The sequence below is a fragment of the Streptomyces sp. CB01373 genome (assembly GCF_002803075.1).
In the GTDB taxonomy this organism is placed as follows: domain Bacteria; phylum Actinomycetota; class Actinomycetes; order Streptomycetales; family Streptomycetaceae; genus Streptomyces.
In genome coordinates this window covers 22,974-78,144 of the sequence record NZ_NNBK01000029.1, presented here as the reverse complement: position 1 = coordinate 78,144, position 55,171 = coordinate 22,974, and the positions used below count along the sequence as shown (strand labels likewise).

47 protein-coding genes and 3 pseudogenes are annotated in these 55,171 nt (G+C 70.8%); 27 read left to right on the top strand and 23 right to left on the bottom strand.

Going from position 1 to position 55,171, the window contains the following annotated elements; translation table 11 throughout:
* Positions 1 to 61 precede the first annotated feature (61 nt).
* From CG719_RS36955 to CG719_RS33990, 4 genes and pseudogenes are all read left to right on the top strand, one after another.
* Positions 62 to 355 (top strand): annotated as a pseudogene (locus CG719_RS36955) (Scr1 family TA system antitoxin-like transcriptional regulator); the annotation flags it as partial.
* The gene (locus CG719_RS34000; protein ID WP_100572564.1) at positions 352 to 555 is read left to right on the top strand and encodes a DUF397 domain-containing protein; all 204 of its coding nucleotides are present in this window, start codon (positions 352 to 354) and stop codon (positions 553 to 555) included. The pseudogene CG719_RS36955 and the gene CG719_RS34000, both read left to right, overlap by 4 nt.
* Positions 556 to 971: 416 nt before the next feature.
* Positions 972 to 3,644, top strand: coding sequence for a hypothetical protein (locus CG719_RS33995; protein WP_100572563.1), 2,673 nt, complete (start codon positions 972 to 974; stop codon positions 3,642 to 3,644).
* Complete coding sequence (locus CG719_RS33990) at positions 3,641 to 4,567, top strand: phosphotransferase (protein ID WP_100572562.1); 927 nt, start codon at positions 3,641 to 3,643, stop codon at positions 4,565 to 4,567. The genes CG719_RS33995 and CG719_RS33990 overlap by 4 nt, the downstream gene beginning before the upstream one ends.
* A 22-nt stretch (positions 4,568 to 4,589) precedes the next feature.
* Here CG719_RS33990 and CG719_RS33985 read toward each other — a convergent pair whose 3' ends face one another.
* From CG719_RS33985 to CG719_RS36950, 4 genes and pseudogenes are all read right to left on the bottom strand, one after another.
* Complete coding sequence (locus tag CG719_RS33985; protein ID WP_267895382.1) at positions 4,590 to 5,237, bottom strand: FkbM family methyltransferase; 648 nt, start codon at positions 5,235 to 5,237, stop codon at positions 4,590 to 4,592.
* A gap of 273 nt (positions 5,238 to 5,510) precedes the next feature.
* The gene (locus tag CG719_RS33980) at positions 5,511 to 5,741 is read right to left on the bottom strand and encodes a hypothetical protein (RefSeq protein WP_100572560.1); all 231 of its coding nucleotides are present in this window, start codon (positions 5,739 to 5,741) and stop codon (positions 5,511 to 5,513) included.
* Positions 5,734 to 6,633, bottom strand: a complete 900-nt coding sequence (locus CG719_RS33975; protein WP_100572559.1) for a phosphorothioated DNA-binding restriction endonuclease — start codon at positions 6,631 to 6,633, stop codon at positions 5,734 to 5,736. Before CG719_RS33975 ends, CG719_RS33980 begins: the two co-directional genes overlap by 8 nt.
* 357 nt (positions 6,634 to 6,990) lie before the next feature.
* Positions 6,991 to 7,125 (bottom strand): annotated as a pseudogene (locus CG719_RS36950) (site-specific integrase); the annotation flags it as partial.
* Positions 7,126 to 7,658: 533 nt separating this feature from the next.
* Between CG719_RS36950 and CG719_RS33965 the strand changes: the two are divergent.
* The 9 genes from CG719_RS33965 (at position 7,659) to CG719_RS33925 (ending at position 18,225) form a co-directional block, all read left to right on the top strand.
* Positions 7,659 to 8,168: a hypothetical protein gene (locus CG719_RS33965; protein WP_100572558.1), complete on the top strand. Its 510-nt coding sequence runs from the start codon at positions 7,659 to 7,661 to the stop codon at positions 8,166 to 8,168.
* A gap of 431 nt (positions 8,169 to 8,599) precedes the next feature.
* A complete protein-coding gene (locus CG719_RS33960) occupies positions 8,600 to 10,738 on the top strand; it encodes a hypothetical protein (protein WP_100572557.1) in 2,139 nt (712 codons plus the stop codon).
* A gap of 82 nt (positions 10,739 to 10,820) precedes the next feature.
* Positions 10,821 to 12,365, top strand: coding sequence for a GT4 family glycosyltransferase PelF (gene pelF, locus CG719_RS33955; protein WP_234375896.1), 1,545 nt, complete (start codon positions 10,821 to 10,823; stop codon positions 12,363 to 12,365).
* Positions 12,362 to 13,774 carry a hypothetical protein gene (locus CG719_RS33950; protein ID WP_100572556.1) on the top strand — a complete coding sequence of 471 codons (1,413 nt, stop codon included), beginning with the start codon at positions 12,362 to 12,364 and terminating at the stop codon, positions 13,772 to 13,774. The genes pelF and CG719_RS33950 overlap by 4 nt, the downstream gene beginning before the upstream one ends.
* 168 nt (positions 13,775 to 13,942) lie before the next feature.
* Positions 13,943 to 14,944 (top strand): GDP-mannose 4,6-dehydratase, encoded by a 1,002-nt coding sequence (locus tag CG719_RS33945; RefSeq protein WP_100572555.1) that lies wholly within the window; start codon positions 13,943 to 13,945, stop codon positions 14,942 to 14,944.
* A 33-nt stretch (positions 14,945 to 14,977) separates the two neighbouring features.
* The gene (locus CG719_RS33940) at positions 14,978 to 15,691 is read left to right on the top strand and encodes a nucleotidyltransferase family protein (protein WP_100572554.1); all 714 of its coding nucleotides are present in this window, start codon (positions 14,978 to 14,980) and stop codon (positions 15,689 to 15,691) included.
* A gap of 7 nt (positions 15,692 to 15,698) precedes the next feature.
* Positions 15,699 to 16,622: an NAD-dependent epimerase/dehydratase family protein gene (locus CG719_RS33935; RefSeq protein ID WP_100572553.1), complete on the top strand. Its 924-nt coding sequence runs from the start codon at positions 15,699 to 15,701 to the stop codon at positions 16,620 to 16,622.
* Positions 16,619 to 17,281, top strand: a complete 663-nt coding sequence (locus CG719_RS33930; protein ID WP_100572552.1) for a spherulation-specific family 4 protein — start codon at positions 16,619 to 16,621, stop codon at positions 17,279 to 17,281. Before CG719_RS33935 ends, CG719_RS33930 begins: the two co-directional genes overlap by 4 nt.
* Positions 17,278 to 18,225 carry an endo alpha-1,4 polygalactosaminidase gene (locus CG719_RS33925; RefSeq protein WP_234375895.1) on the top strand — a complete coding sequence of 316 codons (948 nt, stop codon included), beginning with the start codon at positions 17,278 to 17,280 and terminating at the stop codon, positions 18,223 to 18,225. The genes CG719_RS33930 and CG719_RS33925 overlap by 4 nt, the downstream gene beginning before the upstream one ends.
* Before the next feature lie 20 nt (positions 18,226 to 18,245).
* Here the strand turns inward: CG719_RS33925 and CG719_RS33920 are convergent, their stop codons facing one another.
* Together CG719_RS33920 and CG719_RS33915 are read right to left on the bottom strand one after the other, a co-directional pair.
* On the bottom strand, positions 18,246 to 19,604 hold the full coding sequence (locus CG719_RS33920) for an APC family permease (protein ID WP_100572551.1): 1,359 nt from the start codon (positions 19,602 to 19,604) through the stop codon (positions 18,246 to 18,248).
* A gap of 96 nt (positions 19,605 to 19,700) precedes the next feature.
* Complete coding sequence (locus tag CG719_RS33915) at positions 19,701 to 20,582, bottom strand: carbon-nitrogen hydrolase family protein (protein WP_100572550.1); 882 nt, start codon at positions 20,580 to 20,582, stop codon at positions 19,701 to 19,703.
* 84 nt (positions 20,583 to 20,666) lie between these two features.
* Here CG719_RS33915 and CG719_RS33910 point away from each other — a divergent pair, with 84 nt between their 5' ends.
* Positions 20,667 to 21,461, top strand: a complete 795-nt coding sequence (locus CG719_RS33910) for a FadR/GntR family transcriptional regulator (protein WP_100572567.1) — start codon at positions 20,667 to 20,669, stop codon at positions 21,459 to 21,461.
* Between the two features lie 150 nt (positions 21,462 to 21,611).
* Complete coding sequence (locus tag CG719_RS33905) at positions 21,612 to 22,964, top strand: glutamine synthetase family protein (RefSeq protein ID WP_100572549.1); 1,353 nt, start codon at positions 21,612 to 21,614, stop codon at positions 22,962 to 22,964.
* Between the two features lie 75 nt (positions 22,965 to 23,039).
* Here the strand turns inward: CG719_RS33905 and hemE are convergent, their stop codons facing one another.
* Positions 23,040 to 24,110, bottom strand: a complete 1,071-nt coding sequence (gene hemE / locus CG719_RS33900; protein ID WP_100572548.1) for a uroporphyrinogen decarboxylase — start codon at positions 24,108 to 24,110, stop codon at positions 23,040 to 23,042.
* Positions 24,111 to 24,234: 124 nt separating this feature from the next.
* Between hemE and CG719_RS33895 the strand changes: the two genes are divergently transcribed.
* The 3 genes from CG719_RS33895 to CG719_RS33885 all read left to right on the top strand — a co-directional run bounded on the left by CG719_RS33895 (position 24,235) and on the right by CG719_RS33885 (position 27,523).
* Positions 24,235 to 24,927, top strand: a complete 693-nt coding sequence (locus CG719_RS33895) for a DUF3000 domain-containing protein (RefSeq protein WP_100572547.1) — start codon at positions 24,235 to 24,237, stop codon at positions 24,925 to 24,927.
* 350 nt (positions 24,928 to 25,277) lie between these two features.
* Positions 25,278 to 25,940 carry a response regulator transcription factor gene (locus CG719_RS33890; RefSeq protein WP_100572546.1) on the top strand — a complete coding sequence of 221 codons (663 nt, stop codon included), beginning with the start codon at positions 25,278 to 25,280 and terminating at the stop codon, positions 25,938 to 25,940.
* Positions 25,941 to 26,233: 293 nt separating this feature from the next.
* The gene (locus CG719_RS33885) at positions 26,234 to 27,523 is read left to right on the top strand and encodes an HRDC domain-containing protein (RefSeq protein ID WP_100572545.1); all 1,290 of its coding nucleotides are present in this window, start codon (positions 26,234 to 26,236) and stop codon (positions 27,521 to 27,523) included.
* A 48-nt stretch (positions 27,524 to 27,571) separates the two neighbouring features.
* Here CG719_RS33885 and CG719_RS33880 read toward each other — a convergent pair whose 3' ends face one another.
* From CG719_RS33880 to CG719_RS33870, 3 genes are read right to left on the bottom strand one after another with little or no spacing between them, the layout of a single operon-like run.
* Positions 27,572 to 28,402, bottom strand: a complete 831-nt coding sequence (locus CG719_RS33880; RefSeq protein ID WP_100572544.1) for a carbohydrate ABC transporter permease — start codon at positions 28,400 to 28,402, stop codon at positions 27,572 to 27,574.
* Entirely contained in the window at positions 28,399 to 29,334 is a 936-nt protein-coding gene (locus tag CG719_RS33875; protein WP_100572543.1) for a carbohydrate ABC transporter permease, read from the bottom strand. Before CG719_RS33875 ends, CG719_RS33880 begins: the two co-directional genes overlap by 4 nt.
* On the bottom strand, positions 29,334 to 30,650 hold the full coding sequence (locus CG719_RS33870; protein WP_100572542.1) for an ABC transporter substrate-binding protein: 1,317 nt from the start codon (positions 30,648 to 30,650) through the stop codon (positions 29,334 to 29,336). The genes CG719_RS33875 and CG719_RS33870 overlap by 1 nt, the downstream gene beginning before the upstream one ends.
* Positions 30,651 to 30,828: 178 nt before the next feature.
* Here CG719_RS33870 and CG719_RS33865 point away from each other — a divergent pair, with 178 nt between their 5' ends.
* The 6 genes and pseudogenes from CG719_RS33865 (at position 30,829) to CG719_RS33840 (ending at position 38,622) form a co-directional block, all read left to right on the top strand.
* Positions 30,829 to 33,255 (top strand): glycoside hydrolase family 2 protein, encoded by a 2,427-nt coding sequence (locus CG719_RS33865; protein ID WP_100572541.1) that lies wholly within the window; start codon positions 30,829 to 30,831, stop codon positions 33,253 to 33,255.
* Positions 33,252 to 34,280, top strand: coding sequence for a LacI family DNA-binding transcriptional regulator (locus CG719_RS33860; RefSeq protein WP_100572540.1), 1,029 nt, complete (start codon positions 33,252 to 33,254; stop codon positions 34,278 to 34,280). The genes CG719_RS33865 and CG719_RS33860 overlap by 4 nt, the downstream gene beginning before the upstream one ends.
* 117 nt (positions 34,281 to 34,397) lie before the next feature.
* The gene (locus CG719_RS33855) at positions 34,398 to 35,627 is read left to right on the top strand and encodes a thiolase family protein (protein WP_100572539.1); all 1,230 of its coding nucleotides are present in this window, start codon (positions 34,398 to 34,400) and stop codon (positions 35,625 to 35,627) included.
* Positions 35,624 to 37,753 (top strand): 3-hydroxyacyl-CoA dehydrogenase NAD-binding domain-containing protein, encoded by a 2,130-nt coding sequence (locus CG719_RS33850; RefSeq protein ID WP_100572538.1) that lies wholly within the window; start codon positions 35,624 to 35,626, stop codon positions 37,751 to 37,753. Before CG719_RS33855 ends, CG719_RS33850 begins: the two co-directional genes overlap by 4 nt.
* Positions 37,754 to 37,834: 81 nt before the next feature.
* A pseudogene (locus tag CG719_RS33845) lies at positions 37,835 to 38,152 on the top strand (TetR-like C-terminal domain-containing protein); the annotation flags it as partial.
* A gap of 275 nt (positions 38,153 to 38,427) precedes the next feature.
* Complete coding sequence (locus tag CG719_RS33840) at positions 38,428 to 38,622, top strand: hypothetical protein (RefSeq protein WP_159025016.1); 195 nt, start codon at positions 38,428 to 38,430, stop codon at positions 38,620 to 38,622.
* 252 nt (positions 38,623 to 38,874) lie between these two features.
* Here CG719_RS33840 and CG719_RS33835 read toward each other — a convergent pair whose 3' ends face one another.
* Complete coding sequence (locus CG719_RS33835; RefSeq protein WP_100572536.1) at positions 38,875 to 39,249, bottom strand: hypothetical protein; 375 nt, start codon at positions 39,247 to 39,249, stop codon at positions 38,875 to 38,877.
* 714 nt (positions 39,250 to 39,963) lie between these two features.
* Here CG719_RS33835 and CG719_RS36945 point away from each other — a divergent pair.
* Positions 39,964 to 40,323 (top strand): resolvase, encoded by a 360-nt coding sequence (locus tag CG719_RS36945; protein WP_234375894.1) that lies wholly within the window; start codon positions 39,964 to 39,966, stop codon positions 40,321 to 40,323.
* Positions 40,324 to 40,406: 83 nt separating this feature from the next.
* On the opposite strand, the gene CG719_RS33825 is transcribed toward CG719_RS36945, so the two are convergent.
* Positions 40,407 to 40,610: an EF-hand domain-containing protein gene (locus tag CG719_RS33825; RefSeq protein WP_100572566.1), complete on the bottom strand. Its 204-nt coding sequence runs from the start codon at positions 40,608 to 40,610 to the stop codon at positions 40,407 to 40,409.
* A 750-nt stretch (positions 40,611 to 41,360) separates the two neighbouring features.
* Here CG719_RS33825 and CG719_RS33820 point away from each other — a divergent pair.
* Together CG719_RS33820 and CG719_RS33815 are read left to right on the top strand one after the other, a co-directional pair.
* Complete coding sequence (locus CG719_RS33820) at positions 41,361 to 42,440, top strand: LCP family protein (protein WP_100572535.1); 1,080 nt, start codon at positions 41,361 to 41,363, stop codon at positions 42,438 to 42,440.
* A gap of 147 nt (positions 42,441 to 42,587) precedes the next feature.
* On the top strand, positions 42,588 to 42,989 hold the full coding sequence (locus CG719_RS33815; RefSeq protein WP_100572534.1) for an NTP pyrophosphohydrolase: 402 nt from the start codon (positions 42,588 to 42,590) through the stop codon (positions 42,987 to 42,989).
* A 31-nt stretch (positions 42,990 to 43,020) separates the two neighbouring features.
* On the opposite strand, the gene CG719_RS33810 is transcribed toward CG719_RS33815, so the two are convergent.
* From CG719_RS33810 to CG719_RS36940, 11 genes are all read right to left on the bottom strand, one after another.
* Positions 43,021 to 43,749 (bottom strand): sulfite exporter TauE/SafE family protein, encoded by a 729-nt coding sequence (locus tag CG719_RS33810; protein WP_100572533.1) that lies wholly within the window; start codon positions 43,747 to 43,749, stop codon positions 43,021 to 43,023.
* A 122-nt stretch (positions 43,750 to 43,871) separates the two neighbouring features.
* Positions 43,872 to 44,630 carry a GntR family transcriptional regulator gene (locus tag CG719_RS33805; RefSeq protein ID WP_100572532.1) on the bottom strand — a complete coding sequence of 253 codons (759 nt, stop codon included), beginning with the start codon at positions 44,628 to 44,630 and terminating at the stop codon, positions 43,872 to 43,874.
* Between the two features lie 110 nt (positions 44,631 to 44,740).
* On the bottom strand, positions 44,741 to 45,454 hold the full coding sequence (deoC, locus tag CG719_RS33800) for a deoxyribose-phosphate aldolase (protein ID WP_100572531.1): 714 nt from the start codon (positions 45,452 to 45,454) through the stop codon (positions 44,741 to 44,743).
* A 171-nt stretch (positions 45,455 to 45,625) separates the two neighbouring features.
* A complete protein-coding gene (gene rbsD, locus CG719_RS33795) occupies positions 45,626 to 46,081 on the bottom strand; it encodes a D-ribose pyranase (RefSeq protein ID WP_100572530.1) in 456 nt (151 codons plus the stop codon).
* A gap of 45 nt (positions 46,082 to 46,126) precedes the next feature.
* Positions 46,127 to 47,695 (bottom strand): sugar ABC transporter ATP-binding protein, encoded by a 1,569-nt coding sequence (locus tag CG719_RS33790; RefSeq protein WP_100572529.1) that lies wholly within the window; start codon positions 47,693 to 47,695, stop codon positions 46,127 to 46,129.
* Entirely contained in the window at positions 47,695 to 48,720 is a 1,026-nt protein-coding gene (locus CG719_RS33785; RefSeq protein WP_100572528.1) for a sugar ABC transporter substrate-binding protein, read from the bottom strand. Before CG719_RS33785 ends, CG719_RS33790 begins: the two co-directional genes overlap by 1 nt.
* A gap of 60 nt (positions 48,721 to 48,780) precedes the next feature.
* A complete protein-coding gene (locus CG719_RS33780) occupies positions 48,781 to 49,818 on the bottom strand; it encodes an ABC transporter permease (protein WP_100572527.1) in 1,038 nt (345 codons plus the stop codon).
* Entirely contained in the window at positions 49,815 to 50,732 is a 918-nt protein-coding gene (locus tag CG719_RS33775) for a ribokinase (RefSeq protein WP_100572526.1), read from the bottom strand. Before CG719_RS33775 ends, CG719_RS33780 begins: the two co-directional genes overlap by 4 nt.
* A gap of 172 nt (positions 50,733 to 50,904) precedes the next feature.
* A complete protein-coding gene (locus CG719_RS33770; RefSeq protein WP_100572525.1) occupies positions 50,905 to 52,416 on the bottom strand; it encodes an amino acid permease in 1,512 nt (503 codons plus the stop codon).
* A gap of 173 nt (positions 52,417 to 52,589) precedes the next feature.
* Positions 52,590 to 54,527 carry a 1-deoxy-D-xylulose-5-phosphate synthase gene (dxs, locus tag CG719_RS33765; RefSeq protein ID WP_100572524.1) on the bottom strand — a complete coding sequence of 646 codons (1,938 nt, stop codon included), beginning with the start codon at positions 54,525 to 54,527 and terminating at the stop codon, positions 52,590 to 52,592.
* Positions 54,528 to 54,718: 191 nt separating this feature from the next.
* A partial coding sequence (locus tag CG719_RS36940; protein ID WP_234375893.1) for an ABC transporter permease occupies positions 54,719 to 55,171 on the bottom strand: 453 nt, incomplete at its 5' end.

Sequence of the window (55,171 nt, the reverse complement as noted above, 5' to 3'; positions counted from 1 at the left end):
GATCTACCCCACGACCGAAGATCCTCCCAACGCGGTTACACCACTACAGGGGGCATGACCGACGCGGGAGCTGCTCGACCACCTGTTGGGGGTAGTGGACCGGCACTGGAACGTGGAGGTTCAGGTGATGCCGCTGCGGCGACCAATCCATGCGGGGCTGGATGGGCCCCTTCAGTTGCTGGAGACACCGGAGAACCAGTGGTTCGCGTACTCGGAGGGACAGGAGAACGGCCGTCTCATTACGGGCCGGAAGGAGATCAGCATCCTCCAGCAGCGTTATGCGAAACTGCGTTCGCAGGCCCTTGCCCCCGAGGACTCCGTGAGCCTGCTGAAGCGAATGCGAGGAGCGCTATGAGCACGTTCGAACTGGCCTGGTTCAAGAGCAGCTACAGCGGCTCGCAGGGCGACAGCTGCATCGAGATCGCCGTTGCCCGGGAGGAGTCAGGCACCACGGAAACGGTCCACGTCCGAGACTCCAAGCAGCAGCGCGGCCCCCAACTTGCCCTCTCCCCAGCCGCGTGGAACGGCTTCGTCTCGTACGCCGCCCAGGCCTGACGCCTTACGGCAGCGCCTCGCATCGGTCAACTCCGGTGCGGGGCGGTTGCGTTCACCCCGACGCGCCAGGCATTCGCTGCTGGTATACGTGTCGCGGGCCGTCTGCACCTCGCGGGCGTACTCCACAATCCGGCACTTGGCCTGCGGAACGAAGCCGGTGCCCTGGTCGGCGGGATTGCCTTCGACGATCTCAACGTCGATACCGACCGTGGTGCCGTGCTCAACGACGATCTATGGACGCCGCCGGATTCACGCTAATCGCCTTGATCATCGGCACCGGTCTGCTCAAGGCCATGCCCTCCGCAGGCGTAGGGCAACAAAGCATGGCATCGTCCGGACAGGACGCCTCCTAGTGTCATCGGGCCAACTCGACGATCTCACCGCGAAACCCGTCGTGCACATGCTGTCATTGCCACGTGGACATCGATCGGTTCTTCTCCCTGGGTCCAGCCGCGCCGTTCGAGGTGCATGAGGTCTTCACTGATCGCGAGGCCGCATTGGCAGCCTTCCGGAACCGCTCCGTCGCGCACGCCTCGCGGAACTGGGATACCGCCGAGCTGATGGACTTCCAGCGCCCGGCAGAGAACCTGCTCACGTTCATTGGGCTGGGCGGAGTGGGCAAGAGCACCCTGCTTCGGCACGCTGCGGAGTTGGCCACCGCTGGCCATCTCGCCGGAGTACGTTCCCGAGGCGCCACAGCGCACGTCAACTTCGCAGAACCTGATGTGCTCAGCTTCGAGACGGTGCTTCTGCGTGTCCGCGCGGCTGTCGGATCGCTGGGACGCAGTTGGCCGGCGTTCGATCTAGCCCTTGCCCTGTACTGGGAACGCAAGCATCCCGGCGAGAACCTGGTGACTTTCCTACGCCGACGCACCCCCGCAGGAGCAGCATCGGCGCGCGTCGCTGACCAGATGACGAGCACCGTGGACCAGATGGTCGGCGGCTTCGGCCTCGCCGGCCTGGGCTATCAACTACTGAAACTGGCCGGCCAGAAGGCCGCGCACAACAACCGCGTGAAGCGCCTGGCCCGAGAATTCCCACCCTTCGAGGCGCTGATCAGCGAGACCGACCCCGGCCGAATGCTCGGTTACCTACCTGTCCTTCTCGCACGGGACCTGGAAACCCACCGGCGCAAGGAGCCGGCCCTGGTCCTATGCCTGCTCGACACCTTCGAACACGTTCAGGTCCTCACACCCGAGCGCGAAGGCCTGGAGGACCTGGTCTCGCGCATGGTCTACCTCATGCCCAACGTCCTCTTCCTCGCCTCGTCCCGACGTCACCTAACCTGGCACGACCCGATCCGCGCCACAACTCTCGCTTACGGAGGACAGCAGCGCTGGCCGGGGCTGCGGACACCGGACCAGGACGGGATCTACGGTCCGAGCGGCGACCAGCTCGCGTTGGACGGCTTCGACGACCCGCACGCGGACGAGTACCTCCGGTACCGCCTCACTCACGAAGGCCGGCCAGCGATCCCGCGGCATCTACGCCGCCGCATCATCGACGGTGCCGTCGGCTCACCTCACTACCTCGAACTGTCGGTCTCGCTCTACGAACAGATCGCCGCCCGTGGCCAGGCCCCGGAGGAAGAGCTCTTCGGCCTTCCCTTCCCCGAACTCGTCGTCCGTCTCATACGGGATCTCGATGTCGTGGACCGGGATCTGCTACGTGCCGCCGCCCTACTCCAGGCCTTCGACGCCGACACCCTCGCCGCTGTTCTCCCCAGACTACGCAGGCGTCGAATCGAGGATTTCCTCCGGCGCACGATGGTGCTCTCCGACGGCACCAGCTGGCCTGCCTACCGCCTGCACGAAAACCTGAGGCAGGCCGTCAACACGTGCGACAACTACACACCGGACGGTTGGACATCCGAGGAGCGCCGACAAGCAGCAATCCGTGCAGTCGGACACCTCACCGAGTCCGCCCTGGTGGAGCACCGAGGGCAAGACACCCCGGCGAGCCGCCAGGCCACCGCTTCGGCCCGCCTACCCCGCGCCGTGCCCGCGTTCCTGCTCGCCTTCCAAGCCGCCGTCGAGCACGAGATCCTGCCCCCTGACCTCGGTCAGCTCGCCTACGCGCTCTATGAGCTCGGTCAGTGGCAGGTGCTCCTGGGACTCCCCGCACTCCCACGCGGTACAGCGGGGGAACTGATCCGGCTTCGCGAGACAGCCCGGGTTTCGGCCGACACGAGCCTCGAAGCCCGCGAGCGCCTCGCCCAGCTCAACGCGCTGCCGCTGCAGGACGGTGATCCGTACGCCGCTTACGCAGAGGTCGTCCGGGGGAACCTTGCGTTCTTCTGCGGGGAACTCCACGAGGCGCAGCGGACGTTCACCGCCGCCGTCGATGAAGCCGCACCCCTCGGTAGCGAGGCACAGCTCGGATTGATCGGCCTAGCGCTCCGCACCAGCCGCTTCACCGCCCCCCTGCTCGCTGTGAGCCCGGCCCTGGAACCCCGAATAGCCCAGAGCGGTTCCGCCGACGCTCTCGGCCACCTGGAGCTGCACAACGCGAGGTTCCAGCGTGCAGCAGAGCACTTCAGTCGAGTACTTCAGCACGCCCGCGACGCCAAATCTCCCTTGTGGATCGCCCGCGCCACACGGCACCTCGCGCTAACTCACATGTGGCTCGAACCCGATACCGCGGCCGGCTTCCTCGCCGAGGCCCGAGAGCTCAACAACCGTCTGGGCGACACGGTCGGCCTCGCCCAGTGCGACTTCGCGGACGCACTCGTCCACGCACACCGCGGCTACTGGTACCGAGCCGAGCAGCTCCTCAACCGGGCCCGGGCTGGACACGCCGCCGCGGGCGTCACCTTCGACCTCCTCCCGATCGAAGCCATAGAAACCCTCGTCCTCCTCGGGCAGGACAGACCGTCCCACGCCTGGGACACGGCGCAAAGACTCGCCGCGGCCGCAGACGCCGGTCGCCCCCTCGGCCCGCCGGCCTGGACCGCAATCACCAGACTTTGGACGGCCCCCGACGACCACGCCGCGTTCGACACCATCGACTGGATCGAACCTGCAACCGCACGTCAGCGCTGGCAAGAGCCCCTGGACACACTGCTTGCCCACAACCGGCGAGGGGAATGAGTTCGACCATGCCACGACGCCCCACCCGCTGCGGCCCCCTGGACCTCGGCGACACCCGCGCCACATTCCCTACCGACCGCGTGCCCGAGCCTCAAGTCCAGGCAGCCCTGGCCGCAGCCATACAAAGTCCGGCCTATGACGGCCCACCCCTCAGACATGATTACAACGGCCCAGTTGCCTTCGGTGCCGCCACCATCGCCAAAGCCCAACACCGACTTCACGAGCTCCTCGATACCGCCATCTGGTTCGCTGCGCTCGGACCACTCACCGGTATCCCGGTTCCCGCGCTCTTGGACCGCGGCATCACCTCGGAGCAAGACGGCAGCCGCTGGTGGCTCATCCTCGAACGCGTCCACGGTAACGCCGTTCGCCGCCCCACCCCCGCACAGCAGCACAGCCTCGGCACCGCACTCCGCGGCTGGCACGAGAAGGCGCCCCTTGCCGGTCTCGCTCTCGACGACCCCGGGGGCCTCGGCATCATGCTCGGCAGCGCCCGAAAGTTCCACCCCGACACCTACCCGGCCTTCGCCGAACTGCTAGCCGAAACCAGCCGCGGCCTGGAGATGACCGCGATCCACGGAGACGTTGCGGTAGCCCACAACACCCTCGTCGCTGAGGACGGACAACTCGCCGCAATCCTCGATCCCGGAGCCATCCATGTCGCGCCGCCCGAGTTCGACCTCGCCTGGGCCCTTGCTGTCGACATGCCCCGAGGCGCCCAGATGGCCCCACTCCTGGACGCCTACGGTCGGGACGCGATCAACCCCGACAACCTCGACGCGCTGCTGCCGCTCTTCCAACTCCGACGACTCCTCGACTGCTACATCATCGACGAACCGGACGACGCCCGTTGGCTCCACGACCACCTCGGCCGCCGCGCACCACACTTGCTGAGCCTTCCTGGAGTTCCCCTTTCGCCCTGAGGTCGGGTGCATGCAGGGTGCTTCAAACGGGGAACCCCAGCTGCTCCGCCCAGGCGACAGGTATCCAGCGGTCCAGCGTGTTCGCGGGTATTGAGAGGGCGACCCGCAGTTCCGGTTCGTCCTCGCGCACGTACCAGCGGTTCAACCCGTCGAACAGCGTCAGCACATAGCCGGCGGTCAGCAAGTTCGGCTCCCATTCTAGGTGGCTGGGCTCCGCCGTAAGCGGGACCGTCGCCTCTACAACTACTACGCGCGGCCGCCAGTGCTGGAGATCGGCAGACGCCAGCACGTCGGCCTCCGCGCCCTCGACGTCTACCTTCAGCAGATCGAACCCGGGCGCAGCGTGGGCACGCAGAACGGACTCCAGCGTCACCACCTCGACATCGAGGGTCTCCGTTCTCCACCCATTGGTGCGGTGGCGGCCTGCAACGTCATCCCGCAGGGTCGACAGGCCACTGCCACCGGTCTGGCCGGGGCCAGCTACTACCCGGTGGAACCTTGACCGTCCAGGAACCGTCCCAACGGCCACCTGCAAGGTCACGTCATCGGGCCTCGCCGCCACAAGGCGGGCGTACCGCTCTGGCAGCGGTTCCACATTCACACCGGTCCAACCAAGTTGGTGGACGAGGTTGCGTGTCACAGAACCAGACTCAGGTTCTCCTGCCCCCACGTCGACGAAGAACCCGCCAGTTCGCTGGTCGAAAGCCCGGAGCAGAACAACGTCTTCCGCGTTCCCCGCATAGGAGACGACTCGGAAGTCGGGTGTACCAAAGCGAGACACAGTCCCTCCGATAGGTCATCCGTTGTGACCAGCGGTTCTGGAGCTTCACCCCATCGCTGCTTGCTACTCGGCCTTCAACGCGGTCATGAGCTGGGGAGATGAGACTCCGGAAGAAGTCTTACCCGACCGCGCTGGTGCTCACCGCGCGGTCGGCGGACTGTTTCAGCTGGATCGCTTGCCGATCGTCTGCTCCGTGAGTACACGAAGCACGCGATCTGCGTTGGCCATTCGGGTGCGGCAGTGGGCCCGCATGGCCTGCCGGCAACCGAGGATCCCTCGGAACATGCGGGCCGCATTACCGAACAAGGCGAGGTCGCCGTCGTAGAGGAAGGCTGTCTGGGACAGCAGACGCGGGAAGCTCTGCTCGAAGCTGCGGGCGACGCGATCAACCATCCGCTGCCCGAGGGCGCGGTACCCCGTGGAACACCTGTTGACGATGCCAGTCCCGGTGATGCGCGGCGACACGCGGCATGCCGGGCTGCGGACCGATGACCGGGCGTCCCGACAGCGCCAGCACCTGACGCAGCGCTGCCGGGCTCCGGCCGACGAAACGCTGGGACACCATCACCGTGTCGTCCTGGGCGAGACCCAGCACGCCCTTGTCAAAGAGCTTGTGATGCAGGGAGCACAGGCACAGGGTGTTGTCCATTGCGTCCGGCCCGTCCAGGGCCCACCAGCGGACATGCGCCGCCTCCAAGCCCACGGGCACCGCGCCGATCCGGCCGTCGTAGCCGCAAAAGGCGCACTGGTACTCGTATGCAGTCAGCACGAGCTCCCGCAGTCCAGCGTCGCGCCGCCGCCCGGCGACTCCTGTCGGCGGCTCTGTCCGGGGAGGGTCCAGCTCCAGCCCTACCGCCTCACACAGGTCCGCGTGCAGCGACGGAGCAAAGTGACGGTCGAGCAGGACGCGGGCCATGCGTTCAAGCAGCCCAGGGGTTTGCTGCAGGCCCGCTCGAAGCTCCGCGGCGAGCCTTCCTCTCGCCTCCGTGGCTCGCAGCGCGAGCACGCCTGTTCCCGGACTGCCTTCTCCACGGTTGGTAGCGACTTCCCAGAGCTTGTCGCTCTCGAGGTGATGGAACGGGTAGGCGGGGGTGGTGCGACGGGAGGGGCCGTACTCCGCCAACAGCTGCTTCAGGTCCGCCTCGACTGCGCTGTAATGCAGCTCGACACCGGGGTCGCGCTGGAACCGTCCCAAGGCGTAGAGAAGCAGGAGCGGCTTGTGCGGAGCGCGGACCCCGTCTCGGGTCCACTGGCGCATCCCTGCCACCCGATCGACCCATTCCATAGGCAGCAATCGTAGCCGCGCCCTCCGAACGGGCATGGTGGACTTCTCGCGGCAGCGCCGAGGCATCTGCCGGCGATGGGCGATCCCCAGTGGGCCGTTTCGGCACCGCAGCATGCCCGCCACAATGTTCCTGGGCTATCGAGCCGGGGTTCCACGATGGTGGCGCTTGGCCTGGGAGTCCCAGGCCGCTGGCCGACGGAATGGCTCTGGAATGCGGCGGGGCATCGCGGCCGGGCCGGTCGGTCAGCGATTGGCCGAGCGCGGTGTGAGCATCATCCGGGCCATCGCAATCACCCGCGCGCTGCTTGGGAATGCGGAGACACCGCTTCGAGTCGCCATCGACATCGTGGCCACGAGTACGGCCACCTTCGACCGGGCCGTTTCTCGGAGTCCAGGAGCGTCGTGGCCATGCTCGCGACACCAGGCCAGCCAGGACAAGACCGCGGCACGGCGAGCGTTCCAGGTGTTGACCGCCTCAGTGCCCCACAGCAGGGGCGATCACCGACGATGAGGACAAGCCACGCCCTTACGGGGGGCCTGCGGGGCCACTCCGGTCCTCAACGTGGACGGTGTGCAGTTCGGTGCCATCCCGGTGGCGCTTGGTTCGGCACAGTCACGATCTACTGATGCCGTCGGCGAATACGCGACACCTCAACATGCGAGCCCACCAGTCTCAGCCCCCCGTTCCCGTGGGGTGGTGGCGAGGCAGCGGTCCCGTCCGCCGGTAAAGGCCTCGACTTGGCAGCGAGGCCGGGGGTGCAGCGACCGAGCTGGCGAAGGTGCCGTACACGCCAAAGTGCGACTGGGCGGATTCCGGCATTCCGGGCTCGCGCCGGCCCGTCGTGCCGTTCTGTCACACCACCGGTACGCTGCGTATTCACCTCTCAACTCGGTGACGACACGCCTTCTCCACGGTGTCTTCACGGGACCCGTACCTTCGGCCAGCCGGGGTGTCCGGCGGTTCGTCGGAGGCAGACGGGGTGCGTGTCGGCTGCCTAGCCTCCCGGGGCATGCGATCACCTCTGATGAGACGTCTCGGTCTCGCCGCCGTCCTCGGGTTCGTCCTCGCCGTCTTCGGACTGGCTCCCAGTGCGAGCGCGGAGGCCGAGCCGGCCTCGCTGACGTTCTCCACCGACACCGCCACCACCACGCCCGGCGGCACCGTTCAGCTGTCCATGACCATGACGAACCACAGGACGTACGACGTCTGGTTCGTCTACCAGACGATCGACCCGACCTGGCTGACCACCCAGCGTCCCGACCTCAAGTACATCTTCACCGGGTGCACCCTGGCGACGGCGGCCGGCAGCACTCCCTGTTCCGGTACCGGTCCCGCGAACCTCGGCAGCAATTACGGCGCCACCATTCCGCCCGGCCAGAGCCGGACCGTCACCCTGACCCTGCAGATCGCCCCCGACTCGGGCTGCAACGGCAACATCGGCTTCTACTCGTACTACTACGCCGAGTTCAGCGACAGCACGAACGCCACCGGCGGCCCCGTCTACACACCGGAGACCCGTGTGGTCTGTTCCTGACGGCAGGACGACGGAACGAACAAAACGACTTGACGACGCCCCCGCGGTGTCCGGATTCGACCGTATGAGCGGCCAAGTCGCGCGGGCGTCATCGACGGTACGGCCACCGGCGGACCCGACGGGTCCGCCGGTGCTTCGCGTCGGGCCCCGACCTGGGACGTCAGCCGCCGGACCGTGCGGCGCACCGCGGCCTCGCCGCGTCATCGCGCGCCCCGGCGGACCGGTCCGCGGCCGGAGCACGTTCAGGTGGACACCTGCGTTTTTCCGTCACGCCTCGCAATTCGACCACAAAAGTCACACAAAGAAGTCACCATGTGACGTGACGGATGCGTCGACGACCGGCCTTCGAGGGGACGGCAGGCGTCGACCGTGGGGGTGCGTCCGCTCCATGGGAGCTGTGCTCACCCCTGCCCGGGGGGGAGGACTTCCGCATGAAGCGGACCATGCGCACCACCACGTTCGCCTTAGGCGCGCTCATAGCCGCGCTCGGATTACCCGCGGGCGCCGCGCACGCCGACAGCAGTCCGCCCCGTGTCGATCTGCGGACGCTGATCGTGAGCGACGGCGGCCCCGCCACCGACGCGATCGCTGCCGAACTGGACACCGCGGGGACGCCCTACACGAAGATCGATCTGAACCAGTCCGGCAGACCCGTGATCAACGCCGGGTTCCTCGCGGACACGGTGGACGGCCGGCCGCGGGCCAAGTACCAGGCCGTCGTGCTGCCCAACGACAACCCGTTCCCGGCGAACTCGCCCGAGATGGCGGCGCTCGCGGACTACGAGCGGACGTACAACGTTCCGCAGGTCGACGCCTACACCTACGCCCGCCCCGAGGCCGGGTTGCAGTATCCGGTCGCCGGTGTCGGCTACTCCGGAAGCCTCGACGGCGTCCAGGCGGAGGTGACGGCCGCCGGCAAGGCAGGCCCCTTCGGCTACCTGAACGGCGCCGTACCCTTCGAGGACATCTCCCCCACCGTGTCGGAGAGTTACGCCTATCTCTCGCAGCCGGCCGCCGGCGCGGACTTCACGCCGTACGTCGAGGCGCCGATCCCCGGGGAGTCGACGCGCGGCTCGCTGGTCGGCGAGTACCGGCACGACGGGCGGCGGGAGTTGGTCGTCACCTTCGTCTACAACCAGTACCAGCAGCAGTTCCGGCTGCTGGCCCGCGGCATCGTCGAGTGGATGACCGGCGGGGTGCATCTGGGCGCCTCCCGCAACTACTTCGCCGTGCACGTCGACGACGTGTTCGCCGCCGACGACCGCTGGGACACCGTGCTCAACTGCACGCCCGGCGACGTCGACTGCCCGAACGGCGCGGGCACGCCCGACCCGATCCGCATGACCGCGGCCGACGTCGACCACGCCACCGCCTGGCAGCGCGACCACGGTTTCACCCTCGACCTCGTCTACAACGGCGTCGGCAGCGTCGAGCAGCGCGCTGAGCACAACGGGGCCGACGCGCTGGCCGACCGGCTGATCGCCGAGCGCGGCAAGTTCCGCTGGGTCAACCACACCTACACCCACGCCTTCCTCGGTTGCGAGCAGAACGTCACCGTGGTGCCCTGGCGGTGCGCGACCAACGCGAACGGCAGTGTCAAATGGGTCAGCCGCCAGGCCATCTCCGACGAGATCGCCACCAACCGGGTGTGGGGGCAGAGCGTCGGACTGCCCCTGCAGAACGACGAGTTGGTCACCGGTGAGCACTCCGGTCTGAAGGTGCTGCCGCAGCAGCCGGACGACAATCCCAACCTGGCGCCCGCGCTCGCCGACAACGGCGTCTCCTGGCTCGCCTCGGACAACTCCCGTGACCCGGTGCTGCGCAAGGTGGGCGCCGCGACCACCGTCTCCCGCTACCCGATGAACATCTTCTACAACGCCGGGCGGGCGGCCGAGCAGGTCGACGAGTACAACTGGATCTACACCAGCCGCGCCCAGGGCGGCAGCGGCATCTGCGAGGACAACCCGGCCACCACCACCTGCCTGCCGGCCCCGCTGGACCCCGCCACCGGCTACGCCGACCACATCGTGCCGCTGGAGACGCGCATCGCCCTCGGGCACGTGCTCGCGGGCGACCCCAAGCCACACTTCATCCACCAGTCCAACCTCGCCGAGGACCGCCTCGCCTACCCGGTCCTGGACGGCGTACTGGACGGCTACCACGCGCTGTTCGCGAACGACACCCCCGTGGTGAACCTGCGGATGAAGGACATCGGCGCGGAGCTGCAGCGCCGCGCGGCCTGGCAGGCGACCCTGCGCAACGGGCAGGTGACGGCGTACCGCGTCGGCGGCACGGTCACGGTGTCGGCACCGAACGGTGTGGCGGTCACCGCCACCATGCCGGCCGGCACCACCCTGGCCGGCCACGCCTTCGGCTCGGCGTACGCGGGCGCGCTGTCCGGCTGGACGGCCTCCACGGGGCGGCCGCTCACGCTCGGGCTGCCGTCGTCCGCCGCCGCGCCGCACACCGCCGCGAAGGCGGCGAAGCACGGACCGGTCACCGTTCCCGCACCCCGCACCCGCGTACCCGCGGGTGTGAGCAAGCCGCCGACGCAGAACGCGGCGGGCTGAAGCGCGCAGCCCACAGGTCCCGGCCGCCACCCGGCGGCCGGGACCGGCACGACCACCCACACCTCGGCCGTGGAGCACTCCTATGCACGTTCACCGCGGCGCGCGCCCCACTGATCCGACGCGCGTCACCCTGCTCACCGAAGGAACGTATCCGCACAGTCACGGCGGCGTCAGTGTCTGGTGCGACCAGCTCGTCCGCGGCATGCCCGACCTGGAGTTCGACGTCCTCGCCGTCACCGGCACCGGCCGCGAGCCGCTCGTGTGGGACCTGCCCGCGCACGTGTCCCGCATGACGTCCATCCCCATGTGGGGCGCCCCGCCGGAGGGCCGGCTGCCGCGAGGGCGCGCGCGCAACCGACTGACCAGTGCCTACGAGCGGTTCCTGACCGCGCTGCTCGACCCGTGCGCCGAGGACGGGTTCGCGCCCGCGCTCCACACGATGGCGCGAGCCGCCGCCGACGGCACCCTGAGCGCCTTTCTCCGCGGCGACCAGGCCATCTCCGTACTGACCTCGGTGTGGAACCGGCCGGGACTGGTGGTGCGCGAGGCCCGGCCGACCCTGCACGACGCGCTCACCGCCACCGGCCTGCTCGAACACGCGCTGCGTCCGCTGGCCGCGCCGCCGCCCACGAGCGGGGTGGCGCACGCGGTCAGCGGCGGAGTCGCCGTACTGCCGGGGCTGGCCGCGCTCGAACAGCACGGCGTACCACTGCTGTTGACCGAGCACGGGGTGTACCTGCGCGAGCGCTACCTCGGCTACCGCACCGCGCCGTACCGCTGGCCGGTGAAGGCGGTCGTCCTGGGCTTCTTCCGGCTGCTGACCCAGGAGAGCTACCGCAGGGCCGCGCTGATCACCCCGGGCAACCGCTACAACCGGCTGTGGGAGGAGGAGGGCGGTGCCGCCCCGGAGTCGATCCGCACCGTCTACAACGGCGTGGACCCAGCCGCGTTCCCGCCGGCCGGACCGGAGCCCGGGGTGCCCACCCTCAGCTGGGCGGGCCGGGTGGACCCGATCAAGGACCTGGAGACCCTCATCCACGCCTTCGCCCTGGTCCGGGCCGAACTGCCTGATGCCCGGCTGCGGTTGTTCGGCGGCACACCGCGCGGCGGGGAGGGGTACCGGGACCGCTGCGAGGCCCTGGCCGCCGCACTCGGGCAGGCGGACGCCGTCCGGTTCGAGGGGAGGGTGGAGGACATCAAGGACGCCTACGCCGCCGGCAACGTGGTGATGCTCTCCAGCATCAGCGAGGGCTTCCCGTTCACGCTGATCGAGGCCATGTCGTGCGGGCGGGCGACCGTGTCCACCGACGTCGGCGGGGTGCGGGAGGCCGTCGGCGACACCGGTGTCGTGGTCCCGCCGCGCGACCCGGCCGCCATGGCCGCCGCCGCGCTGCGGCTGCTGCGCGACCCCGGGCGCCGCGGGGCGATGGGAGAGGCGGCCCGGCTCCGGGTGATCGAACAGTTCACCCTGCGCCGGACCATCGAGACGTTCCGTTCCATCTACCTGGACCTGGCGGCACGGGACCGGGCGGGCGCGCGACCGGTCCCGCGGCCCACCGCGGACAGGGGCACCCCGGGGGCCACGAGCCCCACAGCCGCTCCGGTCACGGAAGGCGTCGCGATATGAGCGGGCCCATGGCGCTCGAACCCGATGGGTCCGAGCAGGACACGCTCGCGCTCCGGCTCGCCGGGACGCGGGCGCGGCGCCCGCGCCCACGCTGGGCGAACGACAGCACGCTCGCCCTGCGGCTGCCCCGGCACGGACCGGACGAGAACGAGGTCAGCCGGCTCGCCGCCGAGCTGGCCGACCGCATCGGGCCCGCGGTGCACCCCTACGAGGTGGCCGCGCTGCTGGAGGCCGAGGGACTGTCGGGCGACGTCATCAGGAACCAGTACGGGCATCCGAACCTGTTCTCGCTGGCCTCGGCGCTCTACGAGCGGGTGCCCCGGAGTTTCCCCCAGCCCGCCGCGGTCCCGGATCCATGGCGTCCGGACCATGTGCGCTGTCTGCTGCGGGGTGCCCTGTTCGCCCTGCCGGGACTGGCGTATCTGCTGGCCGCGCCGCTGTGGCACGCCCAGGAGCACGCTTCCGCGCTCGTCGTGGCGTTGATCGTCTCCTGGGCCTGGGGGCAGGCGGTGGGGCACCGCGCGTACCTGCGGATGGCCGCGGGCCCCCGGGAGGCCGGCCGCACCCTGCTGGCGGGCGCCCCGCTGGGGGCTGTGCTGGCCACGGCCGCGGCGGTGCCGCTCTCCGGCGGGGGTCCGGTGGTCTGGGTGGTGGCCGCGCAGTCCGCGTACCTGGCCGCGGCCGGTGTCCTGCTGGTCCTCGCCCGGGAGAGGTGGCTGCTGGCCGCGCTCACGCCGCTCGTCGCCGGTGCCGTGCTGCTGCCGTGGTGGGAGCCGGGCCCGTCGGCGCGCGCCGGTCTGCCGCTGCTCGCGCTGCTGGCCACGCTCGCCGTCACGGCACGGGCCCTGCGGGTCGTCCTCGTGGCCCCGGCCGCCGCCGACAGCCCACGGCCGCCCCTCACCGCGTCCCTCCCCTACGCCCTGTTCGGCATCGCGGCGGCGGTGCTGGTGCTCCTTGAGGGCCGCCGGCACCCGTACGCGGTGATCGTGCTGACCGTGAGCATGGGGCCGGCCGAGTTGCTGCTGTACCGCTACCGCGGCTGGTCGCTGGCCGCACTGCGCCGTACGGCGACACCCGCCGGGTTCCTGCTGAGCTCGGCCGGCGTACTCGGCCTCTGTCTGTCCGCCTACCTCCTGCCGCTGCTGCCCGCGGCCCTGCTCACCGGGGCCGGTCCGGCCGAACTGCTGCTGCTCGCCGCCACCTTGTGGACGGCGTTGCTGCTTCAGGCGTTCGGCGTGGCCTGGCCGCCCGCGGTCGTCTGCCTGCTCGCCGCGGGCTGCGCGGGCGCGGTCACCCTGCTGCGGCTGCCACCCGAGCCCGCGGTGCTCGCGCTGTGCTGCGGAGCGGCCGCGCTGTGCCTGTCCGGGTACGTGCTGTACCTGCTCGGCCGGCCGGCCCCGCACCTGTGACCGCGCCGGGGCCGCAGAAGCCTCCAGCCATCGCGGCTCCCCGTGCCGCCGGCCACCCCCTCTGCCCCACCGCGACTCCCGCCCCACCGCGACCACGTCCCGCCACGACTCCCGCAGCGCCTCAGCTCTCCGCAGCAACCCGTCGAACGCCCCGAAGGGACACAAGAGTTGACATCCGCACCGCTCGCCGCCGTCACCGGAGCCGAGGGCTTCATCGGCTCGCACCTCACCGAGGCGCTCGTCGCCTCCGGTCACCGGGTCAGGGCGATGGCCCAGTACAACTCCTTCTCCTCCTACGGGTGGCTGGAGACCCTGCCCGCCGACGTCCTGGACCACGTGGAGATCGTGCTCGGCGACGTGCGCGACCCCGGCTCGGTCCGCGGCCTGCTCGAAGGGGCCGACTGCGTCTACCACTTGGCGGCCCTCATCGCGATCCCGTACTCCTACCAGGCACCGCACAGCTACGTGGACACCAACGTCACCGGCACGCTCAACGTGCTGGAGGCGGTGCGCGCCCTGGGCACGCCCCGGCTGGTGCACACCTCCACCAGCGAGACGTACGGCACCGCGCAGACCGTGCCGATCACCGAGGACCACCCCATCAACACCCAGTCGCCGTACGCCGCTTCGAAGGCGGGAGCGGACCGGCTCGCCGACAGCTACTACGCGAGCTTCGGCACCCCCGTGGTGACCCTGCGGCCGTTCAACACCTTCGGGCCGCGCCAGTCGATGCGCGCGGTGATCCCCACGGTCATCGGCCAGGTGGCGGCCGGACAGCACGCCATCACGCTCGGCGACCTGCGTCCCACCCGCGACTTCACCTACGTCAAGGACACCGCGCGGGCGTTCCTCGCGGTGGGCACGTCCGCGGCCGAACGGGTCGTCGGGCGCACCTTCAACGCCGGTACCGGGGGTGAGATCTCGGTCGGCGACCTGGTCGCGCTGATCGGCAAGGTCATGGACACCGCCCTCGACGTGCGCGAGGACACCGAACGCCTGCGGCCCGCCGCCTCCGAGGTGATGCGCCTGGTCGCGGACGCGACGCGGCTCGCCGATGCGACCGGCTGGCGGCCCGCGCACACCCTGGAGCAGGGGCTCGCGCACACCGTGGAGTTCTTCCGCGACCCGGCCAACCTGGCCCGCTACAAGACCGGCATCTACAACATCTGACCTCGCACGGCCCGTCCACGAAGGAGAGGCCCCATGCACGCAGTCATCCTGGCAGGAGGCAAGGGCGTCCGGCTCCGGCCCTACACCACGGCGCTGCCCAAGCCGCTCGTGCCCATCGGCGACCAGCACGCCATCCTCGAGATCGTGCTGCGCCAGCTCTCCGCGGCCGGTTTCACCACGTGCACCATCGCCATCGGTCATCTGGGCGAGATCATCCGCGCCTATGTCGGCGACGGTTCGCAGTGGGGGATGAAGGTCGAATACTCCACCGAGGAAAGCCCGCTGGGGACCATGGGTCCCCTGCTGACGATGCGCGACCGGCTGCCGGAGACCTTCCTGGTGATGAACGGCGACGTCCTGACCGACCTCGACTACGCGGACATGCTGCACCGGCACCGGGACTCGGGCGCGCCGCTGACCATCGCCACGTACACCCGCAAGGTGCACATCGACTTCGGGGTGCTGACCACGGACGCGAGCAGGGTCGTCGCCTTCACCGAGAAGCCCAGCCTGGACTACCGGGTCTCGATGGGGGTCTACGGGCTGTCCCGTTCGACGCTCGACGGCTACACGCCCGGACTGCCCCTGGGCTTCGACGAACTGGTCCTGGACCTGCTCGCGGACCGGCGTCCGCCGTACGCCTACGAGTTCGACGGATACTGGCTGGACATCGGCCGCCCCGACGACTACGACCAGGCCAACGCCGAGTTCACCACCCGCAAGTCACTGCTGCTCAAAGGAGCCTGAACCGCGCATGCGCATTCTCGTCCTGGGCTCCACCGGCTATCTGGGACAGCACGTCACCGCACGACTGCGCGCGCTGCCGGGCGCGCGGGTGCGTACGGCGGGCCGCTCCGCGGACGCCGACGTCGCGGTCGACCTCGCCGGTGACCCACCTGAGCGCCTGGCCGGGCTCCTCGCGTCCGAGGCGCCGGACGCCGTGGTCAACTGCGCGGGCGTGACCGGCGGCGACGCCGTCGCGCTCGCGGAGGTCAACGCCCGCGGCCCGGCCGCCCTGTGCGCGGCGCTGCGCGAGGCGGCCCCGGCCGCCCGCCTGGTGCACCTCGGCTCGGCCGCCGAGTACGGTCCGGGCCTGCCGGGGACGAAGGCGGCCGAGTCGGCCGCCACCTGCCCGCTCGGCCCGTACGGCGCCACCAAGCTCGCGGGCACGGTCGCGGTGACCGCCTCCGGTCTGGACGCGGTGGTGCTGCGTGTCGGCAACCCGGTGGGTCCGGGGGCACCGGTCACCGGGCTGCCCGGCCGGATCACCGCGCTGCTGCGCGCGGCCGGTGCGGACCCGGACGCGGTGCTGCGGCTCGGCGACCTGTCCGCCCATCGCGACTTCGTGGACGTGCGCGATGTGGCCCGCGCGGTGGAGCTGGCGGTCACGGCCGGCGGTCCGCTGCCGCCGGTGCTCAACATCGGCGGCGGCGAGGCCGTCCGGGTCCGCCGTCTGGTGCGCGAGCTGGCCGGGCGGGCCGGGTTCCGGGGCCGTATCGAGGAGGACGGGGGCGGCTCCGCGCGCTCGGCGCGGGTGTCCTGGCAGTGCTCCGACATCGGCGCGGCCGCCGGGGCCCTGGGCTGGCGGCCGTCGCACACCCTCGACGAGTCGCTGGCCGCGCTGTGGACGGCCGCCGGGCCGGCGTCCCACGCCCCGGAAGTCGAGGTCGTGCCGTGAGCCTGCTGGTTCCCTTGTACGTGCACCCGGCCGAGGATCCGGGTGCCTGGCACCGGCTGATCAGGTCGGCGGCCCGCACCTACGCGGTCGTGCTGAATCCGGCCAGCGGGCCGGGGTCGGGTCCGGACCCGGCGTTCACGGCGGTGGCCGAGGCGCTGCGGGCGGCCGGTGCCCGGCTGCTCGGCTACGTGGACACCGACTACGGAATGCGCGACGCGGCCGAGGTCGCCGACGACGTGCGCAGGCACCGCGAGTGGTACGCGGCCGACGGCTGCTTCCTGGACCGCGTGACGGCGGCGCCGGACGGGCTGCCGGCCTGCCGGAAACTGGTCCGGTCGGCCCGCCGGCTCGGCGCCGGGACGGTGGTGCTGAACCCGGGCGTCCATCCGGCGCCCGGCTATGCCCGCATCGCCGATCTGACGGTCACCTTCGAGGGCCACTGGTCGACGTACGTGTCGGCCTTCAGCCGCCCGGCCTGGGCGGCCCGGCAGCCCGCCGAGCGGTTCTGCCACCTCGTCTACGGGGTGCCGGAGGCGCTCGTGCCGCTCGCGGTGCGGACCGCGTGCGCGCGCGGTGCGGCGGTGTGCGGGCCGGTGACGGGAGAACAACCGAATCCCTGGGCCGGGTTGACCCCGGCCCTGACCGGGACGGAGCGATGAGGATCAGGACACTGACATGCGCGGCGGCGCTGACCGCGCTGGCCGCCTCCCTGCTGACGGGGTGCTCGGACACCGACCGGGACGAGGGCGGGGCCCCACGGCCCGGTCCGACCGGCACGGCACCGCGGGGCCCCGGCCACCCGACGACCCCGGAGGCGACGCGCTCTCCCACGGCGGCCACCACGGGGCCGGAGAGAACGAGCCCTCCCGCGACGGCCGGGCCGACCCCCGGCACGCCTCAAAAGGCGCTGTGGCGGCCGCGCCCCGGACTGGCCTGGCAGTGGCAGCTCAACGGCAGGGCCGATCCGTCGGTCGACGTGCCCGTCTACGACATCGACGGCTTCGAGAACTCCGCGGCGGACGTGGCCCGTCTGCACCGGGCGGGCCGCAAGGTGATCTGTTACGTCAACGTCGGCGCCTGGGAGAACTTCCGGCCCGACAAGGACGCCTTCCCGCGCTCGGTGCTCGGCGGGACCAACGGGTGGGACGGCGAGCGCTGGCTCGACATCCGCCGCCTCTCCGTCCTGCGCCCGATCATGGAGCGGCGGTTCGACATGTGCCGGGACAAGGGCTTCGACGCGGTGGAACCCGACCTGCTGGAGGCCTACTCCAACCGGACCGGCTTCCCGCTCACCGCGCGCGACCAGCTCCGCTACAACCGCATGATCGCCGAAGTCGCCCACGAGCGCGGCCTGTCGGTGGGTCTCAAGAACGACCTGCCGCAGATTCCGCAGCTCGTCGGCGACTTCGACTTCGCCGTCAACGAGGAGTGCGCGCAGTACCGGGAGTGCGAGCGGCTCACCCCGTTCGTGAAGGCCGGCAAGGCCGTCTTCCATGTGGAGTACGCGGTGTCCGCCGACGGCTTCTGTCCGATCTCGCGCAGGCTGGGCCTGTCGTCGATGCGGAAGAAGCTGGAGCTGGGGGTGTGGCGCGAGCCCTGCTGAACAGGCCCGCGGCCACCCGGTCAGACCGGTTCGGGGGTCTTGGTCTCCTCGGAGAAGTCGATCTCCGGCGGCGGGGTCCGGAACAGGCGGGTGAGGTAGGCGAGGTAGAGCACGCCCACGGCCAGCCAGATCAGGCCCAGGGTGATGGCCTTGCCGTCGAGGCGGGTCAGCAGCCAGATGTCGACCGCCGCGCCGATCAGCGGGAAGACGACGTGGGTGAGCGGATTGAGTCTGCGGCCCTCGCGGCGCTCGCGCATGAACGTGGCGATCACGCTGAGGTTCACCGAGGTGAAGGCGGTGAAGGCACCGAAGTTGATGAACGAGGTGGAGGTCGTCACGTTGAGCCGCAGCGCGATGAGCCCGATCACGCCCGTCAGCACGATGTTGACGGCGGGGGTGCGGAACCTGGGGTGGACGAACCCGAAGAAGCGGCGGGGCAGCACGCCGTCCCGGCCCATCGCGAACAGCAGGCGGGAGGCGCTGGCCTGGGCGGCGATGCCGGAGGCGAACTGGGCGACCACCAGGCCGGCCAGGAAGATCGAGGAGAACAGGCTCCCGGCGATCGTCTTGGCGATCTCGAAGGCGGCCGAGTCCGGGTCGGCGAAGGTGCTCCCGGGGTGGACGAGCTGGGTCGTGTAGGCGAGGAAGACGAAGATGCCGCCGCCGATCAGGGCGATGAGGATGATCGCGCGGGGGATGGTGCGGCGCGGGTCGACGGTCTCCTCGGTGAGGGTGGTGACGGCGTCGAAGCCGAGGAAGGAGTACGCGGCGATGGCCGCTCCGGCCGAGATGCCGACCAGGGTGCTGTTGTCGTTGAAGAACGGCGTGGCGCTGAACAGGCCTCCGGCTCCCGAGTGGTGGAAGACGTGGAGCAGCGAGAAGAACGCGAAGAAGCCGATGACCAGCACCTGGAAGATCATGAGCAGGTCGTTGGTCTTCTCCGCGGTGCGGATGCCGCGGACGTTCAGCGCGGTGGTGATCGCGATGAAACCGACGATCCAGACCCAGAAGGGCACGCCGGGGAACTGGGCGTGCAGATAGGCGCCGCCGATCAGCCAGATGACCATCGGCAGGAAGAAGTAGTCGAGGAGCGTCGCCCACCCGACGAGGAAGCCCGCCCTGGAGTCGATGGCCCGCCGCACGTAGGTGTAGGCCGAGCCCGCCACCGGATGGGCCGCGGCCATCTTGCCGTAGCTGTGCGCGGTGAAGATCATCGCGACCATGGCCAGCAGATAGGCGGTCGGGACGGTGCCGTTGGTCGTCTGTGCGATGACTCCGTACGTGCCGAGCACGATCAGGGGGGTCATGTAGGCGAGGCCGAAGGCGACGACTGATCTGAGGGTCAGGGTCCGGTTCAGCGTCGGGGTGGGTTGTTCCATGGCGTGGCTCCAGGAGGGCGGGTGGGGGCCGGGCGGGCTTTCGGGGAGGTGCGGGCGGGCGTGGGGGGACGGGGAGGGGGCGGACACGCGGGGCGGTCAGTCGCCGGGGCGGCGGTCCGGATTCCAGCGGCGGGGGTCGATCCGGCCCTGGTACAGCGGCAGTTCGATCGGGGCGTCACCGTCGCGGAACTGGTCCCAGACGCGGTTGAGACCCGCCGTGCCATGGGTTCTGACCCGGGTGACGTCGTCGAGGTCGAGCACATCGGTGAGGACGGTGGGCAGGGCGTCGGGGGACTCGACGCGTACCCGGCCCTCCGGGTCCACCACGAGGCTGCGGCCGGTGCCGACCGGGCCCGCGGTGTTGACGCTGATCACGTAGACCTGGTTGACCATGGCGTTGGCCCGGGCCAGGACCAGTTCCTGGGCGCGGTCGGCGGTCGTGGTCATGACCGGGTTGACGATCACTTCGGCGCCCATCCAGGCCAGGTGCCGGGAGACCTCGGGGAACCACGCGTCGTAGCAGATCGCGAAGCCGATCCGGCCCGCCTCGGCCAGGTCGGCCACGACGAAGCGGTCACCGGGGTCGTACGGCTCGTAGGGGCGCCAGGGGAAGACCTTGCGGTAGGAGGCGGCGAGCCGGCCCTCGGGCGAGAAGGCCAGCGCGGTGTTGAACAGCTCGCCGCCCGCACCGCGCTCGCACACGCTGCCCGGCAGCAGCCAGACGCCCAGGTCACCGGCGAGTTCGGCGAGCATCCTGGTCCGGGGGCCGTCCAGCGGCTCCGCGGCCTCCTGGAGCTGCGCCTCCCGCTCCTCCGCGGAGCCCTCCACGCCGCACAGGTGCAGCTCGGGATACACCGCCAGACGGGTTCCGGGGAACCGTGCGACGAGGTCCTGGACCTCGTCGGCGAAGCCGGCCAGCGGCAGCCGGGAGGAGCGCGGAGGGGCCTGCGCGAGGGCGATGGGGAGGGGCCGTGACACGGAAGTCACCACTTTCGAGACAGCAGGTGGCCTGATGGCGAAAAAAAATAGAGCATGATGAGCACTTAAACAAGAGTGTTCAAGATGAGCACTTTTGAGTACGGTGTCGCCATGCCCGGCTCACCCGTGAACTCCCGTCCGGCGCGCGCGGAGCAGGCCACGCTCGGCCTGAACGCGCCACCGCTCACCGCCATCCGGCGGCTGTCAGCCCTGGACGCCGTGCGGGCCCGGATCGCGCTCGCCGTCGATCTCGGCCTGCTGGCGCCGGGCGAGCGGCTGCCCGGCAGCGACCGGATCGCCGAGGCGCTCGGCGTCTCCGAGATCACGGTCCGCCGGGCCCTGGTGGCGCTGTGCAAGGAGGGCGTGCTCGAGCGCCGGCGCGGGCGCACCGGGGGAACACTGGTGGCCGAGCGGCCCGCCCACTCGACGGTCGGGGCCATCGAGACGTACCGGGCGGCGTCCGCGGACGTGCACCAGCTGATCGACCACCGGCTGGTCCTGGAGTGCGGGGTGGCCCATCTGGCCGCGCTCCGCGGCCTCGGCGCGGAATCCGCGCGGGAGCTGGACCGGCTGGTCGAGGAGATGGACCGGGCCCCGAGCTGGGCGGAGTTCCACGGCTGCGACGAGCGGTTCCACATGGCGGTGGCCGCCGCGACCGGACTGGAGTCCGTCGCCGAGCCGTACGGCGCCGTGCTGCGGGAGCTGTACCGCTACTACCTGCCCTACCCGCTGGACTTCCTGCGCCACTCCAACGACGAGCACCGCGCCCTGGTGAAGGCGATCCGGCGCGGGGACGCGGTGGAGGCGGCCGAGGTGGCTTGCCGCCATGTCGAGGACCTCCACAAGACCATGTTCATGGACCTCCTCGACCGGCGCTGACCGGACGGGCGGTCCAGGGCCGCGCCGGGCGCACCCCCCGCACCGGCCGCCGCGGCCGGTTCCGGCACGCGCACCCCGGCCGTCGGGCGACCACACTCGAGAGCACGAACGCGGAGCCGGTCACGGCCGCACGCGGTGAAGGAGGAGACCATGTCCACCGCGCGAGAGGAGCGGGGCCGGGCGGCGAAGGAGGCCGACCGGCTGACGGCGCAGGGAGTGAGCGGGGTCGCCCTCACCATGGTGGACACCGCGGGCATCACCCGCGTCAAGACGGTGCCGGTCACGGCGCTGCCCGACGCCGCGCGGTGGGGTGTCGCCATGCCGCCGGTCTTCGACCTGTTCCTGGCCGACGACTCCGTCACCTCCGGGGCACCCTCCGGCACCCCCGAGGGCGATCTGCGGCTGCTGCCCGACCTCGACCGGCTGACCCCGCTGGCCGCGCAGCCCGGCTGGGCCTGGGCGCCGGCCGACCGCCACGACCAGCGGGGCACCGAGTACCCCGGCTGCCAGCGGCTGTTCGCCCGGCGGATGACCGAGCGGGCCGCCGAGCGCGGACTCGCCCTGCGCATGGGCTTCGAGACCGAGTGGGTGGTCGGCCGGGACGCGGACTTCTCCCCGTCGCCGTCCGGCCCGGCCGCGGGGCCCGCGTTCGGCATGGCACGGTTCGTTGAACTGTCCGACTACCTGCGCGACGTGCTGGCCGCCCTCGTCGCACAGGGGGTCGCCGTGCAGCAGCTTCACCCGGAGTACGCGCCCGGCCAGTTCGAGGTGTCAGTGGCACCGGCGGACCCGGTGGGGGCGGCCGATCTGGCGGTGCTCGTGCGGGAGACGGTCAGGGCGGTCTCCGCGCGGCACGGGCTGACGGCCTCGTTCGCCCCGGTCGTCGAGGCGGGGACGGTCGGCAACGGACGCCATCTGCATCTGAGCCTCTGGCAGGACGGCCGGAACCTGTGCCGGGACGGGGACGGACCGCACGGCATGACGGCGGTCTGCGAGGCGTTCCTCGCGGGCGTCCTCCGGGAGCTGCCCGCGCTGCTCGCCCTCGGCGCGCCCTCCGCCGCCAGCTATCTGCGGCTGGAGCCCTCGCGCTGGGCCGGCGCGTTCCAGTGCTGGGGCCCGGAGAACCGGGAGGCCGCGATCCGCTTCGTCGCCGGAGCCCCGGACGCCGTCTGGGCGGCGAACGCGGAGATCAAGAGCTTCGACGCGGCGGCCAACCCCTATCTGGTGGTGGGCGCGGTCATCGCCGCGGGACTCGCCGGGATCGACGCCGCTGCGACCCTCCCGCCGCCCGTGGTGGACGATCCCGCGCAGGTGGGAGGGCAGACACGGCTGCCCGGCTCGCTCACCGAGGCGCTGGCGCACTTCGAGCGGTCCGTGGTGCTGCGCGAGGCGCTGGGAGAGACGCTGTTCGGCGCGGTCGTCGCCGTACGCCGTGCGGAGGCCGCCCGGTTCGAGGGGGCGACGCCGCAGAGCGTCGTGGCGGCCACGCGCCTGCGGTACTGACGGCCGTCGAGCGGAGCACCGAAGGGCCCGCCCGGACCCTTCCCCGGCGCGTCGGCGCCGGGGAAGGGCGGCGGCTCAGCGTGCGGTCTGCGTGTGGACGTACTCGACGAGGTGGGTGAGCGCGTCGGGATCGGTCGAGGGCATGACGCCGTGGCCGAGGTTGAAGATGTGGCCCTCAAGCCCGGCGGCCGAGTCCAGCACCTCCCGGGCCTTGGCCTCCATGGCCTGCCGGGGGGCGAACACCGAGGTCGGGTCGAGGTTGCCCTGGAGCGCCTTGCCGGGGCCGACACGGCGGGCGGCCTCGTCGAGCGGGACCCGCCAGTCGACGCCGACGACGTCCGCGCCCGCGTCACCCATCAGGCCGAGCAGTTCGCCGGTGCCGACACCGAAGTGGATGCGCGGGACGCCGTACCCGGCGACCGCCTCGAAGACCTTGGCGGAGGCCGGCAGCACCGAGCGGCGGTAGTCGACGGGCGAGAGGGCGCCGGCCCAGGAGTCGAAGAGCTGCACGGCGCTGGCGCCCGCCTCGATCTGCACCTTCAGGAAGGCGGTCGTGATGGCGGCGAGGCGGTCGAGCAGGTCGGCCCACAGCTCGGGGTCGCCGTACATCATCGCCTTGGCGTTCTCGTACGTCCGGGAGGGGCCGCCCTCCACCAGGTAGCTCGCGAGGGTGAAGGGGGCGCCGGCGAAGCCGATGAGCGGGGTGGACCCCAGTTCGCGGGTGAGCAGGCCGATCGCCTCGGTGACGTAGGAGACGTCCTCGGGGGTCAGGTCGCGCAGCCGGGCGAGGTCCTCGCGGGTGCGCACCGGACGCTCGACGACCGGGCCGATGCCGGGCTTGATGTCCAGGTCGACGCCGATGGCCTTGAGGGGCACGACGATGTCGCTGAAGTAGATCGCCGCGTCCACGTTGTGCCGGCGGACCGGCTGGAGCGTGATCTCGGCGACCAGCTCCGGACGCATGCAGGACTCGAGCATGGGGATGCCCTCGCGCACCTTGCGGTACTCCGGCAGGGAGCGCCCGGCCTGCCGCATGAACCACACCGGGGTGTGCGGCACGGGTTCACGCCTGCACGCCTTCATGAAGGCGGAGTCGTAGGTGGCTGTCTGCGGCTGCCGGCTTGCGGGCGTCTCGTTGGCACTCACGTCCGCAAGTCTCGCATGCCCCCGATGACGCGAAGGCCCCGGTGTGCGGTCCCGGACGGCGCCGCCGACGGCGGCGGGGTGTGTTGCCCTGCACGAAGGCCCGGTTCCCCTTAATCTTCCCGGCATGGCTGCGGCTCAGGGACGACTGTCGGACGGCACGGGCGGAATGGACGATCCGAAGGATCCGGGAAATCCAGGAAAGGGGGACGGCGATACGAGCAGGAAACCCCAGGCTCCGTTGCCGTTCCGGGCGGCGGTCGACGCGTTGAGGGCGGCGCGGCTGCGGCCGCAGCTGGAGATCGAGCAGGTTCCGCCGCCGCAGCGGCTCGCCCCGTTCACGTACGCCCTGGAGGCCACGGTCGTCGACGGGGAGCAGGACCTGGCCGACGGCCGCCTTGTGCTGCTGCACGATCCCGCCGGGCACGACGCCTGGCAGGGCACCTTCCGGCTGGTGACGCTGGTACGCGCGGAACTGGAGGCGGAGATGGCCGCCGACCCGCTGCTGCCGGACGTGTGCTGGTCGTGGCTGACCGGGGCGCTCCAGGCGCGCGGGCTGATGTACGGCGAGCCGAGCGGGACCGTCACGCGCGCGAGTTCGCACTACTTCGGCGGGCTTTCGTCGCGCCCTGCCGCCTCGCAGATCGAGATCCGTGCCTCCTGGACGCCCCGGGAGGGGATGGGCGGGGTGCCGGACACCGCGGCGCACCTGGCGTCCTGGTGCGATCTGCTCGCCCAGGTCGCCGGGCTGCCACCGGCCGGTCCCGGGGACGCGTCGGTGGTGACGCTGCCACAGCGGCGCGGCCCGCAGCCGCGCTGACCACCGACCGGCCGCTGACGGCGGTCCCGCACCCTCGCTGACGACGACCCCTCACCCATGCGCGTACACCTGTCCGGGTGGCCCACCGACTTCTTGCCGTTTCTTTGTCGATACGGCCACTTTCAGGCAGGTATCGCTCCCGAATGGCCCCAAGCGGCCCCAAGCGTACCGATTCGACCTTCGGATTATCGCCAATGCGTTCGAATTAAACGCTCGGGCAGTCACCAGATCGTGATCATTCTCTAAAGGACACCGGGTTTGGTGCCGAAGACCACTGTGACCTTGCAAGCACGGTTCTTCCGGCTTCATCCCCACAAGCCGGCCCCGTCCCCCCACCCCCAGGAGGCCTGGTGTCCGTTCTCCTCGAGCAGCCCGCAAGCCTGGTCGCCTACCGTCCGAACAAGCCGACTGCCATGGTCGTCGTGGCGGACCCGCGCGTCCGTTCCACCGTCACCCGCCATCTGTGGGCGCTCGGAGTCCGTGACGTCATCGAGGCTTCGTCCGTCGCGGAGGCCCGTCCCCGTATCGGCAATCCGCGGGACATCTGCGTAGCCGACGTCCACCTGCCCGACGGCTCCGGGCTCACCCTGCTGTCCGAGACCCGGGCCGCCGGATGGCCCAACGGCCTGGCCCTGTCCGCCGCCGACGACATCGGCGCCGTCCGCAACGCCCTGGCGGGCGGTGTGAAGGGCTATGTCGTCACCGGCACCCGCACCAACGTCGGGCTCCCCACCCGGCCCGGCGCCGCCCCCATCGGCGCCGCGGCCGCCCGGCTGCACCGCCGTCCCCCGGGTGCCCCGAGCCACCCGGGTGGTTTTCGTGAGCTGTCCGGCCGCGAGGTCGAGGTGCTGCGGCTGGTCGCGGAGGGCCAGTCGAACAAGGCCATCGGCGTCTCGATGGGCCTGTCCGCGCTGACCGTCAAGAGCCATCTCGCCCGCATCGCCCGCAAGCTCGGCACCGGCGACCGCGCCGGCATGGTCGCCGTGGCGCTGCGGACCGGCATCATCCACTGACCGCCTCGACCGCCCTGACCAGCATCTTTCTCGAATTGTCCGGCCCCGTCCCCGATTCCCCGCTCGCTCCCTTCCCCCCACTCCCCTCTTCACCCCCCTCTCGCCGCCGGCACGCACCGCAGCCGATGCGTCCGCCCCGGAAACCGTCCCCTCCCCCAGGTCGCGCCCCGCGCGTGCCCCTTGCCGGTCGTGCACCGGACGTCTCACCTGCCTGACCGGTTTACGACCCCCCGGCGCCCGCCGACGGAACGTTCCGTCGGCGGGCGCCGTCCATCCACGGATACTCTTGACATGTGACCGACGCCCAAGAGACCGCAGCAGACAGTTCACTGCGAACCACCGGAGGCGCCCCTCCGGAAGACGGCGGATCTTCTGGTACCGGGGCGCCGATTCCCCTGCTCGAACCCCGTGAGGGCATCCCGCCCGTGATCGCCGACGCGGACGCGCTCGCCGAGGTGACCGCCGCGTTCGCGGCCGGCTCCGGCCCCGTCGCCGTCGACGCCGAACGGGCCTCCGGCTACCGCTACGGCCAGCGCGCCTACCTGGTGCAGCTGCGCCGCGAGGGCGCCGGCACCGCGCTGATCGACCCCGTCGCCTGCCCCGACCTGTCCGGACTCGGCGAGGCACTGTCCGGGACCGAGTGGGTGCTGCACGCGGCCACCCAGGACCTGCCGTGCCTGCGCGGGATAGGTATGCAGCCGACCAGCCTGTTCGACACCGAACTGGCCGGCCGGCTCGCCGGGTTCCCGCGGGTCGGGCTCGGCGCGATGGTCGAGGGCGTGCTGGGCTACGTCCTGGAGAAGGGCCACTCCGCCGTCGACTGGTCGAACCGCCCGCTCCCCGAGCCCTGGCTGCGGTACGCGGCACTCGACGTGGAACTGCTCGTCGACCTGCGCGACGCCCTGGAGAAGGAACTGGACCGCCAGGGCAAGCTGGAGTGGGCCCTCCAGGAGTTCGACGCCATCGCCTCGGCGCCGCCGGCCGAACCGCGCAAGGATCCCTGGCGGCGCACCTCCGGAATGCACAAGGTGCGGCGCAGGCGGCAGCTCGCGGTCGTCCGGGAGCTGTGGGAGACCCGGGACCGGATCGCCCAGCGCCGGGACGTCTCGCCGGGCAAGGTGCTCTCGGACGCGGCCATCGTGGAGGCCGCGCTCGCCGTGCCCGCCAACGCTCACGCGCTCGCCGCGCTGAACGGCTTCGGTCACCGGACCAGTAGGCGGCAGATCGAGCAGTGGCAGAGCGCGGTGGACCGGGCCAAGGCCCTGCCCGAGTCGGCGCTGCCGCAGCAGGGACAGCAGGTGACCGGGCCTCCGCCGCCGCGGGCGTGGGCCGACAAGGACCCGGTGGCGGCGGCCCGGCTGGCCGCCGCCAAGGCCGGGGTGTCGGAGCTGGCCGAGCGGCTGAACATGCCGCAGGAGAACCTCGTCTCGCCGGACACCGTACGGCGCCTGTGCTGGGAGCCGCCGCAGGGCGCCGACGCCGATGCGGTGGGCGCCGCCCTCGCCGGGTACGGTGCGCGGCCCTGGCAGGTGGAGCAGGTCGCGCCGACGCTGGTGAAGGCGCTGGCGGCCCGGGACGTGTAGGGCACGACCCGCGCCCCCTCCGGCGCCCGCTGTCCGTGCCTGGTCGCCCTACCTCGTCGCTCCCTTCATGAAGCCGTTGTAGATGAAGCGCTGAAGGAACAGGAAGACGACCAGGGTCGGCAGGATCACGAGCACCGCTCCCGCCGAGATCGTCTCCCAGTGGGCGCCGAAGGGGCCGCGGAAGCGGAACAGCGACGTCGAGATCACGCCAAGGTCGTCGGAGGGCATGTAGAGGAAGGGGATGTAGAAGTCGTTGTAGACGGTGATCCCCTTCACGATCACGACCGTCGCGATCGCGGGCTTCAGCAGCGGGAAGATGATCTTCCGGTAGATCGTGAAGGAGTTGGCGCCGTCCAGGCGGGCCGCCTCGTCAAGGGACACGGGGATCGACCGGACGAACTGCAGGAAGATGTAGATCGACACGATGTCCGTGCCCATGTAGAGGGCGATCGGCGCCCAGCGCGTGTCGAAGAGGCCGAAGCTGTTGACGATCTGGAAGGTCGCCACCTGGGTGGTGACCCCGGGGACCAGCGCGGCGACCAGGAACAGCGTCACCACGAGCTTCTTGAAGCGGAAGGTGAACCGGTCGATGGCGTAGGCCGTCATCGAGCCGATCAGTACCGTGCCGCCGACGGCGAAGAACAGGATGAAGGCCGTGTTGCCGAACGCGGAGAGCATCCGGCCGTCCTGGAACGCCGTGGCGTAGTTGGCGAAGTTCAGCAGGTCGCCGGGGAGCGTGAGCGCCCCGCCGTCGTCGGCCATCTCTTCCGGCGTCTTCAGCGAGGTCAGCAGGACCGCGCCGAGCGGGAGCAGCACGACCACCGACGCGGCGGCCAGCGAGACGTAAACAAGCGTGCGGGCGACGATGCGGCGCGTCATACCAGGTCCACCCTGTCGTCGGGGACGAGACGCCGCTGCGCCCAGGTCGCTGCCAGGACGATCAGCAGCAGCACGACCGCCGCCGCCGAGGCGAGCCCCGTCTTGTTGAACTGGAAGGCCAGCTTCACGGTCTGGATCACGAAGGTCTCGGTGCCGGTCGCCCCGCCGGTCATGATGTACGGGATCTCGAAGGCCGCCAGCGAGCCGGAGACGGACAGGATCACGGTCAGCGTGAGCACCGGCTTGATGCCGGGCACGATGATGTGCCGGAACTGCTGCCGGCGGTTCGCCCCGTCCAGTTCGGCCGCCTCGTACAGCTCCCCCGGGATGGACTGGATCGCGCCCAGGAACAGGACGAAGTTCAGGCCCAGGTAGCGCCAGACGGAGACCCCGGCGAGCGAGGTGTTCGCGGAGACGGGCGTACCCAGCCAGGCGTGCGAGGAGTGGTGGCCGAACAGGGCCAGGACGGAGTCGAGGGTGCCCCCGTCCTGGAAGAAGTAGAGGAAGACGAAGCCGATCGCGACCCCGTTGATCAGGTACGGGAAGAAGAGCACGCCCTTGAAGAAGTTCCTGAACCGCACGTCGAAACTGAGCACGGTGGCGAAGTAGAGGGCAGCGGCGATCTGGACGGCGGAGGCGGCGAGGTAGTAGCCGCTGACGAAGAACACCTCGAACAGCTCGGGGCGGGTGAACAGCTCGGCGTAGTTGTGGGCGCCGGTGTACCGCAGCTCGGGGCTCACCCCGTCCCAGTCGGTGAAGCTGTACGCGACCATGTTGGCGACCGGCGCGTAGGTGAAGGTGATCAGCAGCGCGAGCGGGGCGAGCAGGAAGAGCCACGGGGTCAGCCCCCGCCGCACGCGCGCGCGGCGCGGGGCGGGGGCCGGGGCGGCGGCGACGGGTGGCGCGGCCGTCCGGGCGGTGGTGTCCGTCATCAGGACCCCGTGTCCTTCCGCGCCGCGTCCCACTTCCCGCCGAGGTCGCCGAGGAAGCCGTCCAGGCTGCCCTTGCGGGCGCCGCGCGCGAGGTCGACGAGATTCTGCCGGTAGCCGGGCTTGTAGATGCCGACCTCGGACTCGTCGTCGATCAGCTTCACCCGGGCGCCGGCGGTGTCGTCCAGTTCGATGAGCTTCACGCCCGCGTCCGTGTAGGGCGTGAGGACCGCCGGCAGGGGCGCGTCCTTCAGCGGGGAGATGGCGAGGTTGTCCTTGTCGTAGCCGGACTTGTCGGTGAACCAGTCGATCCAGGCGCGGGCCGCCTCCTTGTGCCGGGAGTGGATGTTGACGGCCTGGTTGTAGTCGGGGCCCACGACCCCGCAGAACGTGCCGTCCTTCTGGGCCGGGAAGGGCATGAACCCGATGTCGGCGGGGTCCACTCCGGCCTTCTTCGCCGCGTCCTGGAACTGGATGATCGCCCAGGTGCCGAGCCACTGCGTGGCGATCTCGCCCTTGGCCAGCCGGGCCTTGGACGCCTCCCAGTTGGTGGTGGTCGGGTCCCTCTCGGCCAGGCCCCGGCGCACGATGTCGTACAGCAGCGTGTCGCCGACCCGCAGGTCGGCGCCCTGCGCCCAGGGGTCCCCCTCGGCCAGCTTCGTGGTCGCGCCGGTGTCGCAGTGCACGGAGCCGTTGACGTAGGTCCAGGAGGTCAGCGGCCACTGGGCGGCGAAGTTGGTGTAGTACGGGATCGCACCGGTCCTGTCCTTGACTGCCTTCAGATCGGCCAGGAACTCGGCGGACGTGGTGGGCCATCGGGTGATCCCGGCCCGTTCCCAGACCTTCTTGTTGTAGACGAAGCCGGGCATCACGCCGATCGGGCTCTGCCCGTAGACCTTGCCGTCGACCGTGGTGAAGTCGGTGAACCGGTACTTCTCGGCGCGTTCGGCCCGGGTGCCGAGCGAGGCGAAGAACCTCGGGTAGTCGCTCTTCTTGATCACGCCGGGGATCATCAGGACGTCACCGTAGTTCTCGGTGTTCATCCGGATCTTGACCTCGGACTCGTAGTCGGTGAGGGCCTGGAACTCCACCTTCACCTTCGGATACGTCCGGTTGAACGCGGCGGCGTACTTCTTCATCGTGCCGTCCTGCACCAGGTCGGTGCGCTGGGTGAGGACGGTGATGGTCCCGCTCACCTTCGCGGGGTCCTTCGGCGCCTCGGCGTCCTGCCCCTTGGCGGCGCCTCCGGTGCCGGTGCACCCGGCGAGCAGCAGGGCGGTGGTCGCGACGGCGGCGGTGAGGAATGTGCGGCGGTTCATGTGCGTCAGCTCCGTTCTGCGGACGGACGAGCACTGCGGATTGGGCCGGTCCTCCGGCCGGGCGGCCGGGTTGGCTGGTTCGGCACTCTGACAGCGCTTTCTCAACCGGTAAAGTCCGAATCTCGCCAACGCCGCTACATCGCAGACCAATTGGGTTGGACCGGTTCAGGGAGGGCGCATGCTTCGGGCCACACCGCTCACCGAGGGATGGATCCTGCGGCACCCCGACGACACGGGTGCGGCGCTCCCGGCGGCCGTGCCGGGCTGCGTGCACACGGATCTGCTGGCCGCGGGACTGATCCCGGATCCCTTCCTCGGCCGGAACGAGGCGGACGTGGCCTGGGTGGGCCGCCGGGAGTGGACGTACGAGAGGCGGCTGGCCACCGGCTCGGGGCACGAGCGGACCGACCTGGTCTTCGACGGGCTCGACACCGCCGCCGAGATCACCCTGGACGGGGAACCGCTGGGCCGGGTGCGCAACATGCACCGCTCGTACCGTTTCGACGTGACCGGCCGTCAGGGCGGCCTGGCGGTGCGCTTCGACTCCGCGTACACCGAGGCGGAGGCCGTGAGGGCGCGGGTCGGTGAGCGGCCCGGCGCCTATGCCGAGCCCTACGCCCATATCCGCAAGATGGCCTGCTCCTTCGGCTGGGACTGGGGGCCGACCCTGGTCACGGCGGGCATCTGGCGCCCGGTGCGGCTTGAGTCGTGGTCCACGGCCCGGATCGACCGGGTGCGCCCTCTCGTCACCGTCGAGGAGGGCACGGGCGTGGTCGAGGCGCACATCGAGGTGGAGCGGACCCGCCCGGAGGCCGAACTCGCCGTCGAGGCACGGGTGGGTGGGGTGCGGGCGCGCGCGGCCGTCGACGGCACGACCGGGGTGGTGCGGCTCCGGGTGCCGGACGCCGACCTGTGGTGGCCCCGGGGGTACGGCGGACAGCCGCTGTACGAGCTGGAGTTGACGCTGCTGCACGGCGCGGAGGCGCTGGACGCGAGGCGTCTCAGGATCGGCTTCAGGACCGTGGAGCTCGACACCTCAGCCGACGCGCACGGCACCGGTTTCACCCTCGTGGTCAACGGGGAGCGGCTGTTCGCGCGGGGCGTCAACTGGATCCCGGACGACGTGTTCCCCTCCCGGGTCACCCGCGAACGCTACCGGGAGCGGCTCGGCCAGGCGGCCGCGGCGGGAGTGGACCTGGTCCGGGTGTGGGGCGGCGGGATCTACGAGAGCGCGGACTTCTACGACGCCTGCGACGAACTCGGCCTGCTGGTCTGGCAGGATTTCCCGTTCGCCTGCGCCGCCTACCCCGAGGAGCAGCCGCTGCGCGGCGAGGTGGAGGCCGAGGCGCGCGAGAACGTCGTACGTCTGATGCCGCACCCCTCGCTCGTGCTGTGGAACGGCAACAACGAGAACCTGTGGGGTTTCAGGGACTGGGGCTGGGAGCCGGAGCTGGCCGGCGACTCGTGGGGCGAGGGCTACTACCTGGGGCTGCTGCCCCGGGTGGTGGCCGACCTCGACCCGACCCGGCCGTACACGGCGGGCAGCCCCTGGTCCGGGTCCTGGGCGCACCACCCCAACGACCCGGCGCACGGCACCCACCACTCGTGGGAGGTGTGGAACCGGCGCGGCTGGGCCGACTACCGGCTGAACGTGCCGCGTTTCGTGGCCGAGTTCGGCTGGCAGGCGCCGCCCGCCCACGCGACCCTGCGGCGTGCCCTGCCCGGCGAGGAACTCGCCCCGGACTCCCCCGGCATGCTGCACCATCAGAAGGCCGAGGACGGCAACGGCAAGCTGGAGCGTGGTCTTGCCCCGCACTTCGCCCTGCCCGAGGGGGACTTCAACCGCTGGCACTACCTCACCCAGCTCAACCAGGCCCGCGCGGTGGCCGCCGGCATCGAGCACTGGCGCGCGCAATGGCCGGTGTGCGCGGGCACCATCGTGTGGCAGCTCAACGACTGCTGGCCGGTGACGTCCTGGGCGGCGATCGACGGCGACGGGCGGGAGAAGCCGCTGTACCACGAGCTGAAGCGGCTCTACGCGGACCGGCTGCTGACACTCGGGGAGCGGGACGGCGGGCTCGTGCTGGCCGCGGTCAACCAGTCGGCCGCGCCGTGGGCGGGTGAACTCACCCTGCGCCGGATGTCCGTGGCGGGCGAGGTGGTCGCCGCCACGCACACGGACCTGCGCGCCGCGGCGCGCACGGTCGCGGACGTCCCCGTCCCGTCCGAACTGGTGCCGGACGGGCCGAAGGAGTTCCTGGTCGCGGACGCGTCGGGGTCCCCCCGCTCGAGCGAGGGCGGGGGTGGCGGCGGCCTGCGCGCCCTGTACTTCCCGGTGCCGGACCGCGACATCCCCTATCCCCGGCCGGAGTTCGACGTGTCCGTGGCGCCGGGAGCGGTCACCGTGACGGCCCGCACCCTGGTGCGGGACCTGCTGCTCCAGGCGGACCGTCTTGCCGCGTCCGCGCGGGCGGACACGGGGCTGGTCACGCTGCTCCCCGGTGAACGGGTGACCATCGGGGTCGACGGCTGGCGGATCCCGGGCGGCCAGGAGGCGGCCGAAGCCGTCCGGGCCGCCCTGTACTGCGTGGAGCCCGTCCGATGACGGCTCCCCGCGTCACCATCAAGGACGTCGCCGCCCGTGCGGGGGTGTCCAAGGGGGCGGTGTCGCTCGCCTTCAACCGCAAGCCGGGGCTTTCGGAGGCGACCCGCGAGCGCATCTTCCAGGCCGCGCGCGAGCTGGGCTGGGCCCCGAACCCGGCCGCCCGGTCGCTGGCCGGTTCACGCGTGGACGTGGTCGGGCTCGCCATCTGCCGCCCGGCCCGGCTGCTCGGGCTCGAACCCTTCTACATGGAGTTCATCTCGGGCGTGGAGAGCGTCCTCTCCGAGCACTCCTGCTCGCTGCTGCTGCGGCTCGTGCGCGCGCCGCAGGAGGAGGCGGGCCTGCTGGAGACGTGGTGGAAGGCCCGGCAGATCGCGGGTTCGATCCTGGTCGACTTCCGCACCGACGATCCCCGGCCGGCCGTGGCACGGCGGATCGGGCTGCCCGCGGTGGCCGTGGGCCACCCGTCGCTGACCGGCGGGCTCACCTCGGTGTGGACCGACGACACCACCGCGGTCACCGAGGCCGTGCGCTATCTGGCGGCGCTCGGGCACCGGCGGATCGCCCGCGTCGGCGGCGCGGCGGCCCTCGGGCACACGGCGATCCGCGCGGCGGCGTTCGACACGGCGGCGCGGAGCCTGGGACTGGCCGGGGCATGGCAGGTGGCGACCGACTTCTCCGGCGAGACGGGGGCGCGGGCGACGCGGTCACTGCTGTCCGCGGCGCCGCCCGACCGGCCCACGGCGATCGTCTACGACAACGACATCATGGCGGTGGCCGGACTGTCGGTGGCGGCGGAGATGGGCCTGCGGGTCCCGGCCGACGTGTCCCTGCTGGCCTGGGACGACTCCCAGCTGTGCCGGCTGACCCATCCGACGCTGTCCGCGATGAGCCACGACGTGCACGGCTTCGGCGCCGACGTGGCCCGCACCCTGTTCGGCGTCCTCCTGGACGAGGGTCCGGGCCCGCATCCGGTGCCGACTCCGGTGCTGACTCCGCGGGGTTCGACGGCACCGCCGGACGTGTGACGTTCACCGCTGTGGGCGCGGGGACTGGGCAGTTACATTACTCATGAGTAGCATGGGGGTGAGCGCGCGCTCAGCGCTGCGCGGCAGTGCCGTTCCGCACCCTGGAGGAGAGCCATCGTGCCTCGTACCGTCAGGGACGTCGTCTTCGTCGACGGCGTCCGCACCCCGTTCGGCAAGGCGGGCCCGAAGGGCATTTACCACGAGACTCGCGCCGACGACCTCGTCGTCAAGGCGATCCGGGAGCTGCTGCGCCGCAACCCCGGTCTCGACCCGCGGCAGGTCGACGAGGTCGCCGTCGCCGCGACCACGCAGATCGGCGACCAGGGCCTGACCATCGGCCGCACCGCGGGCATCCTGGCCGGCCTGCCCGCCTCGGTGCCCGGCTACTCCATCGACCGGATGTGCGCGGGCGCGCTGACCGCCGTGACCACGGTGGCCGGCTCCGTCGCGTTCGGCGCGTACGACGTCGCCATCGCGGGCGGTGTCGAGCACATGGGCCGCCATCCGATGGGCGAGGGCGTGGACCCCAACCCGCGCTTCGTCAGCGAGAAGCTGGTCGACGAGTCCGCCCTGTTCATGGGCATGACCGCGGAGAACCTGCACGACCGCTTCCCGCACATCACCAAGCTGCGCGCCGACGAATACGCGGTGCGCTCGCAGGAGAAGGCCGCCAAGGCGTACGCCGACGGCAGCATCCAGGCCGACCTGGTCCCGATCTCCGTGCGCCGGACCACCCCGGAGGGCGGCGAGACCGGCTGGGGCCTGGTCACGGCGGACGAGCCGATGCGCCCGGGCACCACCCTGGAGGACCTGGCGGGCCTCAAGACGCCGTTCCGCGTGCACGGCCGGGTCACCGCGGGCAACGCGGCCGGTCTGAACGACGGCGCCACCGCCTCGATCGTCGCGAGCGAGGAGTTCGCCCGCGAGCACGGCCTGCCGGTCAAGATGCGCCTGGTCTCCTACGCCTTCGCGGGTGTGGAGCCGGAGGTCATGGGCTACGGCCCGATCCCGGCCACCGAGAAGGCCCTGGCCAAGGCGGGCCTGTCGATCTCCGACATCGGCCTGTTCGAGATCAACGAGGCCTTCGCCGTGCAGGTCCTGGCCTTCCTCGACCACTACGGCATCGCGGACGACGACGAGCGCGTCAACCAGTACGGCGGCGCGATCGCCTTCGGCCACCCGCTCGCCTCCTCCGGCGTCCGCCTGATGACGCAGCTGGCCCGCCAGTTCGAGCAGCAGCCGCAGGTCCGTTACGGCCTGACCACCATGTGCGTCGGCTTCGGCATGGGCGCCACGGTCATCTGGGAGAACCCACACTTCGAGAGCGCTTCCGGAGGCGACAAGTGAGCACCACCGCTGAGCTGTTGAAGGGCGCGGCCGAGCTGTTCCCGGGCGAGGTCGTCACACAGGCGCACGTACGCCACTTCGACCTGCCCCGGGGAGCGGGCCGCTTCGCCCTCATCACCCTGGACAACGGCCTGGACCACACCAAGCCGACCACCTTCGGGCCGGCCTCGCTGGCGAACCTGGACGCGGCGATCGACCAGGTGGAGAAGGAGGCCGCGGACGGCGAGATCGTCGGCGTCGGCATCACCGGCAAGCCGTTCATCTTCGCGGTCGGCGCCGACCTCAAGGGCGTGGAGCTGCTCAAGGAGCGCGAGCACGCGCTGGCCATCGGCAGGGGCGGCCACGAGGTCTTCAAGCGGCTGTCCACGCTGGCCGTGCCCACCTTCGCGTACTACAACGGCGCGGCGATGGGCGGCGGCGTCGAGGTCGGCCTGCACTGCACCTACCGCACGGTCTCCGCGGCCCTCCCGGCGTTCTCGCTCCCCGAGGTGTTCCTGGGACTGGTCCCGGGCTGGGGCGGCTGCACGCTGCTGCCGAACCTGATCGGCGCCGACCGGGCCGTCACGGTCGTCATCGAGAACAGCCTCAACCAGAACAAGCAGCTCAAGGGCGCGCAGGTCTACGAACTCGGCATCGCCGACGCGCTGTTCGAGGGCGCGGACTTCCTGGAGCAGTCGCTGGTCTGGACGACGGCGGTCCTCAAGGGCGAGATCGAGGTCGAGCGCCCGGTGATCGACCGGGGCGAGGCCTGGGACCAGGCCGTCGCGCGCGGCCGGTTCATCGCCGACTCCAAGGTGCACGGCGCGGCCCCCGCCGCCTACCGCGCCCTGGACATCATCGCCGCCGCGAGGAACGGCGACCTCCAGCAGGGCTTCGACGCCGAGGACGAGGCCCTCGCCGACCTGATCATGAGCGGCGAACTGCGCGCCGGCATCTACGCGTTCAACCTGGTGCAGAAGCGCGCCAAGCGCCCGGCCGGCGCCCCGGACAAGAACCTGGCGCGCCCGGTGACCAAGGTGGGCGTGGTCGGCGCGGGCCTGATGGCCTCCCAGCTCGCCCTGCTCTTCCTGCGCCGCCTCGAAGTGCCCGTCGTCCTCACGGACATCGACCAGGAGCGTGTCGACAAGGGCGTGGGCTACGTGCACGCCGAGATCGACAAGCTGCTCGGCAAGGGCCGCGTCAACCAGGACAAGGCCAACCGTCTCAAGGCGCTGGTGACCGGTGTCCTGGACAAGGCGGAGGGCTTCGCGGACGCCGACTTCGTCATCGAAGCGGTCTTCGAGGAGATGGGCGTCAAGCAGAAGGTGTTCGCCGAGGTCGAGGCGGTCGCCCCGCCGCACGCGATCCTCGCCACCAACACCTCCTCCCTCTCCGTCACGGAGATGGCGTCGAAGCTGAAGCACCCCGAGCGGGTCGTCGGCTTCCACTTCTTCAACCCGGTCGCGATCCTGCCGCTGCTGGAGATCGTCCGCGGCGAGAAGACCGACGATGCCTCGCTGGCGACCGCCTTCGGGGTGGCCAGGAAGCTGAAGAAGACCGCGGTCCTGGTCAAGGACGCCCCGGCGTTCGTCGTGAACCGCATCCTGACCCGCTTCATGGGCGAGATCCAGAACGTCATCGACGAGGGCACCCCGGTCGACGTGGCGGAGCGTGCGGTGGAGCCGCTCGGCCTGCCCATGTCCCCGCTGGTGCTGCTCGAACTGGTCGGTCCGGCGATCGGCCTGCACGTCTCGGAGACCCTCCACCGGGCCTTCCCGGACCGCTTCACGGTCTCCCCGAACCTCAAGGCCGTCGTCGAGGCCGGCAAGCGCGGCTTCTACGTGTACGACAGCGGCAGGCCCGAGCTGGACCCGGAGGTCGCCGCCCTTCTGCAGCAGGGCGACAGCGTCCTGACGGAGGAGCAGGTGCGGGCGCGGGTGCTCGACGCGGTCGCGCAGGAGATCGGGCTCATGCTCGACGAGGGCGTCGTGGCCGAGGCCCAGGACATCGACCTGTGCCTGATCACCGGCGCCGGCTGGCCCTTCCACCTCGGCGGCATCACGCCGTACCTGGACCGCGAGGGCGTGTCGGAGCGCGTGAACGGCAGGCGGTTCCTGGAGCCGGGGGTGGCGAGCGTCCCGGCGTAACGCCTCCCGGCCCGCAGCGGCCCCGCACCGCCGTCCGCCCCTGTCGCTCATCGCAGCGGCAGGGGCGGACGCGTACCGCGGGCCCGGCTCGTGCAGGGCACCTTGGCCGACCCACTGCAAGGAGCCCTGTTCAAGGCCGCGATCGCCGCCGCCCCCTGTGAGGCGAAGACGGTCGAGGCCCTGCACCGCTTCTACGACATCCGCGCCAAGGAGTGGGCACCCTGCGTCCAGCAAGCCATCGACCGGGTCAAGGTGCCTGAGGGCACCGATGTCCACGAGGTAATCCGTGCTGTCTTCGCCCCCCTCTACTACCGCCTGCTGACCAGAAGCGACCGCCTCGACGAAGCCACCGCGGACCACGCCGCCGAGGCTGCAGCGCGTGTGGGAGCGTATCTGCGGGCGACGAAGGTCGTGCGCGACCGGCCTCCCGCATCCGTCGCTGAGCGCGGGTCACCATGCGTGATCTCCGGGGGCACAGCATTTCCAGGTTCCGCCGGCCTCGGCGGCGAGTTGGGCGGTGGTGCCGTCGTGGTAGCCGAGCATGCGGGCGACCACGGGGGCGGGGGCCCGGAGTACGAGGTGGCGGATCGCCGAGGTGCGTCCCTCGCCGGGTGGGGAAGCCCAGGTCGCGGAGGCGGCTTACCCTCCTCCGGCAGGCCGTCAACCGCAACGACATGCCTCTCCAGGACCGCGTGGCCGCCGCGCTCGTCCTCCTCTACGCGCAGCCGCTCACCCGGATCACACGGCTCACCATTGACGATGCCCTCCGTGAGGACGGCGAGGTCCAGATCCGGCTCGGCGACCCGCCGTCGCCCGTCCCTGAGCCCTTCGCCGGCATGCCGCATCGGCCGCAGATCCCGCGCCGGTAGCGCCTGGCTTCCTGGCCGCGGCGTTCGCAGGTGAAGTCACCGGGCGCCCGGGCGGCGCGGGCTCGCGTCCAGCCAATGCTGCCCGCCGCCGGGGCCGTTCCCCAGACGAGGAGAACGGCCCCGGTGTCCGACCGGACCAGCCGACGAAGGAGCACCAGTACCGTGAACCTGCAGACCGGCGTGCGGAACTATCAGCTCGTCCGTGACCGCCTCGACTACCCGTGAGGGCCTCGCCGCTCGCCTTTGCTCGTTTTAGGGCTTGTCGAGAATAACGGCAGAGATTGCGTCGTTGAGGTTGCTGATAGCCCCCACGAGTCCCGGCTCCTTGAGGTTGCTGATCTGCTCCCCGGGTTCGACGCGCATGCTCGCGGAATCCTCCGCCTTGATCTTCGCCCGCAGAATTTCGGTGTCGCCATGCCGACTCAAATACAGAGCATGCTTCGTCTTGTTCACCACGCTGGTGGCACGGTCATTGAAACCGTGATCCGCCAATCTGCGGACGCTTTCGTCGCCGATGAGGCACTCGCCCCAGCCGTCGTCGTGGTTGAAGTTGGCGTCATCGAATAGGGCCCAGAAACCATCCGGGACATTCTCCGCACCCTTGAGCTTCTTCTTTTCGACAGTCATTCCATAATCCCTTCCTTTGACGGCCGGGTACACAGGGAGACCCGGCCGCAGCGGGCCACGTGAACGGACTTGGGTGATCCCACCCGTCGGACCATAGGTGAGAATGGTCCGATTGGCCTATGGGGCGTGCCGGGCCAACCGGGTGGAGAACTTCCGGGTCACCGCTCCCCAAGATGTCACGGATCCAAACCACCATATGCGCGCATCGCCCTCTACCCACTCCCGCCTGCCCTTTATTTTCGCGCACGTGCCTGAATTAAGAACAGGCGTACCCATGCTGACCACGCGTGAGGCATCCGATCGTGCGATCCGGGGGTTCACGGCGGCGCGAATCCAATCGAATCCGATGGTGATTGCTGACAGGGTTTGACGTGGCCCCTCGGTGGCGAACCTGGTCTACAGACGAGTCTCGACCGACCAGCATTCGACCGCCCGGCAGAACCTCGTCCTCGACGAGGCCGGGATCGAGGACCCGGTCGTCTTCCAAGAGGATGGCGGCACCTTCAGCCGACTCCGCCCCCTCCAGCGCCCGAAATGGCGAACTCCAGCGCGATCTCACCGACGACGGACTGCGCGCCGCCGAGGCCAAGGGCAGCAGAGGCGGGCGCCGCCCCGCCGTCCCGGCCGCGAAGACCGAAACCGTAAGCACCGCCTACCTGGAGGGCCGCTCGATCGCCGCCCTCGCCCGCGACCACGGGGTCCAGCCGCGGCGCGATGCGCACGGCCGTCGCCGACCTCCCACCCGACCACACCGCCATCGGGCAGGAGGGTGCCCCCGCCCCGGAGCTGCCGGTCACCCTCGACATGCCCGGCAAGGTCGCCGACTCCCTGCGCGCGGCCGACCTGGAGCCCGCCGAGCGGGCCGCGCTCAACCAGGGGGTGACCGTACGACGCGGCCAGGGTTATACCCTGCGCGTCACTGCCGCCCCCGCCGCGCACCATGGGCTCCTCGCCCGCTGCCAGCCGCTCGACGGCGGCCAGGGCATCCCCGCTTTCCGGCCCAGCGCAAGGCCCGCCACGAGTACGAGAACCGGGTCAGCACGCTCGCACCGGTCGGACCGTGATCGTTCTTAGCGCCAACAACCATACGGATCTTTCCCCACTCCGAATACGGAGTGGATGCGCCGCCCGCCGACCCCGAGTGTTGGGGCCGCGGGTCAGGCGAAGTACGACTTGAACTCGGTGAGGCTGATCCGCCGGTCGCCGTCGGTGTCGGCTGCCCGGACGAAGTCGGCGAGCTTCAGTCCGTCGAGGGTGCCGTCGTTGGCCAGGCCGTAGTCCCTCAACTCACGCAGTCGGATCTCGCCGCTTCCGTCCGTGTCGATCCTCGCGAACACAGCCTCGACCTCGGCCTCGGTCATCTTGCCCACGTGTTCCTCCTGCAGTTCGTGTACGGGGAATGCCTTCTCGGCAGGCGACGGAGCCACTGCTCGGCCTCGCTGCCGCCACACCCCATCTTGGGCTCCGCCCAGGACCCTTCTCGTTCCGTCCGTGCCGTGTGCTGCGGCCTCGTTTCCCCGGGCGGAGCTGCCCGCTCCAGAGCGAGGGCGCCGCGGAGCTGCGCAAACGATCAACGGGGACACCGGAACACCCGGGGACACACGCCAGGCGCTACGGCAGGGGAGTCCCGGCAAATTCACTACATCGGTGGCACCAGGCACACCCACTGCGGTGGACAACGTGCGAGACCTGTGGCCGGACGACCCGCAGCTACGCCGAGGCGCTGGCCGGCGGCGGACGGCTCGGTCCAGGCAGTTCAGTACGTCGAGCGGGAAGGCAGCTCGTCGGGCCGGGCCGTCGCCCGTCAGCTGCCGGACGGTACGGAGCGCCGCACCGGGATATGGAGCCAGAAACGCCAAGACCCACCAGGCCCACCCGCGACCACACCGGCGCCGACCAGTCGAAGAATCACCGGTACTCCACCAACCACCACGCGTCGTTCCGCGGCGGAGGGAACACGGCGCCGCGGCCGCGGTTGGCGGTCACTTCAACTCCCGTACGCACAGCACGTGATGTATGCCACTGCCGTACAACGCCCCCCATGGGTCACGGGTCTGTCCGATAGCCCGAGCGCTCCCTGCCCGGGCATGAGGAGACGAGGACAGCGCGCGATGACAAAACCAGCCGCCGAGAGCCCCCGCGGCCCGCACCGCCCCGAGCAGGAGGGAACTCCCCGTCGCCGGCGCCGCACCGGCCGGTGGATCCTGCTCTCACTGGCCGTGCTGGTCGCGGCCGGGGCGGGAACCGTGTACTGGCTGTACAGCGGCCTGGACAACAACATCAAGGGCGTCGACATCGACCAGGCCATCGGCGACGACCGGCCCGAGAGGCTGCCCACGTCCGGGCAGAACGTCCTGATCCTCGGCTCCGACTCCCGCGCCGGCGCCAACGCCGCGCTGAACACCGGCAACGTCTCCGGCGCCCGCTCCGACACCGCGCTGATGATGCACATACCCGAGGGCCGCACCCAGGCCGTCGCCATCAGCATTCCCCGCGACACCCTGGTGACCCGGCCCGAGTGCACGAAGTCCGACGGCACGGCGGTGGCGTCGGCGAAGCGCGTGATGTTCAACTCCATCTACGGACAGGTCGGTCCGGCCTGTGTGGTGAAGACCGTGGAGCAGATGTCCGGCACCCGCGTGGACCACTACATGGAGATCGACTTCTCCGGCTTCCAGGGGCTGGTGGACGCGATAGGCGGGGTCACCGTCACCGTGGACCAGGACATCCACGACAAGTCCAGCGGCCTGGACCTGACCGCCGGTACCCACCGTCTGGACGGCACCCGGTCCCTGCAGTTCGTCCGCACCCGGCACGGCATCGGCGACGGCAGCGACCTCGGACGCATCAGCCTCCAGCAGCAGTTCATGCTGGACCTGCTGAGCGAGATCAAGAAGCAGGACCTCCTGGGCAGCCCCACCAAGACGTACAAGATCGCCGACAGCCTCACCGCGGCCCTCACCACCGACTCCGAGCTCGCCTCCCTCACCAAGCTGGCGGAGTTCGGGCGCAGCCTGAACGGGGTCGACCCGTCCAGCATGGAGACGATCATGCTGCCGGTGAAGTACGACAAGATCGACCCCAACCGCGTGGTGGCCGCGGAGCCCCAGGCGACCGAACTGTGGGAGGCGCTCCGCACCGACTCCACCATCCCGGAGTCCGCCAGGAAGTCCCCCGCGACGGGCGGTTGATCCGCCCAGCGGGTCACGCTCGTCCACGGGCTGGCGTCCGCCGGGCGGGCCAGGTCGGGCGGGACGGGTCGGGCGGGAAGCCCGCGGGCGCGCGACGTCACCGACACTGGTACCGCGTCTGATCCCGACCGGAAGGACCGAACCAGGATGCCGACCCTGCTGATCGTCGACGGGGCCAACGTCGTCGGCTCCGTCCCGGACGGATGGTGGCGCGACCGGCGGGCCGCCGCCGAACGCCTGCGCGACCGGCTCGCCGGGTACGTCGAGGAGGGCGTTCCCGGCGTGCCCGGTCCGCTGGAGATCGTCCTGGTCCTTGAGGGCGCCGCCCGGGGCGTGCCGTCCGTGCCCGGCGTACGGGTCGAGGAGGCGTCCGGCAGCGGCGACGACCACATCGCCCGGCTGGCCGCCGTCACGGCGGACCGGTCCCGCGTGGTCGTCACCGCCGACCGCGAACTGCGCCGCAGGGTGACCGCGACGGGCGCCGCCACCGTGGGCCCGCGCGCGGTGTACGGTCCCTGCGACCAGGACGCCTCCGGTCAGGAGCGTTGAGCGCGGGACCGGACAGGGCTCGGAGACCGGGTCAGCCCAGCGTGGCCTGGTACAGCGCGGCGCAGGCGCTGGCGACCAGTACCCCGAGGACGATCTTCTTGAAGCGCGCGGGGTCCGTGCGGGTGAAGAGACGGTCGCCGAGCCACCAGCCCACCAGCAGACCGGGGAGCCCGGCGGCGGTCAGCAGCAGGCTGTCCCCGGTCAGCCGGCCGACGGCGAGGAACCCGGCGAGTGCCAGGGCGTCCTGGACGCAGAACGTGGCCTGGAGCGTGGCCCGGAACTCGCGGGGCGTCAGGCCCATGGCCTGGAAGGCGGCGACCAGCGGCGGCCCGTTCATGCCGGTCGCGGTCAGCAGCGCCCCGCTGGCGACACCCGCGGCGGCGGTGGGCCCGGTGCCGCGCCGGAAGGTCAGGCCCCGGCCGATCAGGACGGCGAACACCAGCACCACACACGCGATGAGGACGGACAGCGAGCGGGCGCCCAGCACCGTCACCGCGAGCAGCCCGAGCGGCATGCCCACCAGTCCCGCTCCGCTCACGAGGCCCGCGGTGCGCACACTGACGTGTTCCCTCTGGTGGACGCAGACCGCCAGAGAGAGCACCCCGCCCAGCGCGGTGACCACGACGACGGCGTTCTGAGGGGTGGTGAGCAGGGTCAGCAGCGGCACCGCCACCAGCGCGAACCCGAAGCCGCTCAGCGCCTGCGCGAACGACGCCAGCGCGGTGACCAGCGCCACCTCGGCGATCAGGGTGGTCGTCACGTACTCCCTCTCCGACCCGCTGCCGACGGGGTGACCCGTCCGCCCCGTACCTCCCGCACATTACCGAGCAGGAGAGCGCCCACCGCCCCTCGGGGTACCCGGAGAACGCCCCGGCACCGTCCTCATCTGCGCAGCAGCAGCGAGGTGACCCGCAGCCGGCCGCTGTGGATCCACACATCCGAGTACTCCACCGGCCGGTCGTCGGCGAGGTAGGTGACCTGCTGGAGATACTGCACGGGCGCGCCCTCGGGCAGTGACAGGGCGTCGGCGACATCGGCGGTGGCGGCCTCCGCGCTGAAGGTCCGGCGGGCCGTGGCGATCTTCAGTCCGTACGTGCCCTCCAGGACCCCGAAGAGGCTGGAGGCGGTGAAGTCCACCTCTTCGATGCCGGGCGCGACGTCCGTGCGCACGAAGTTGAACAGCAGCGCGACCGGGCCTTCGCGGGTGCTGCGCACCCGCACCAGGCGCAGCACGCGTGTGCCGGGAGCGACGTCGAGCAGGGCCGCGATGGGCCGGGGCGGAACGATCAGCGAGCACTCCCGCACCGACGTGGTGGTGACCACGCCCTGGCTGGCGAAGTCCTCGGACAGGGTGCTCAGCTTCTGGGCGATGGCCGGTTCGATCGTCGTCGAGGTGACGAACGTGCCGCGCCCGCGCACCTGCCGGAGCAGGCCCTCCTCGATGAGCGTGGTCAGGGCGCGCCGCAGGGTGCCGCGGCTGACACCGAACTCCTGAGCCAGTTCGGGCTCGCTCTTGAGGCGGTAGTGCGCCGGCCACTCGCCGCTGGCGATACGCAGTCGGATGTGCTCCGAGATCTGGACGTGGATCGCCGTGGGGACGTCACGCTTGATGCCCGGAAGCCCCCCTTTGTCGGCCGTCACAGTTGTCGCATCTCCTTCTCCGGTCTCACCGGAGGACGGGCGTCGCTCCGGAGAATGGGGAGCCGCACCCCGGCCGCGAGATGCGGGCGGGGTGCGGCGGCAGTGGCCGGTCAGTAGCTGACGGTCGACTCGTCACCGGTGTCGGCCACGATCGCCAGGCCGGCGCTGGTCCCGAGCAGGGAGGCACCCGCGCGCAGGAGTTCCAGGCCCTGCCGGTAGGTCTTGATGGACCCGGACGCCTTCACCTGAACCCCGTTCCGCGCCCGGTCAACAAGGTAGCGAACGCTCGTCGGATTCGCAGTCTCGATCTGTCCGCTGCTGGCGTTCTTCAGGAAGGCGGCGCCCGCCTCCATGGCGAGCTCGACGGCGGCCTCCTTCTCGTCGTCGGTGAGCAGCGGCAGTTCCAGCATGACCTTGACGGGCAGGCCCGAGGCCCGGACCACGCCCGCGATGTCCTCGCGGAAGTCGTCGTAGCGGCCGCTCTTGAGCCAGCCGATCTGGACGCCGATGTCGAGCTGGGTCGCGCCGAGCCGGGCTATCTCCGCGGCCTCGGCGGCCTTGCCCGCGCTGGTCATGACGCCGACGGTCGGGAAGTCCAGGGCGGAGGCCACTCCGACCCCGGTGCCGCGCAGTTCGGCCGCCACGACGGGCAGCCAGGACGCGGGAACCATCGCGGCGTTGAAACCGTGGGTGACCGCCTCCTGGGCGTGGGCGACCATGTCGTCGCGGGTCGCGTCCGGATCGATCTTGGTGTGCTGGATGTAGGGAGCCAACTCGGCCGGGGTGAGGTCGAGTTCGGCTGCGATGGCGGTCGTGGTGGACACGGAGTGATCTCCCTGTGTGGAGGGCGGTGGGGCACCAGGCGAATCGGCCGCCGGGTGCTTTCGACGGACGGGCCGTCGCAGGAAAACAGGAGCCGGGACGCGGGGTCCGGCGGCCGCGTACGAGCCGTGGCGGCGTACCGGCCGGTGGGCGGTGTACAGGCCGGCGGCGGCTCAGAGCCTGGACGCGTAGTGGTCCGGGACGACGACGCCCTCGCCGCCGAACCACCTGGGGACGTCGACGCCGCAGAACAGGCCGATGTTGCCCCAGGGTTCGAAGGCCCCGGTGCGTACGACGACCTTGGCCTGCCGGGCCAGTTCGCCGAGGACCTCCGCGTGTGGACGGGTGGTGAACTCGGCGTCCGAGAAGCGTTCGCGCAGCCACGCGTCCAGCCGGGGGTTGTGGGTGGGGACGTCCTCGGCCCGGACCACGCCCTCGACGACCAGTTCGTCGGCGATCAGCCCGAGCACCGTCCGCAGGTCCGGCAGGTTCTCGGCGAGGGCGAGATCGACGCGGTGCGCGTCCCGCGGGATGGGGAAGCCGGCGTCCACGACCAGCAGCAGGTCGGTGTGGCCGAGCGTGGCCAGGGCCCCGCTCAGTTCGGCGTTGAGGATGCCGGAGCGTTTCACGGTGGGTTCCTTTCGGTGGGTTCTTGCAGGTCGGACCGTGCGTTTTCAGGCCGCCGCCGGCATCGCTCCGGTCGCGAGGGCCATGATGGATTCCTCGGTCGCCTCCGCGGTGTCGACGATTTCCACCAGCCGGCCCTCGCTCATCACGGCGATCCGGTCGGTCAGGGTCAGCAGTTCGGGCAGGTCGGAGGAGGAGCAGAGGATCGCCAGGCCCTTCTGGGCGAGCGCGAACAACTGCTCGTAGATCTCGGCCTTCGCCCCGATGTCCACACCGCGGGTGGGCTCGTCGAGGATCAGCACATCGGGGTTGATCGCCAGCCAGCGTCCGAGAACGGCCTTCTGCTGGTTGCCGCCGGACAGGCTGGTGATGGGCTGGTTCATGGTGGCGGTCTTGACTCTCAGCCGTTTCGCCTGGTCGGCGGCGCTCGTGTCGAAGGCACGTCGGCGGACGAGCCCGAACCGGCTGAAGGTCCTCGTGGTGAGCGCGCCGATGTTCTCGCCGACGCTCATGGTGGTCAGCAGCCCCTGGGCGCGGCGCTCGCCGGGCACGAACGCGAGCCGGCGTTCGACGCTGGCGATCGGGTCGCGCCGTTCGTAGGGCTTGCCCAGCAGTTCCACGGTGCCGCCGGTCCCCCGGTCCCCGCCGAAGAGGTTGTGCAGCATCTCCACCCGGCCGGAGTCCGGCAGTCCGGCCACGCCCAGGATCTCGCCGGGGCGCAGGTCGAAGGAGACGCCATGGTGCCGACGCCCACTCAACTCCCGTATCTTCAGCATGGGTTCGCCGGAGGACTCGGCACTCCGCTCCGCTCGGCGGGTGAACTGGCCCAGTTCACGGCCGACCATGGCGGCGACCGCCTGGTCGGGGGTGGTGTCCGCACTCCGCCAGGACGCGACGTGGGTGCCGTCGCGCAGGACCTGGATGTGGTCGGCCAGGCGGAAGACCTCGGGCATGCGGTGGGAGACGTAGAGCATGGTCGTCCCGGCCGCCTTGAGCTTGTCCATCAGGGCGAACAGCCGGTCGGCCTCGGCCGGGGTGAGCATGGCCGTCGGTTCGTCCAGGATCAGCACGCGGCAGCCCCGGGCGATGGACCGGGCGACCACGATGAGCTGCTGGGTGGCCAGGTCCAGGGTCCGTACAGAGGCGTTCGGGTCCAGGCTGAGGTCGAGTTCGGCGAGGAGCTCGGTGGTGCGCTCCAGCATGCGGCGCCGGGAGGGGAACCAGCGGTTGCCCGGCTCGACCCCGCTCAGCACGTTCTCCGCCACGCTGCGGTCGGGCAGCAGCGACAGCTCCTGGGGGACGATCGCGACGCCGTGCCGGCCGAGCATGGTGCTCGGGTCGAAGGACGTGACCTCCTCGCCGAAGACGGTGACACCACCGTCGCTGGGCGGCTGGAGGCCGGCCAGGATCTTGAGCAGGGTCGACTTGCCGGCCCCGTTCTCCCCCAGCAGGGCGGTGACCTCGCCGGCCGGGACGTCGAAGGAGACGTCGCCGAGGGCACGGACCGGACCGAAGTTGCGGGACAGACCGCGGATCCGGACAGCCGGGACGGCGGCGGGCGGGCCGCCGGGAGGCGCCGAGCCGCCCGTGGCGGCGTCGCGTGAGGCGGCGCTCATCAGTCCTCCACCGTCGCGGCGTCGAGGTTCTTGCGGGTGATGAACTGCGCGCCGGTGTCCACACCGGCGATCTCGGTGCCCTTGGTGAGGAAGTCGTACAGCACCTTGACCGCCTGGTAGCCCTGCTCGGACGGGTTCTGGCTGATGGTGAAGTCCAGGACCCCGCGGTCAATGTATTCGGCGGTCTGGGTGAGCAGGTCGAAGCCGCCCATGGTGATGGCGTCGGCTCGTCCGGACTGGGCCACCCACTTGGCGGCGGCCGTGGTCGAGCAGCAGTCGAGCCCGGCGACGGCCACGACACCGGACTGGCCGGACATGGTGGACTCGACGGTGTTGTAGGCGGCGTTGGGCTCGTTGCCGACGTTCACCGGTCCGACGACCTTCAGATCGCTGTCGACGAGGCCCTCCTTGAAGCCGTTGAACCGGTCGTGCGACCAGCCGGCGCCGGTGTCCACGGAGAAGACGACGACGGACTTGCCCTTGCCGGTGCCCTTGAGGTCCTTGAGCAGTTGTTCGGCCTCGGCCTTGCCGGAGGCCTTGAGGTCCTGGCCGACGAAGCCCATCTGCTGGGAGTCGGGGTTGTCGGTGTTGAACGAGATGATCGGGATGCCCGCCTTGTAGGCCTGGCTGATGACCGGCTTCAGCGCGTCGCTGGAGGCGGAGGAGACGGCGAGCCCGTCCACGGCCTTCTGCTGGATGAGCGTCTGGATCTCGGAGACCTGCTTGGCGGCGTCGCCGCCGGTGGGGCCTATGAGGGAGACGTCGGCCCCGAGTTCCTTGCCGGCCCGTTTCATGCCCGAGCTGATCGGCGTCGCGAAGGCGAGGGACGGGTCGTGGTAGCTCAGCTTGATGCGCATCGGCTTGTGGTCGTCGACCCGCTGCTGGATGTACGGGGCGAGCTTGAAGGAGCCGTCGCTCGAGCCGGCTGAGTCGCCGGCGGTGACGGCGCCGCACGCGGTGAGGCTGAGAGCCGCGGCGGCGGCCGTCGCGGCGACGAGGGATCTGAGGAGGGTGCGCGGGGACATCGTGACTCCCTTGTCGTGTCCGTGGGTCTGCGTCTGCGTGAGGTGGGAAGCGGGCGGCGGTCAGGCGCGGGTCTTGCGCTTGCGCTGCCAGGTGTCGGCCGCGACGGCGGCGACGATGACGAGACCGGTGACCACGGTCTGCCAGAAGGAGGAGATGCCCTTGATGTTCAGGATGTTCTGGAGCAGGCCGATGAAGGCGACGCCGATGACGGTGCCCCACATGGTCCCGGAGCCGCCGAAGAGGGCAGCGCCGCCGATGATGACGGCGGAGATGACGGTGAGTTCCAGCCCCTGGCCGGTCACGCCCTGCACATAGGAGAGGAAGGACAGGCCGAGTACGCCGGCGAGGCCGGCGGTGAAACCGGACAGGACGAACGCGGTGAGCTTGACCCGCTTGACGTTGACGCCGACGAGGCGGGCGGCCTCCTGGTTGCCGCCGACCGCGTAGGTGTTGAAGCCGAAGCGGGAGCGGGACAGCAGCACCACGCCGAGGGCGGCGACGGCGGCGAAGAAGACGAACTGCATCGGGACCACCCCGAAGAGCCGTCCCTGGCCGAGGAGGTTGAACTCCGCGACCCCTGGCCGGGAGGAACTCAGGGAGATCGGGGCCCCGTCGGAGATGAGCAGGGCGATACCGCGGAAGACGCTGAGCGTGCCGAGGGTGACGATGAAGGACGGCACGCCGAGGACCACCACCGCCAGCCCGTTGAGCAGTCCGGCCAGGGCGCCCACGGCCAGTCCGACGAGCATGGCCGCGGGCCAGCTCCAGCCGTCCGAGATGAGCAGGCCGGTGGAGATCGCGGACAGGGCATAGGTCGAGCCGACCGAGAGGTCGATCTCGCCGTTGAGGATCACGAAGGTCGCACCGACGGCCATGATGCCGATCTGCGCGATCTGCTGCCCCACCGAGAGCAGGTTGTCGGACTGGGCGAAGGTCGGCGAGAGCACGGTGCCCAGCAGGAAGAGCAGGACGAGCGCGGCGAAGACGCCGGCCTCGCGTGCGTGCAGCAGCCTGCGCAACGCGAGCGGGGCCTGTCGTGCCGATCCGGTGGCCGACGGCGCCGCGGCGGTCGGGGGTTTCGAGGTCGTCGAGGTCACGGGGTTCTTCCAATCCGGGCGTTCAGCTGGTCTCGGGTGGGCAGGGCGGGGACGACGCCCGCGATCGTCACGGTGTGGGCGCCCGCAGCGGCGGCGAACCGGGCCGCGCGGTCGAGGGGCTGCCCTTCGGCGAGGGCGACGGCGAGGGCGGCGGTGAAGGAGTCGCCGGCGCCCGTGGTGTCGACGACCGTCCCGGCCGGGTGCGGTGGCACCGCGGTCACCCCGGAGGCCTGGGCGATCAGGGCGCCCTCGCCACCCCGGGTGAGGACGGCGGCGCCCCCGGTGCGTTCCCGCAGGGCGTGGACCAGTTCCTCGTCGCTGAGCCCGTGCCCCTCACCGAGGCCGAGGAGGACGGGCGCCTCCGTCTGGTTCGGCGTGATCACGTCGATGAGCGGCCAGCACTCGTCGGGAAGCGGACGGGCGGGGGCGGGGTTCAGCAGGGTCCGCGTACCGGTCTCACGGCCCAGGCGGAGCGCGGCGGCCACGGCCTCCTCGGGGATCTCCATCGACACGACCAGGATGTCGGCGGAGGCGATCTCGGCGCGGAAGGGTTCGACGGCAGCGGCGTCCAGTTCGTCCAGGGCGCCCGGTGCGATGGCGATGCGGTTCTCCCCGGACGGTTCGACCAGGATGAAGCCGACCATCGTGGGGGCCCCGGCGGTCAGCACATGCTCGGCGCCGACCCCTTCGCGCTGCCACAACTCACGTGCGGAGCGGCCGAAGTCGTCGTCGCCCACGGCGGTCAGCAGCGAGACCTCGGCCCCCAGCCGGGCGGCGGCGATGGCCTGGTTGCTGCCCTTGCCGCCGGGGCCGGGATCGAACACCCCGCCCGAGACGGTCTCACCGGCGGCGGGGGCCTTGGGGACCCGCATGGTGAGGCCGGCTCCATAACTTCCGACAACCGCGATCTTCATGGGCGCACCGCTTTGTGTATGGACAACCATGGACAAGCGAGATCGTAGGTACAGGGATGTCCATAGTCAACGGTTGTCGGGAAGACGAACTCCGGTTGTTCTCGCGCCCACAGAAAACGGGCCCGGGTTCCTCGTCGACGAGGAACCCGGGCCCGTCCGGCAGCGAAAGACCCTAGGAGGTGCCGCCGCCCGCCGTGCGGCGCTCCTGTGCCTGGCGTTCGGCGAGCCTGCTGTGTTTGCGGCCGTAGAGGAAGTACACGACGAAGCCGACGACCATCCAGATGGCGAAGCGGAGCCAGGTCTCGGCGGGGAGGTTGACCATCAGCCAGAGGCAGGCGCAGACGGAGAGGGCCGGGATCACCGGGACCCAGGGGGTGCGGAAGGCGCGGGGCAGGTCGGGCCGGGTGTTGCGCAGGATGATCACGCTGATCGCGACGACGATGAACGCGAACAGGGTGCCGATGTTCACGAGTTCGGCCAGTTCGCTCAGGCTGGTGAACCCCGCGACGACGGCGATGATCACGCCGAGCAGGATGGTCGGCCGGTACGGGGTGCGGAACCGCGGGTGGGTGTGCGAGAAGAAGCGGGGCAGCAGTCCGTCCCGGCTCATCGCGAAGAAGACCCGCGCCTGGCCCAGGAGCAGGATCATGCACACGGTGGTCAGGCCGATGGCCGCGCCGAAGCTGATCAGGCCCGAGTACCACGGATGCCCGGTGGACTTGAAGGCGTCGGCGAGCGGCGCGTCGACGGACAGCGCGCTGTACTTCTGCATCCCGGTGACGACGATCGACACGGCGACGTACAGCACGGTGCAGATGATCAGCGAGCCGAGGATGCCGCGCGGCACGTCGCGCTGCGGATTGCGGGTCTCCTCGGCCGCCGTGGCGACCACGTCGAAGCCGATGAAGGCGAAGAAGACGACGGACGCCGCCGTGAAGATGCCCATCACACCGAAGTTCGAGGGCGCCCAGCCGAACATCAGCTGGATGAGGGGTGCCTTGAGGTTGCCGCCCGCGGGCACCGGCTGCGGACTCGGGATGAACGGGTGGTAGTTGCCGCCCTTGATGAAGAAGGCGCCCGCGATGATCACCACGAGCACGACGGCCACCTTGATGGCCACGACGACCGAGGTGACCCGCGCGGAGAGCTTCATGCCGAGTACGAGGATGACGGTGATGACCAGGACCAGAAGGGCGGCGAGGATGTCGAAGCCGAAGCCGGACGCCGTGTCACGCCCGCTGAGGTATTCGGGCAGGTGCCAGCCCGCGTTGTCGAGCAGCGAGTGGATGTAGCCGGACCATCCGACGGCGACCACCGCCGTGCCGAGCGCGAGTTCGAGGACCAGGTCCCAGCCGATGATCCAGGCGGGGAACTCGCCGAGCGAGGCGTAGGAGAAGGTGTAGGCGGAGCCGGCCACCGGCACCGTGGAGGCGAACTCCGCGTAGCACAGCGCGGCGAGCGCGCAGACCACACCGGCGACGACGAAGGACAGGGAGACGGCGGGGCCGGCGGTGTTCCTGGCCGCCGTGCCGGTGAGGACGAAGATGCCGGTGCCGATGATGACGCCGACGCCGAAGACCGTCAGATCGAGGGCGGACAGGGATTTTCTGAGCGCGTGCTCGGGTTCCTCGGTGTCCTGGATCGACTGCTCGACGTTCTTGGTCCGAAAGAGCGTGCTGCTCACGGCGTGACCTCCCCTGCTTGTCGTCCTCGACCCGGCTCGCCACTGCTCGGCATGATCGAGAGAGCTGGGGATGCGTATGCCCCGGCACTCGCAGGTTCACGCAGACGGGCCGGTCGCGCCACCCGTAAGAGGGGGAGCGACCGGCCCGTACCGCGTCGGGGAGGTCCCGGTGGTCAGTCGCGCGCGGACTGCACCGCCGCGTCGACCCCCGTCTCGGCCTCCGGCCGCTCGAACCGGCCGTCCAGCTTGGAGACCAGGCCCGTGACCTGACGGGCGATGTCCGGCGCGGTCAGCCCGATCTCCACCAGCACCTCATTGCGGGAGGCGTGGTCGAGGAAGCGCGGCGGAATGCCGAAGTCGCGCAGCGGCACGTCGACGCCCGCGTCCCGCAGGGCCTGGGCGATCGCCGAGCCGACACCGCCGACACGGGAGTTGTCCTCGACGGTGACGACCACGCGGTGCCGCGCGGCGAGCGGCGCCATGGCATCGTCGACGGGCTTGACCCAGCGCGGGTCGACGACGGTGGTGGTGATGCCCTGCTTGTCGAGGAGCGTGGCCACCTCGAGACACATCGGGGCCAGGGCGCCTACGGAGACGAGCAGGACGTCCGGGGTCTCGGTGCCGGGCTCGCGCAGCACGTCCATGCCGCCGACGCGGCCCACCGCGGGTACGGCGGGACCGACGGCGCCCTTGGAGAAGCGGACCACGGTCGGCGCGTCCTCGACCTCGACGGCCTCGCGGAGCTGGGCGCGGACCTGGTCGGCGTCGCGCGGGGCGGCCAGCCGCAGCCCCGGGACGACCTGAAGGATCGACATGTCCCACATGCCGTTGTGGGAGGCGCCGTCGGTGCCGGTGACACCGGCCCGGTCCAGGACGAAGGTGACCCCGCACTTGTGCAGGGCCACGTCCATCAGGACCTGGTCGAAGGCGCGGTTGAGGAAGGTGGCGTAGACGGCGAAGACAGGGTGCACCCCGGCGTGGGCGAGACCGGCCGCGGAGACTGCGCCGTGCTGCTCGGCGATGCCGACGTCGTAGACGCGGTCCGGGAAGGCCTTGGCGAACTTGTCCAGGCCGACCGGCTGGAGCATGGCCGCGGTGATGGCGACGATGTCCTTCCGCTCCTTGCCGAGCCTGACCATCTCGTCACCGAAGACGGAGGTCCAGTCGGCGCCGGAGGTGGCGATCGGCAGCCCGGTGTCGGGGTGGATCTTCCCCACGGCGTGGAAGCGGTCGGCCTCGTCCTGGAGGGCGGGCTGGTAGCCGCGGCCCTTCTCGGTGAGGCAGTGCACGATGACGGGACCGCCGAACCGCTTGGCGCGGGCCAGCGCCGACTCCAGGGCCTCGATGTCGTGGCCGTCGATGGGGCCCACGTACTTCAGGCCCAGGTCCTCGAACATGCCCTGCGGGGCGATGAAGTCCTTCAGGCCCTTCTTGGCGCCGTGCAGGGTCTCGTACAGCGGTCTGCCGACGACCGGGGTGCGCTCGAGCACCTCACGGGTGCGGGCCAGGAAGCGCTCGTAGCCGTCGGTGGTGCGCAGGGTCGCCAGGTGGTTGGCGAGGCCGCCGATGGTCGGGGCGTAGGAGCGCTCGTTGTCGTTGACGACGATGACGAGCGGGCGGTCCTTGGCGTCGGCGATGTTGTTCAGCGCCTCCCAGGCCATGCCGCCGGTCAGTGCGCCGTCACCGATGACCGCGGCGACGTGGCTGTCCCGCTCAAGGAGCTGGTTGGCCTTGGCGATGCCGTCGGCCCAGCCCAGCACGGTCGAGGCGTGGCTGTTCTCGATGACGTCGTGCTCGGACTCGGCCTGCGAGGGGTAGCCGGACAGGCCGCCCTTCATCTTCAGCTTGGAGAAGTCCTGGCGGCCGGTGAGCAGCTTGTGCACGTAGGACTGGTGGCCCGTGTCCCACAGCACCTTGTCCTTCGGCGACTGGAAGACGCGGTGCAGGGCGATGGTCAGCTCCACCACACCCAGGTTGGGGCCGAGGTGGCCGCCGGTCTTGGAGACCTCGGTGACGAGGAAGGTCCGGATCTCCTGCGCAAGCTGGTCCAGCTCCTCCAGGCTGAGCCGGTCCAGATCGCGCGGTCCCCTGATGCGGGTCAGCAGCGGCACCCGTGCCTCCTTGCGTAGAGCTGATCGAGCTGTTGCCGGGCTCGTCGAGTCTAATGTTCCGTTCGAGCGCCCGGTGTCCGGGATGGGGGTCGCATGTCACGCGAACGGCGGTACCCACCGAAAGGACTGTCAGACACGGCCGTGCCCGGCACCGTCGTCGGTGCCGGGCACGGTCCTGGTACGGGCGGCGCTCAGGCGCGTCCGGCCGACTTCTGCGTCTTGCGGGTGACCGAGTCGATGACGACCGTGGCGAGAAGCACACCACCGGTGATCATGTACTGGATCGGGGTGGCGATGCCCTGCAGGGCGAGGCCGTACTGGATCGACGTGATCACGAGTACACCGAGCAGCGCGTTCCAGGTGCGGCCCCGGCCACCGAAGAGGCTGGTGCCGCCGATGACGGCCGCTGCGATGACGTTCATCAGCAGGTCACCGGAGCCGGCGCTCTGGTTGGCGGCCGCGATCTTGGAGGCCCAGAAGAGACCGCCGACCGAGGCGAACAGGCCCGCGATGGCGAAGACCGAGACACGGACCGCGGTGACGTTGATACCGGCACGGCGGGAGGCCTCGACGCTGCCGCCGAGCGCGAAGACCTTGCGGCCGTACGCGGTACGGCGCAGCACGAAGTCGCTGCCGACCAGGAC

Coding starts and splice junctions, on each gene's coding strand:
- CG719_RS33815 (WP_100572534.1), top strand. CDS start 42,588: ATGCCGACCCTGCTGATCGTCGACGGGGCCAACGTCGTCGGCTCCGTC.
- CG719_RS33785 (WP_100572528.1), bottom strand. CDS start 48,720: ATGTCCCCGCGCACCCTCCTCAGATCCCTCGTCGCCGCGACGGCCGCC.
- CG719_RS33775 (WP_100572526.1), bottom strand. CDS start 50,732: ATGAAGATCGCGGTTGTCGGAAGTTATGGAGCCGGCCTCACCATGCGG.
- CG719_RS36945 (WP_234375894.1), top strand. CDS start 39,964: ATGCGCACGGCCGTCGCCGACCTCCCACCCGACCACACCGCCATCGGG.
- CG719_RS33840 (WP_159025016.1), top strand. CDS start 38,428: ATGCCTCTCCAGGACCGCGTGGCCGCCGCGCTCGTCCTCCTCTACGCG.
- CG719_RS33865 (WP_100572541.1), top strand. CDS start 30,829: ATGCTTCGGGCCACACCGCTCACCGAGGGATGGATCCTGCGGCACCCC.
- CG719_RS33935 (WP_100572553.1), top strand. CDS start 15,699: ATGCGCATTCTCGTCCTGGGCTCCACCGGCTATCTGGGACAGCACGTC.
- CG719_RS33940 (WP_100572554.1), top strand. CDS start 14,978: ATGCACGCAGTCATCCTGGCAGGAGGCAAGGGCGTCCGGCTCCGGCCC.
- CG719_RS34000 (WP_100572564.1), top strand. CDS start 352: ATGAGCACGTTCGAACTGGCCTGGTTCAAGAGCAGCTACAGCGGCTCG.
- CG719_RS33790 (WP_100572529.1), bottom strand. CDS start 47,695: ATGAGCGCCGCCTCACGCGACGCCGCCACGGGCGGCTCGGCGCCTCCC.
- CG719_RS33965 (WP_100572558.1), top strand. CDS start 7,659: ATGAGACGTCTCGGTCTCGCCGCCGTCCTCGGGTTCGTCCTCGCCGTC.
- CG719_RS33835 (WP_100572536.1), bottom strand. CDS start 39,249: ATGACTGTCGAAAAGAAGAAGCTCAAGGGTGCGGAGAATGTCCCGGAT.
- CG719_RS33925 (WP_234375895.1), top strand. CDS start 17,278: ATGAGGATCAGGACACTGACATGCGCGGCGGCGCTGACCGCGCTGGCC.
- CG719_RS33880 (WP_100572544.1), bottom strand. CDS start 28,402: ATGACGCGCCGCATCGTCGCCCGCACGCTTGTTTACGTCTCGCTGGCC.
- CG719_RS33975 (WP_100572559.1), bottom strand. CDS start 6,633: ATGGAATGGGTCGATCGGGTGGCAGGGATGCGCCAGTGGACCCGAGAC.
- CG719_RS33825 (WP_100572566.1), bottom strand. CDS start 40,610: ATGACCGAGGCCGAGGTCGAGGCTGTGTTCGCGAGGATCGACACGGAC.
- CG719_RS33875 (WP_100572543.1), bottom strand. CDS start 29,334: ATGACGGACACCACCGCCCGGACGGCCGCGCCACCCGTCGCCGCCGCC.
- CG719_RS33960 (WP_100572557.1), top strand. CDS start 8,600: ATGAAGCGGACCATGCGCACCACCACGTTCGCCTTAGGCGCGCTCATA.
- CG719_RS33895 (WP_100572547.1), top strand. CDS start 24,235: ATGGCTGCGGCTCAGGGACGACTGTCGGACGGCACGGGCGGAATGGAC.
- CG719_RS33870 (WP_100572542.1), bottom strand. CDS start 30,650: ATGAACCGCCGCACATTCCTCACCGCCGCCGTCGCGACCACCGCCCTG.
- pelF (WP_234375896.1), top strand. CDS start 10,821: ATGCACGTTCACCGCGGCGCGCGCCCCACTGATCCGACGCGCGTCACC.
- CG719_RS33950 (WP_100572556.1), top strand. CDS start 12,362: ATGAGCGGGCCCATGGCGCTCGAACCCGATGGGTCCGAGCAGGACACG.
- CG719_RS33905 (WP_100572549.1), top strand. CDS start 21,612: ATGTCCACCGCGCGAGAGGAGCGGGGCCGGGCGGCGAAGGAGGCCGAC.
- CG719_RS33820 (WP_100572535.1), top strand. CDS start 41,361: ATGACAAAACCAGCCGCCGAGAGCCCCCGCGGCCCGCACCGCCCCGAG.
- CG719_RS33980 (WP_100572560.1), bottom strand. CDS start 5,741: ATGGTTGATCGCGTCGCCCGCAGCTTCGAGCAGAGCTTCCCGCGTCTG.
- CG719_RS33920 (WP_100572551.1), bottom strand. CDS start 19,604: ATGGAACAACCCACCCCGACGCTGAACCGGACCCTGACCCTCAGATCA.
- CG719_RS33910 (WP_100572567.1), top strand. CDS start 20,667: ATGAGCACTTTTGAGTACGGTGTCGCCATGCCCGGCTCACCCGTGAAC.
- CG719_RS33860 (WP_100572540.1), top strand. CDS start 33,252: ATGACGGCTCCCCGCGTCACCATCAAGGACGTCGCCGCCCGTGCGGGG.
- CG719_RS33990 (WP_100572562.1), top strand. CDS start 3,641: ATGAGTTCGACCATGCCACGACGCCCCACCCGCTGCGGCCCCCTGGAC.